53 protein-coding genes and 1 pseudogene (1 of these 54 cut by a window edge) are annotated in these 56,670 nt (G+C 71.5%); 19 read left to right on the plus strand and 35 right to left on the minus strand.

Features of this window, described 5'->3' with window-relative positions; genetic code table 11:
* Positions 1–465, minus strand: a pseudogene (locus tag ABD352_RS07175) (AraC family transcriptional regulator); the annotation flags it as partial.
* A gap of 133 nt (positions 466–598) precedes the next feature.
* Here ABD352_RS07175 and ABD352_RS07180 point away from each other — a divergent pair.
* The 5 genes from ABD352_RS07180 to ABD352_RS07200 are packed head-to-tail and all read left to right on the plus strand — an operon-like array spanning position 599 to position 4,003.
* Positions 599–1,006 (plus strand): SRPBCC family protein, encoded by a 408-nt coding sequence (locus tag ABD352_RS07180; RefSeq protein WP_344611423.1) that lies wholly within the window; start codon positions 599–601, stop codon positions 1,004–1,006.
* Positions 1,007–1,038: 32 nt separating this feature from the next.
* Positions 1,039–1,425, plus strand: a complete 387-nt coding sequence (locus tag ABD352_RS07185; RefSeq protein ID WP_344611424.1) for a nuclear transport factor 2 family protein — start codon at positions 1,039–1,041, stop codon at positions 1,423–1,425.
* A 30-nt stretch (positions 1,426–1,455) separates the two neighbouring features.
* Positions 1,456–2,109, plus strand: a complete 654-nt coding sequence (locus tag ABD352_RS07190) for a class I SAM-dependent methyltransferase (RefSeq protein WP_344611425.1) — start codon at positions 1,456–1,458, stop codon at positions 2,107–2,109.
* A complete protein-coding gene (locus ABD352_RS07195) occupies positions 2,106–3,095 on the plus strand; it encodes a proline racemase family protein (RefSeq protein WP_344611426.1) in 990 nt (329 codons plus the stop codon). The genes ABD352_RS07190 and ABD352_RS07195 overlap by 4 nt, the downstream gene beginning before the upstream one ends.
* Complete coding sequence (locus ABD352_RS07200) at positions 3,092–4,003, plus strand: ornithine cyclodeaminase family protein (protein ID WP_344611427.1); 912 nt, start codon at positions 3,092–3,094, stop codon at positions 4,001–4,003. The genes ABD352_RS07195 and ABD352_RS07200 overlap by 4 nt, the downstream gene beginning before the upstream one ends.
* Before the next feature lie 10 nt (positions 4,004–4,013).
* Here ABD352_RS07200 and uxaC read toward each other — a convergent pair whose 3' ends face one another.
* Entirely contained in the window at positions 4,014–5,423 is a 1,410-nt protein-coding gene (gene uxaC, locus ABD352_RS07205; protein WP_344611428.1) for a glucuronate isomerase, read from the minus strand.
* 93 nt (positions 5,424–5,516) lie between these two features.
* On the opposite strand from uxaC, the gene ABD352_RS07210 reads away from it, so the two are divergent.
* Genes ABD352_RS07210 through ABD352_RS07220 form a run of 3 tightly spaced genes read left to right on the plus strand, consistent with a single transcriptional unit; the run spans position 5,517 to position 7,758 of the window.
* Entirely contained in the window at positions 5,517–6,515 is a 999-nt protein-coding gene (locus tag ABD352_RS07210) for a LacI family DNA-binding transcriptional regulator (protein ID WP_344611429.1), read from the plus strand.
* A 44-nt stretch (positions 6,516–6,559) separates the two neighbouring features.
* Positions 6,560–6,919, plus strand: a complete 360-nt coding sequence (locus tag ABD352_RS07215) for a PadR family transcriptional regulator (RefSeq protein ID WP_344611430.1) — start codon at positions 6,560–6,562, stop codon at positions 6,917–6,919.
* Entirely contained in the window at positions 6,916–7,758 is an 843-nt protein-coding gene (locus ABD352_RS07220) for a hypothetical protein (protein ID WP_344611431.1), read from the plus strand. Before ABD352_RS07215 ends, ABD352_RS07220 begins: the two co-directional genes overlap by 4 nt.
* 7 nt (positions 7,759–7,765) lie before the next feature.
* Here the strand turns inward: ABD352_RS07220 and manD are convergent, their stop codons facing one another.
* Positions 7,766–9,004: a D-mannonate dehydratase ManD gene (gene manD, locus ABD352_RS07225; protein WP_344611432.1), complete on the minus strand. Its 1,239-nt coding sequence runs from the start codon at positions 9,002–9,004 to the stop codon at positions 7,766–7,768.
* A gap of 121 nt (positions 9,005–9,125) precedes the next feature.
* Here manD and ABD352_RS07230 point away from each other — a divergent pair, with 121 nt between their 5' ends.
* A complete protein-coding gene (locus ABD352_RS07230) occupies positions 9,126–11,738 on the plus strand; it encodes an MGH1-like glycoside hydrolase domain-containing protein (protein WP_344611433.1) in 2,613 nt (870 codons plus the stop codon).
* A gap of 107 nt (positions 11,739–11,845) precedes the next feature.
* On the plus strand, positions 11,846–13,747 hold the full coding sequence (locus ABD352_RS07235) for an amylo-alpha-1,6-glucosidase (protein WP_344611434.1): 1,902 nt from the start codon (positions 11,846–11,848) through the stop codon (positions 13,745–13,747).
* Between the two features lie 105 nt (positions 13,748–13,852).
* Here the strand turns inward: ABD352_RS07235 and ABD352_RS07240 are convergent, their stop codons facing one another.
* From ABD352_RS07240 to ABD352_RS07315, 16 genes are all read right to left on the minus strand, one after another.
* Positions 13,853–14,350 carry a cation:proton antiporter regulatory subunit gene (locus ABD352_RS07240; protein WP_344611435.1) on the minus strand — a complete coding sequence of 166 codons (498 nt, stop codon included), beginning with the start codon at positions 14,348–14,350 and terminating at the stop codon, positions 13,853–13,855.
* Positions 14,351–14,370: 20 nt separating this feature from the next.
* Complete coding sequence (locus tag ABD352_RS07245; RefSeq protein ID WP_344611436.1) at positions 14,371–15,657, minus strand: ArsB/NhaD family transporter; 1,287 nt, start codon at positions 15,655–15,657, stop codon at positions 14,371–14,373.
* A 120-nt stretch (positions 15,658–15,777) separates the two neighbouring features.
* Positions 15,778–16,098 (minus strand): hypothetical protein, encoded by a 321-nt coding sequence (locus ABD352_RS07250; RefSeq protein ID WP_344611437.1) that lies wholly within the window; start codon positions 16,096–16,098, stop codon positions 15,778–15,780.
* Between the two features lie 131 nt (positions 16,099–16,229).
* Complete coding sequence (gene npdG, locus ABD352_RS07255) at positions 16,230–16,910, minus strand: NADPH-dependent F420 reductase (protein WP_344611438.1); 681 nt, start codon at positions 16,908–16,910, stop codon at positions 16,230–16,232.
* A 35-nt stretch (positions 16,911–16,945) separates the two neighbouring features.
* Positions 16,946–18,664: a flavin-containing monooxygenase gene (locus ABD352_RS07260; RefSeq protein ID WP_344611439.1), complete on the minus strand. Its 1,719-nt coding sequence runs from the start codon at positions 18,662–18,664 to the stop codon at positions 16,946–16,948.
* A 78-nt stretch (positions 18,665–18,742) separates the two neighbouring features.
* Positions 18,743–19,630 carry an LLM class F420-dependent oxidoreductase gene (locus tag ABD352_RS07265; RefSeq protein ID WP_344611440.1) on the minus strand — a complete coding sequence of 296 codons (888 nt, stop codon included), beginning with the start codon at positions 19,628–19,630 and terminating at the stop codon, positions 18,743–18,745.
* On the minus strand, positions 19,627–21,204 hold the full coding sequence (locus ABD352_RS07270; RefSeq protein ID WP_344611441.1) for a class I adenylate-forming enzyme family protein: 1,578 nt from the start codon (positions 21,202–21,204) through the stop codon (positions 19,627–19,629). Before ABD352_RS07270 ends, ABD352_RS07265 begins: the two co-directional genes overlap by 4 nt.
* Positions 21,201–22,178 (minus strand): amidohydrolase family protein, encoded by a 978-nt coding sequence (locus ABD352_RS07275; protein WP_344611442.1) that lies wholly within the window; start codon positions 22,176–22,178, stop codon positions 21,201–21,203. The genes ABD352_RS07270 and ABD352_RS07275 overlap by 4 nt, the downstream gene beginning before the upstream one ends.
* Complete coding sequence (locus ABD352_RS07280) at positions 22,171–23,358, minus strand: thiolase family protein (protein WP_344611443.1); 1,188 nt, start codon at positions 23,356–23,358, stop codon at positions 22,171–22,173. The genes ABD352_RS07275 and ABD352_RS07280 overlap by 8 nt, the downstream gene beginning before the upstream one ends.
* A gap of 14 nt (positions 23,359–23,372) precedes the next feature.
* A complete protein-coding gene (locus ABD352_RS07285; protein ID WP_344611444.1) occupies positions 23,373–24,095 on the minus strand; it encodes an SDR family NAD(P)-dependent oxidoreductase in 723 nt (240 codons plus the stop codon).
* An 82-nt stretch (positions 24,096–24,177) separates the two neighbouring features.
* Positions 24,178–25,347 (minus strand): acyl-CoA dehydrogenase family protein, encoded by a 1,170-nt coding sequence (locus tag ABD352_RS07290; RefSeq protein ID WP_344611445.1) that lies wholly within the window; start codon positions 25,345–25,347, stop codon positions 24,178–24,180.
* A 119-nt stretch (positions 25,348–25,466) separates the two neighbouring features.
* Positions 25,467–26,354 (minus strand): SDR family NAD(P)-dependent oxidoreductase, encoded by an 888-nt coding sequence (locus tag ABD352_RS07295; protein ID WP_344611446.1) that lies wholly within the window; start codon positions 26,352–26,354, stop codon positions 25,467–25,469.
* A gap of 48 nt (positions 26,355–26,402) precedes the next feature.
* Positions 26,403–27,107: an ABC transporter ATP-binding protein gene (locus tag ABD352_RS07300; RefSeq protein ID WP_344611447.1), complete on the minus strand. Its 705-nt coding sequence runs from the start codon at positions 27,105–27,107 to the stop codon at positions 26,403–26,405.
* On the minus strand, positions 27,052–27,924 hold the full coding sequence (locus tag ABD352_RS07305) for an ABC transporter ATP-binding protein (protein ID WP_344611448.1): 873 nt from the start codon (positions 27,922–27,924) through the stop codon (positions 27,052–27,054). Before ABD352_RS07305 ends, ABD352_RS07300 begins: the two co-directional genes overlap by 56 nt.
* On the minus strand, positions 27,921–28,823 hold the full coding sequence (locus tag ABD352_RS07310) for a branched-chain amino acid ABC transporter permease (RefSeq protein WP_344611449.1): 903 nt from the start codon (positions 28,821–28,823) through the stop codon (positions 27,921–27,923). The genes ABD352_RS07305 and ABD352_RS07310 overlap by 4 nt, the downstream gene beginning before the upstream one ends.
* A 23-nt stretch (positions 28,824–28,846) precedes the next feature.
* Positions 28,847–29,734: a branched-chain amino acid ABC transporter permease gene (locus ABD352_RS07315; RefSeq protein ID WP_344611450.1), complete on the minus strand. Its 888-nt coding sequence runs from the start codon at positions 29,732–29,734 to the stop codon at positions 28,847–28,849.
* Between the two features lie 202 nt (positions 29,735–29,936).
* Here ABD352_RS07315 and ABD352_RS07320 point away from each other — a divergent pair, with 202 nt between their 5' ends.
* Genes ABD352_RS07320 through ABD352_RS07335 form a run of 4 tightly spaced genes read left to right on the plus strand, consistent with a single transcriptional unit; the run spans position 29,937 to position 33,113 of the window.
* Positions 29,937–31,211, plus strand: coding sequence for an acetyl-CoA hydrolase/transferase family protein (locus ABD352_RS07320; RefSeq protein ID WP_344611451.1), 1,275 nt, complete (start codon positions 29,937–29,939; stop codon positions 31,209–31,211).
* Positions 31,208–31,750: a MaoC family dehydratase gene (locus tag ABD352_RS07325; protein ID WP_344611452.1), complete on the plus strand. Its 543-nt coding sequence runs from the start codon at positions 31,208–31,210 to the stop codon at positions 31,748–31,750. Before ABD352_RS07320 ends, ABD352_RS07325 begins: the two co-directional genes overlap by 4 nt.
* Positions 31,747–32,232, plus strand: coding sequence for a nuclear transport factor 2 family protein (locus ABD352_RS07330; protein ID WP_344611453.1), 486 nt, complete (start codon positions 31,747–31,749; stop codon positions 32,230–32,232). Before ABD352_RS07325 ends, ABD352_RS07330 begins: the two co-directional genes overlap by 4 nt.
* On the plus strand, positions 32,229–33,113 hold the full coding sequence (locus tag ABD352_RS07335; RefSeq protein ID WP_344611454.1) for a TIGR03620 family F420-dependent LLM class oxidoreductase: 885 nt from the start codon (positions 32,229–32,231) through the stop codon (positions 33,111–33,113). Before ABD352_RS07330 ends, ABD352_RS07335 begins: the two co-directional genes overlap by 4 nt.
* A gap of 78 nt (positions 33,114–33,191) precedes the next feature.
* Here ABD352_RS07335 and ABD352_RS07340 read toward each other — a convergent pair whose 3' ends face one another.
* The 14 genes from ABD352_RS07340 to ABD352_RS07405 form a co-directional block, all read right to left on the minus strand.
* Positions 33,192–34,346, minus strand: a complete 1,155-nt coding sequence (locus ABD352_RS07340) for a thiolase C-terminal domain-containing protein (RefSeq protein WP_344611455.1) — start codon at positions 34,344–34,346, stop codon at positions 33,192–33,194.
* Positions 34,346–34,744: a Zn-ribbon domain-containing OB-fold protein gene (locus tag ABD352_RS07345; RefSeq protein ID WP_344611456.1), complete on the minus strand. Its 399-nt coding sequence runs from the start codon at positions 34,742–34,744 to the stop codon at positions 34,346–34,348. The genes ABD352_RS07340 and ABD352_RS07345 overlap by 1 nt, the downstream gene beginning before the upstream one ends.
* Positions 34,745–34,770: 26 nt before the next feature.
* Positions 34,771–36,318 (minus strand): AMP-binding protein, encoded by a 1,548-nt coding sequence (locus ABD352_RS07350; RefSeq protein ID WP_344611457.1) that lies wholly within the window; start codon positions 36,316–36,318, stop codon positions 34,771–34,773.
* Positions 36,311–37,348 carry an acyl-CoA dehydrogenase family protein gene (locus tag ABD352_RS07355; RefSeq protein WP_344611458.1) on the minus strand — a complete coding sequence of 346 codons (1,038 nt, stop codon included), beginning with the start codon at positions 37,346–37,348 and terminating at the stop codon, positions 36,311–36,313. Before ABD352_RS07355 ends, ABD352_RS07350 begins: the two co-directional genes overlap by 8 nt.
* On the minus strand, positions 37,345–38,562 hold the full coding sequence (locus ABD352_RS07360) for an acyl-CoA dehydrogenase family protein (protein WP_344611459.1): 1,218 nt from the start codon (positions 38,560–38,562) through the stop codon (positions 37,345–37,347). Before ABD352_RS07360 ends, ABD352_RS07355 begins: the two co-directional genes overlap by 4 nt.
* Positions 38,559–39,518 carry an LLM class flavin-dependent oxidoreductase gene (locus tag ABD352_RS07365; RefSeq protein WP_344611460.1) on the minus strand — a complete coding sequence of 320 codons (960 nt, stop codon included), beginning with the start codon at positions 39,516–39,518 and terminating at the stop codon, positions 38,559–38,561. Before ABD352_RS07365 ends, ABD352_RS07360 begins: the two co-directional genes overlap by 4 nt.
* Positions 39,515–40,303, minus strand: a complete 789-nt coding sequence (locus tag ABD352_RS07370) for an LLM class flavin-dependent oxidoreductase (protein ID WP_344611461.1) — start codon at positions 40,301–40,303, stop codon at positions 39,515–39,517. Before ABD352_RS07370 ends, ABD352_RS07365 begins: the two co-directional genes overlap by 4 nt.
* Positions 40,304–40,426: 123 nt before the next feature.
* Positions 40,427–41,578 (minus strand): ABC transporter substrate-binding protein, encoded by a 1,152-nt coding sequence (locus ABD352_RS07375; protein WP_344611462.1) that lies wholly within the window; start codon positions 41,576–41,578, stop codon positions 40,427–40,429.
* Between the two features lie 395 nt (positions 41,579–41,973).
* Positions 41,974–42,849 carry a MaoC/PaaZ C-terminal domain-containing protein gene (locus tag ABD352_RS07380; protein WP_344611463.1) on the minus strand — a complete coding sequence of 292 codons (876 nt, stop codon included), beginning with the start codon at positions 42,847–42,849 and terminating at the stop codon, positions 41,974–41,976.
* Between the two features lie 113 nt (positions 42,850–42,962).
* Entirely contained in the window at positions 42,963–43,874 is a 912-nt protein-coding gene (locus ABD352_RS07385) for a hydroxymethylglutaryl-CoA lyase (protein ID WP_344611464.1), read from the minus strand.
* Complete coding sequence (locus ABD352_RS07390; protein WP_344611465.1) at positions 43,871–44,812, minus strand: acyl-CoA dehydrogenase family protein; 942 nt, start codon at positions 44,810–44,812, stop codon at positions 43,871–43,873. The genes ABD352_RS07385 and ABD352_RS07390 overlap by 4 nt, the downstream gene beginning before the upstream one ends.
* Positions 44,813–45,026: 214 nt before the next feature.
* The gene (locus ABD352_RS07395) at positions 45,027–45,632 is read right to left on the minus strand and encodes a TetR/AcrR family transcriptional regulator (RefSeq protein ID WP_344611466.1); all 606 of its coding nucleotides are present in this window, start codon (positions 45,630–45,632) and stop codon (positions 45,027–45,029) included.
* Positions 45,633–45,732: 100 nt separating this feature from the next.
* Positions 45,733–46,926 (minus strand): acetyl-CoA acetyltransferase, encoded by a 1,194-nt coding sequence (locus tag ABD352_RS07400; protein WP_344611467.1) that lies wholly within the window; start codon positions 46,924–46,926, stop codon positions 45,733–45,735.
* On the minus strand, positions 46,926–48,314 hold the full coding sequence (locus ABD352_RS07405) for a hypothetical protein (RefSeq protein ID WP_344611468.1): 1,389 nt from the start codon (positions 48,312–48,314) through the stop codon (positions 46,926–46,928). Before ABD352_RS07405 ends, ABD352_RS07400 begins: the two co-directional genes overlap by 1 nt.
* A 165-nt stretch (positions 48,315–48,479) precedes the next feature.
* Here ABD352_RS07405 and ABD352_RS07410 point away from each other — a divergent pair, with 165 nt between their 5' ends.
* The 3 genes from ABD352_RS07410 to ABD352_RS07420 are packed head-to-tail and all read left to right on the plus strand — an operon-like array spanning position 48,480 to position 51,187.
* Entirely contained in the window at positions 48,480–49,685 is a 1,206-nt protein-coding gene (locus tag ABD352_RS07410) for an acyl-CoA dehydrogenase family protein (protein WP_344611469.1), read from the plus strand.
* Entirely contained in the window at positions 49,682–50,701 is a 1,020-nt protein-coding gene (locus ABD352_RS07415; protein WP_344611470.1) for a TIGR03617 family F420-dependent LLM class oxidoreductase, read from the plus strand. Before ABD352_RS07410 ends, ABD352_RS07415 begins: the two co-directional genes overlap by 4 nt.
* Positions 50,702–50,719: 18 nt before the next feature.
* Positions 50,720–51,187 (plus strand): nuclear transport factor 2 family protein, encoded by a 468-nt coding sequence (locus ABD352_RS07420; RefSeq protein ID WP_344611471.1) that lies wholly within the window; start codon positions 50,720–50,722, stop codon positions 51,185–51,187.
* Positions 51,188–51,245: 58 nt separating this feature from the next.
* Here the strand turns inward: ABD352_RS07420 and ABD352_RS07425 are convergent, their stop codons facing one another.
* A complete protein-coding gene (locus tag ABD352_RS07425) occupies positions 51,246–52,001 on the minus strand; it encodes an SDR family NAD(P)-dependent oxidoreductase (RefSeq protein ID WP_344611472.1) in 756 nt (251 codons plus the stop codon).
* A gap of 148 nt (positions 52,002–52,149) precedes the next feature.
* Between ABD352_RS07425 and ABD352_RS07430 the strand changes: the two genes are divergently transcribed.
* Complete coding sequence (locus ABD352_RS07430) at positions 52,150–52,731, plus strand: PaaI family thioesterase (RefSeq protein WP_344611473.1); 582 nt, start codon at positions 52,150–52,152, stop codon at positions 52,729–52,731.
* A gap of 242 nt (positions 52,732–52,973) precedes the next feature.
* Here the strand turns inward: ABD352_RS07430 and ABD352_RS07435 are convergent, their stop codons facing one another.
* Positions 52,974–53,984, minus strand: a complete 1,011-nt coding sequence (locus tag ABD352_RS07435; protein ID WP_344611474.1) for a LacI family DNA-binding transcriptional regulator — start codon at positions 53,982–53,984, stop codon at positions 52,974–52,976.
* Between the two features lie 249 nt (positions 53,985–54,233).
* Between ABD352_RS07435 and ABD352_RS07440 the strand changes: the two genes are divergently transcribed.
* Positions 54,234–56,670 carry the start of a GH92 family glycosyl hydrolase gene (locus ABD352_RS07440; RefSeq protein WP_344611475.1) on the plus strand. The gene runs 3,170 nt beyond the window's last position, so only the first 2,437 of its 5,607 coding nucleotides appear in the window; the start codon lies at positions 54,234–54,236; its stop codon lies beyond the right edge, outside the window.

The following is a 56,670-nucleotide window of genomic DNA, read 5'->3' on the forward strand; positions in this document are numbered from 1 at the left end:
GCCCGCGGCCGCCAGGCCCTCCGCGCCGCCGACCCGGTCGACGAGCTCGGCGAGCCCCTCGGGCAGGGCGTAGCCGACGTCCCCGCCGCGGGCGGCCGCGACCAGCCGCCGGTGGGCCAGGTCGAGGCGCCCGTCGACGTACACGGTGGACCGCGCCGCGGTCACGGGCCGGGCCCGCAGCCGCGCCAGCCACTCGGGCCGCACGTGGACCCAGGTGCAGTCGTCGCCGCCGGCAGGGTGCGCGAACTGCTCCTCCATGCCGGCGGTGGTCACGTAGGCGACGGTCGGGTCGATGTCCGCGGCGGCCCCGCCGGCCCGCCGCTGGAACCGCCCGCGCCGGGTGAGCACGATGTGCAGCCCGTCCGGGCGCACCTCCGGCGCCGACCACCCGGCATGGTCGCCCCGGCACCGCACGACGGCGACCGTGACGCCCTCGGCCTGCACGATCGGCGCGACGCTGAGCACGGCCCCAGCCTAGGCGGTCTCTGCCGACGCGGCGGCGGCGCGGGAGAGGTGCTCATCCCAGCCGCGATCCGCCCGGGCGGACCCGCAAGAATGTCCAAGCCGCGGGCCCGCGACGGGCGGCAGGCTGGGGCGCATGGCCAGCATCCACGAAGAAGTGACCATCGACGCCGACCCCGCCGCCGTGTGGGAGGCGCTGCGCGACTGGGGCGCCCTGCACGAGCGCCTCGCCCCCGGGTTCGTCGTGCACACGGAGCTCGACGGGACGGACCGCATCGTCACGTTCGGAACGGGTTCGGTACTGCGCGAGCGCCACATCACCACCGACGAGGCCACCCGGCGACTGGTGTGGTCGGTCGTCGACGACCCGTACACCCACCACAACGGCTCCGCCCAGGCGCTGCCCGCCGACGGCGGCCGGACCCGCTTCGTCTGGATCGCCGACCTGCTGCCGGACGCGGCGGCCCCGCGCACCGCCGAGCTGATGCGCCAGGGCCTCGCCGTCATCAGGCAGACCCTGGAGGCCCGATCGGTGCGGCCCTGATTGAGCGCCGCGTCCCGGGGAAGAGCGATGCCGTGAACTCCGATGCACGGATCAGCGCGGCGATCGAGGAGCACTGGCGGGCGTCGGAGGCCGGCGAGGTCGAGGCGGAGCACGCCATCTACGCCGAGGACGCGGTCCTGGACTACCCCCAGTCGGGCGAGCGGTTCCGCGGCCGCGCGACGATCGCCGCGCAGCGGGGCGGCCACCCGGCCCACCGCCACTTCACGGTGCTGCGGATCACCGGCCACGGCCACCTGTGGGTGAGCGAGTGCATCATCACGTACGACGGCGCGCCCACCTACTCGGTGAGCATCATGGAGTTCGCGGGCGAGCGGGTGGCGCACGAGACCCAGTACTTCGCGGACCCGTTCGGCCCGCCGGCATCGCGGGCCGCGCTAGCAGAGCGGATGCCCGATTGAACCCCCGCGGGCCTGTGGCAGCATGGCCGGATGGGGCGACTCGACAGCCAGCGGGAGTACTGGGACACGGCCGGCACGACGAAGACGTTCGGGTACCCCCTCGAGATCGGATGGCTGGACCAGGTGCCGCGTGACGCGCCGGTCCTCGACTACGGCTGCGGGTACGGCCGGCTGACCGCCGAGCTGACCGGCCAAGGGCTCACGGCGGTCGAGGGCGTCGACGTCTCCCCCGCCCTGGTCGGCCGCGCCCGCGACGAGCACCCCGGGCTGCGGTTCGCGGTCCTCGACGACCCGCCGCACCTCGCGCACCCTGACGGCTCGTTCGCCGCGGCGCTGCTGTTCGCCGTGCTCACCTGCGTCCCGGGCGACGACGCCCAGCGCGGCCTGGTGGCCGAGCTGCGCCGGGTGCTGCGACCCGGCGGGCTGCTCTACGTCAGCGACCTGCCGCTGCAGGACGACGAGCGCAACCGGGAGCGCTACGACCGATTCGCCGGCCGGCACGGCACGTACGGCGTGTTCGAGACCGACGACGGCGCCGTGCTGCGCCACCACACGGCCGAATGGCTGCGGGCGCTGTTCGAGGGGTTCGACACGGTCCGGGAGCGGGAGCTCGACGCGCGGACCATGAACGGGCGCCCGGTACGGGCGGTCCAGCTGCTGCTGCGCAAGCGGGTGGCCGCATGATTCGCACGGTCGACTACCACACGGGCGGGGAGCCGTTCCGCATCGTCGCCGAGCCGCCGGTCGACATCCGCGGGCAGACCGTGGCCGAGCGGCGCATGTTCGCGATCGAGGACGCGGCGGTGGACGGGCTGCGGCGGCTGCTGTGCTTCGAGCCGCGCGGGCACGCCGACATGTACGGCGGGTTCCTCGTCCCGCCCGATGACGACGGCGCCCGGTTCGGGGTGCTGTTCTGGCACAAGGACGGGTTCTCCACCGCGTGCGGGCACGGCACCATCGCGCTCGGGGCGTGGGCGGTGCGCAGCGGGCTGGTCGCGGCGCCGGCGGACGGGACCGTGGACGTGCCGATCGACGTGCCGTCGGGCCGGGTGACCGCTCGGGTGCGCACCGAGGGCGGCCGGGTGCGGGCGGTCGACTTCGTGAGCGTGCCGTCGTACCTCATCGCGACCGACGTCGAGGTGCCGACCTCCCGGGGCGTGGTGCGGGCCGCGGTCAGCTACGGCGGGGCCATCTACGCCCAGGTCGACGCGGCCTCGGTCGGGCTGGCCGTGACGCCCGGGCACCACCAGGACCTCATCGCGCTGGGCCGGGAGGTGAAGTGGGCGCTGGACGCCGAGCCGGTCGCCCGTCACCCGAGCGACGAACGGCTCAGCGGCGTCTACGGCACCATCCTCCACGAGACGCTGGGCCCGCTGCACCAGCGCAACGTGACCATCTTCGCCGACGGGGAGCTGGACCGCTCGCCGTGCGGCTCGGGCACGGCCGCCCGGGTGGCGACCCTGACCGCGACCGGCGAGCTGCCGCCGGGCGCCACGCTGGTCCACGACTCGATCGTCGGCTCCCGGTTCACGGCCGTGGCCACCACGCCCCCGGACGCCCCGCCCGGCACCGTGGTCCCGGTCATCACCGGCAACGCGTTCCCCACCGGCGAACACGTCTTCGTCATGGATGACGACGACCCGATGATCCCAGGATTCGTACTGCGATGATCCACTACTACGACGCGGACGACATCGCCCGTCTCCTCCCGCCGGCGGAGGCGGTCGCGGCGATCGAGGCGGCCCTGCGCGGCGGCCTGGACCCGGCGGCCGGCGTGGCCCGCTCCTCGGTCCCGCTGCCCGCGGGCGAGCTGCTGCTCATGCCGGCCGCGTCGGGCACCCACGCCGGGGTCAAGCTGGCCACGGTCGCGCCCGGCAACGCCGCGCTCGGCCTGCCGCGGATCAACGCGGTCTACGTGCTGTTCGACGGCGCCACGCTGCGGCCGGCGGCGCTGCTGGACGGCGCCGCCCTGACCACGCTGCGCACCCCGGCGGTGTCGGTCGCGGCCGTCCGTGGGCACCTCCCGCCGGGACCGCTGCGCCTGGTGGTCTTCGGCGCCGGCCCGCAGGGCATCGGCCACGTCGCCACCCTCGCCGCGGTCGCCGGACTGTCCACGGCGGACGTCGTGGTCCGCGATCCGGCCGCCGCGCGCGTCGCGGGCGTCCGAGTGCTGCGGGCCGGCACCCCCGAGGTGGCCGAGGCCCTCGCCGCCGCGGACGTGGTGGTGTGCGCGACTACGGCGCGGACCCCGCTGTTCGACTCGGCGGTGCTGCGCGACCAGGCGGTCGTCATCGCGGTAGGCTCGCACGAGCCGGACGCCCGCGAGCTGGACGCGGCCCTGTTCCGCCGCTCCACCGTCGTCGTCGAGGACGTGGCCACGGCCCTGCGCGAGTGCGGCGACGTGGTCCTGGCGATCGCCGAGGGCGCGCTGACCGCGGACCGGCTGATCCCGATGCGCGACGCGGCCCACGCCGGCGGGAAGCCCCTGGTCTTCAAGGGCTCCGGCATGGCGTGGCAGGACCTCGTCGTGGCCGAGGCCGTGGTCGGGCGCGGGTGGCCGGGCGCGCCTCGGTCGTGAGGCGGCGTGCTCACAGCTTGAACACTTTCGCCGGCTGATCCGAGACGAGGCCCTCGATGGTGTCCAGGGCCTCGTCCTCGTCGAGGCGGTGCTCGGCGACGAGCCCGGCCAGGAACCCGGCGTCGAGGCGGCGGGCCATGTCGTGGCGGGCCGGGATGGAGCAGAACGCCCGGGTGTCGTCGATGAACCCGGACAGGCGGCCGAAGCCGGCAATCTCGGTGACCGCGGCCTGGAACGCGCGGATGGCGGCCGGGTTGTCCAGGAACCACCACGGCGCCCCGGCGTACACCGACGGGTAGAACCCGGCGAGCGGGGCGATCTCGCGCGCGTACACCGCCGGGTCGACGGTGAACAGGACCAGGTGCAGGCCCGGGTGCGTGCCGTAGCGCTCCAGCAGCGGCCGCAGCGCGCGGGTGAACTCGGCGGCGACGGGGATGTCGTGGCCGGTGTCGGGGCCGAAGGCGCGATGGGTGGCGGGGTGGTGGTTGCGGTACACCCCGGGGTGGACGGTCATCACGAGGCCGTCGTCGCACGACATCCGGGCCATCTCCAGCACCATGTGGCGGCGCAGCGCGGTCGCCTCGGCGGCCGTCGCCTCCCCGGCCAGCGCGGCGGCGTAGACGCGGGCGGCCTCGGCGGGCGTCATGGGCTCGGCGGCGGCGTCGGCGTGCCCGTGGTCGGCGGAGACGGCGCCGTGCGCGGCGAAGTACCGCCGCCGCTCCTCCAGCGCGGCCACGTACCCGGCGTAGTGGCCCGTATCGGTGCCGGCGGCCGCGCCGAGGCGCCGGACCGCGTCGGGCCAGCCGGGCCGGGCCGGCTCCAGGTAGCGGTCCGGCCGGAACGTCGGCACGATCCGGGCGTCCACCCGCGGGTCGGCGGCCAGCGCGGCGTGCGCGGCCAGATCGTCGGCCGGGTCGTCGGTGGTGGCGAGGAACCGGATGCCGAAGCGGCGCAGCAGGGCCCGCGGCCGGTAGGCGTCCTCGGCCAGCCGCTGGGCGATGTGGTCGTAGAGGGCGTCGGGGTCGCCGGTGCCGGGCCGCTCGGTGACGCCGAAGCTGTCGTGCAGCTCGGACGCCAGCCAATACTGCACGGGTGTACCGCGGAAGGCCGGCCAGTGCGCGCAGAACGTCCGCCACACCTCCCGCGCCCGGCGCTCCGGCAGCGGACCCTCCCCCACGCCGAGCCGATCCAGCGGTACCCCGTGGGCGTGCAGGATCCGCGTGACGTAGTGGTCGGGCTGGATGAACAGCGCGGCCGGATCGGTGAACGGGGCGTCGTCGCGCAGCATCGCCGGGTCGACGTGGCCGTGCGGGGAGATGATGGGCCGGTCCCGCACCGCCTCGTACAGGCGGCGCGCGATCGGCCGGACCGCCGCATCGGGCGGCAACAGCCGGTCGGGGTCCAGTCGCAGAGTCGCCACCCGTGCAGCCTCGACCGGCCGGAGGCCTGGCGCAATCGGTTGCCAGGTGTTGCTATGGTCTGGCAACCGGTTGCCGGACCATAGGGAGCGCGCGTGGCCGATGCGGACGGCGGGCGCACGTCGCCGACCACCATCTACGACATCGCCCGCGAGCTCGGGGTGAGCCCGTCGACGGTGTCCCGGGCGCTGCACAAGCCGGGCCGTACCAACGCGAAGACCGAGGCCCGCATCCGGGCCACCGCCGAGGCGCTCGGCTACCGCATCAACCCGCTCGCCCGGGCGCTGCCGACCGGCCGGACCGGCACGCTGGGCCTGATCCTGTCCGACATCACCAACCCGGTGTGGTTCGACCTCATCCGCGGCGCCGAGCGGGTCACCGCCGAGCACGGGCGCACCCTGGTCCTGGCCGAGTCGCAGGAGTCGCCGGAGCTGGAGCGGCACACCGCCGAGCGCCTGGTCCCGTCGGTCGACGGGTTCGTGCTCGTCGCCTCCCGCCTGCCCGACGCCGAGATCCGCGCCCTGGCCGGGCGCAAGCCCCTGGTCGTGGTCAACCGGCGGGTGAGCGGCGTCGACTGCCTGGTGCCGGACGTGGCGCCGGGGCTGCGGGCCGCGCTGGACCATCTGGCCGCGGCGGGGCACCGCTCGCTGGCGTTCCTGTCGGGACCGGCCACGTCGTGGATGAGCCGGACCCGCTGGGACATCGCCCTCGACGAGGCGCCGGCCCGCGGCCTGTCCATTGTGGAGATCGGGCCGGGCGCCCCGACGACCGCGGGCGGGGCGGCCGCGCTGCGCCGGGTCCTGGCCAGCGGGGCCAGCGCCGTGCTGGCCTACAACGACCTGATGGCGATCGGGCTACTGCGGGCCTGCCGGGACGCCGGCGTGGCGGTGCCCGGCCGGCTGAGCATCATCGGCTTCGACGACATCTTCGGCTCCGACTTCACCTCGCCGCCGATCGCCACCATCCGCTCCCCGGTCGGGGCGCTGGGCGGCGACGCGGTCCGGCGCCTCATCGGCGCGCAGGACGCCCCGCCGCCGCTTGCCACCGAGTTCGTGCCCCGCGGCTCCACCGCCCCGCCGGGGTACGGGCCCTGAATCGTCGCCTTGCTATATGCCAGGTTGTTTCATAGTCTTCCGACATGACTATTAGAGGCGCGGCGCTCAGTGCGCCGAGCTACTTCGTGCTGGCCTCGCTCCTCGACGGTCCGCTGCACGGCTACGTCATCATCAAGCGGGTCGAGGCGCTCTCCGACGAGGCGGTGCGGCTCGCGGCCGGCTCGCTCTACGCGGTGCTCGACCGGCTGGCCGAGGCCGGGCTGGTCGAGGTGGTCAGCGAGGAGATCGTCAACGGCCGGGCGCGCCGCTACTTCGCGCTGACCCCGGAGGGCGCGGACACCGTGCAGGCGGAGGCCGCCCGGCTCGCGGCCGCCGCGAAGATCGTGACCAACCAGGCGCTGCGCCGGCGCGTGCTCGACACGACCGTGGTGCGGCCCGTATGAGCGACCCCCTCACCCGGCGGTACCGGCTCCTGCTGCTGGCCTACCCGTCCGAGTACCGCGAACGGCGCGGCGACGAACTGCTCGGCACCGTGCTCGACGACGCGTCGCCGGAGCAGCGCTGGCCGAGCGGGCGCGAGGCAGCGAGCATCGTGGCGCAGGGGTTGCGCGCGCGGCTCGGCGCCGCCCGGTGCCGCACGCCCGGCGCGGTGTGGTCCGAGGGCCTGCAGATGGGCGCGCTACTGCTGCTCGGGCTCGCGGTCGCCGGGCCCGTCGGCGATCTCTTCCGGGGCGCGGGGTGGTCGGTCCGGACGGGCATCGCGGTGCTCCTCGCGCTGGCCGGAATCGTCGCGACGCTGCGGGCCCGGTGGATCGTCGCGCTGGCACTGACGGCCGCGTGCCTGACCGTGTTCACGCTGGATCGATGGCTGCCGTGGTCGCTCGGCACGGCCGTGGTAGCCCTTGCCGTGCTGGCCGTCCGGTTCCGCTCGGCGCGCCGGGCGCGCTCGGCGGAGTGGCTGCTGGTGGCACCGGTGACGGTGGCGGTGCAGCACATGCCGGATCTGGTGGCCCTGCCGGTGGGCGTGGCGGTCATCGCGGGCTTCGTGTTCGTGTGCCTGGTCGGGGTGGCGCTCGACCCGCGGATTCCGATCGCGGGCGCCTGGCTGCTGGTGGCCATCGCGTTGGACAACACCGCCGGCTTCCGGCTGTACGACGACACCCCGGGCTCGGACACGCGGTTCGTCGTGCATCCGGCCCCGGTGTCCTACGTCCTCCTCTCCATGGTCGCCGTGCTGTTCCTCGCCGGCTATGTCAGGAGCCGTCAGCTGACGCGGCTGTAGCGGCCGCTCACCAGTCGTGGACGGTGCCGTCGGCGAGCCGGTTGAACGGCAGGTACGCCTGCGCGTACGGGTACTTGCCGGCCTCGTCGAGGTCCAGGTCCACCCCGATGCCGGGCTGCTCGCCGGGGTGCAGCAGCCCGTTGTCCCAGGTGAACGTCTGACGGAACACGGCGTTGGTCTTCGCGCCGTGCGGCATGTACTCCTGGATGCCGAAGTTGTGGATGGCCAGCCCCAGGTGCAGGGCGGCGGCCATGCCGACCGGCGAGATGTCGGTCGGGCCGTGCATCCCGGACTTGATCTGGTACTGCGCGGCGAAGTCGAGGACCCGCCGCAGATGCGTGATCCCGCCGGTGTGCGTGACCGCGGACCGCACGTAGTCGATGAGCTGCTCGCGGATGATCTGCTGGTAGTCCCACACCGTGTTGAACACCTCCCCGATCGCGAGCGGGGTGACGGTGTGCCGGCGGACCAGCCGCAGCGCCTCCTGGTTCTCCGCGGGGGTGCAGTCCTCGAGCCAGAACAGGTCGTACGGTTCCAGGGACCGGCCGAGCCGGGCCGCCTGGATCGGGGTGAGCCGGTGGTGGGCGTCGTGCAGCAGCGGCAGCTCCGGCCCGAACTCGTTGCGGACCGCCTCGAACACGGTCGGCAGGTGCCGCAGGTAGGCGCGGGAGTCCCAGTCCTCCTCGGCCGGCAGGGCGCCACGCTGGGCGGGCTCGTGGTCGTAGCGGACCCCGGCGTTGGCCTCGAACCGGGCATTGGAGGCGATGCCGTAGATGTTGACGAGCCCCGGCACCCCGGACTGGATGCGGATGGCCCGGAACCCCTGCTCCTGGTGCTCCCGGACGCTGTCGAACAGCTCCGGCAGCTCCTTGCCGGAGGCGTGGCCGTAGGCGAGCAGCCCGCTGCGGCAGGCCCCGCCGAGCAGCTGGTACAGCGGCATCCCGGCCGCCTTCGCCTTGATGTCCCACAGGGCCACGTCGACGGCGGCGATCGCGGCCATGGTGACCGGGCCCCGCCGCCAGTAGGCGCTGCGGTACAGGAACTGCCAGGTGTCCTCGATCCGCGCGGCGTCGCGGCCGAGCAACAGCGGGACCACGTGGTCGCGCAGGTAGCTCACCACCGACAGCTCCCGCCCGTTGAGGGTGGCGTCGCCGAGCCCGGTGAGCCCGTCGTCGGTCGTGAGCTTGAGCGTGACGAAGTTGCGGTCCGGACTGGTGACGACGACTTCGGCCCGGTCGATAATCATGCCGCCATCTGACCGCCTCCGCCCCGGCGTGTCAACCGGTTGCCAACACCGCGGCAGCCGCCCGGCCATTCACGCGGGTGAGGTGACGCCGCGGCACACCCGCCCCGCGAATCATGGGCGCATGAAGAATCCCGAGCGGGAACGGGTCGCGTCGTTCGGGCGCCCCGAGGACGGCCTCTGCGCGTCGAGCCCCTGGTACCTGTGGGGCCCTTACCTCTCCGAGCGGGCCTGGGGCACCGTCCGCGAGGACTACAGCGAGGGCGGCACCGCCTGGGAGGCATTCCCCCACGACCACGCGCGGTCCCGCGCGTACCGCTGGAACGAGGACGGCCTCGGCGGCATCAGCGACGCCGAGCAGCGGGCCTGCTTCGCCCTGACCATGTGGAACGGCGAGGACCCGATCCTCAAGGAGCGCATCTTCGGCCTCACCGGCAACGAGGGCAACCACGGCGAGGACGCCAAGGAGTACTGGTGGTACCTCGACGCCCTGCCCAGCCACGCCTGGATGCGCTGGCGCTACCACTACCCGCAGCGCGAGTTCCCGTACGCCGACCTCGTCGCCGGCAACGCCCGCCGCTCCCGGGACGAGCCCGAGTACGAGCTGCTCGACACCGGCGCCTTCGACGACGACCGGTACTGGATCGTCGAGGCCGACTACGCCAAGGCGGACCCGACCGACGTCATGGTCCGCATCCGGGTCACCAACGCCGGGCCGGAGGCGTCGACCATGCACCTCCTGCCGACGATCTGGTTCCGCAACACGTGGGCCTGGGGCGGCGACGGCGCCCGGCCCCGCCTCGCCACGACCGGGCCGGACACGATCGGCGTCGAGCACGAGAGCCTCGGCCCGCTGGTCCTGCAGGCCGCGCCGGGGCCCGACGGGACGATGCCGCCGCAGCTGTACTGCGACAACGACACCAACGCCGGCCGGCTCTACGGCTCCCAGTCCGCCGTCGCCTACCCCAAGGACGGCATCAACGACCACGTCGTGCACGGCGCCGCGACCGTCAACCCGGCCATGGAGGGCACCAAGGCCGCGTTCTGGTACCGGCTCACCGTCCAGCCCGGCGAGACGGTGCACGTGTCGCTGCGCCTCGCGCCCGAGGCCGACCCGAAGGCGTTCGGCCCCGGCTTCGACCGGACGCTCCGCCAGCGGGAGGCCGAGGCCGACACCTTCTACGCCGACCTCGCCCCCGAGGGCACCAGCGACGAGGACGCCCGCATCATGCGGCAGGGCTTCGCCGGCATGATCTGGGGCAAGCAGTTCTACCACTACGACGTCGACCGCTGGCTGGCCGGCGACCCGGGCCAGCCGCCCCCTCCGCCCGGCCGCCGCGCCGGGCGCAACGCCGGCTGGCGCCACCTCGACGCCTGCGACATCATGTCGATGCCCGACCCGTGGGAGTACCCCTGGTTCGCCGCCTGGGACTCCGCCTTCCACGCCGTCGCGCTGGCCCACCTCGACCCGGCGTTCGCGAAGTACCAGCTGATCCTGCTCTGCCGCGAATGGTTCCAGCACCCCAACGGGGCCATCCCGGCGTACGAGTGGGCCTTCGACGACCTCAACCCGCCCGTGCAGGCGTGGGCCGCGCTGCAGGTCTACGACATCGACGGGCGGCGCGACCTCGCCTTCCTCACCCGCGTCTTCTCCAAGCTGGTGCTGAACTTCACGTGGTGGGTCAACCGCGAGGACGCCGAGGGCAACAACCTGTTCGAGGGCGGCTTCCTCGGCCTGGACAACATCGGCCCGATCGACCGCTCCCACCTGCCGCCCGGCTACCTCCTGGAGCAGTCCGACGCCACGGCGTGGATGGCGTTCTACTGCCTCAACCTGCTGGAGATGGCCCGGGAGCTGGCCGCGCACAACCCAGCCCTGGACGACCTCGTGGTGAAGTTCCTCGAGCACTTCGCGCTCATCACCGAGGCGATGCAGAGCAACGACCTGTGGGACGAGACCGACGGCTTCTTCTACGACATGCTGCGCGGCCCCGACGGGTCCAGCACGCCGCTGCGGGTGCGCTCGATGGTCGGCGTCATCCCGCTCTTCGCGACCAAGACCATGCGCGAGGAGGACTTCCAGCGGGTACGCCGGTTCAGCAAGAGCTTCGCCGACATCCCCGAGGAGCAGGTGATCCCGGCCGGCGGCGAGCGGTTCGTCGCCGTCGGGGTGGCCGGGCGGGGCCGGGTGCGGCGCGTCCTGCCGCACCTGTTCGACGAGGAGAGCTTCCTGTCGCCGTACGGCCTGCGGGCCCTGTCCCGCTGGCACGCCGGCAACCCGTTCAGCGTGCAGCTGCCCGGCTGGACCGCCTCCGTCTCCTACGAGCCGGCCGAGTCGAGCACCGGGATGTTCGGCGGCAACTCGAACTGGCGCGGTCCACTGTGGATGCCGCTGAACTACCTCGTGCTGCGCACCCTGGAGGACTACGACGCCAACCTCGGGGAGTCGGTGAAGATCGAGTACCCGACCGGTTCGGGCGAGCACCGCAGCGCCGGGGAGATCGCGGAGGACCTGCGGCAGCGGCTGTTGTCGCTGTACCGGCGCGGGGAGGACGGGCGGCGCCCGGCCTACGGCTGGGTGGACCGGCTGCAGCACGACCCGCACTGGCGGGACAACCTGCTGTTCTTCGAGTACTTCCACGGCGACAACGGGGCCGGGCTCGGTGCGATGCACCAGACCGGCTGGACCGGCCTGCTCGCCGAGCTGGTGGCCCGGCCCACGAAGCACCGAGCCTGACCCGCATTCGCTCACCTTCCACCCGCGCCCGCCTTCGACCAGCGCCCGCCTTTGACCAGCGCCCGCCCTCGACCAGCGCTCGCCCTCGACCCAGCAGGAGCAGTGAGATGATCGCATTCGGCCGTCAGGTGTGCGGCGACCTCGACCAGGCCGCGGCCCGCGAATGGCTCGTCACCGACGGGCTCGGCGGGTACGCGATGGGCACGGTCGCCGGCCTGCGCACCCGCCGGTACCACGGCCTGCTCGTCGTGGCGTCCCCCGGCGGCAGCTCCCGCATGCTCGGCCTGGCCGCCGTCGACCCCGTCGTCCGCATCGGCGACCGGGTCGTGCGCCTGGCCACCGACGAGTGGGCCGGCGGCGGCGTCGACCCGGCCGGGCACGTGCACCTGGCCGAGTTCGCACTCGTCGACGGCGTGCCCCGCTGGCGCTGGGACCTCGGCGACGTCGTCCTGCAGCGGGAGGTCGCCATGGCCCACGGCCGGCCCGCCGTCGGGATCGTCTTCCGCCTGCTGCGCGCCCCCGGCCCGGTGACGCTCGACCTCACCCCGCTGTGCACCTGGCGCGACGCCCACGGCGAGCGGACCGCGTCCGGCACGCCCGGCGTGGTCCCGGTCGCCGACGGGTTCGAGTTCGAGGGCGCCTACCGGGTCGCCGGCCCGGGCTGGGTGCCCGGCGGCGCCTGGTACCGCGGCGCCTACGCCCGCGAAGAGGCCGCCCGGGGCCTCAACCCGGTCGAGGACCTCTTCGCCGCCGGGTGCTTCACGGTGGAGCTTGCTCCCGGCGGTACCGCGGAAATCACCGCCGCCGCAGCCCCGTTCGACGGCGTGCTGCCCGCCGCCACCGACCTCGTCGCCGAGGCGCGCGTGCGGGCCGCGGAGCTCGCCGCCCAGGCCGGCGCGACCGACGACATCGGCCGGGAGCTGGCGATCGCGGCCGACCGGTTCGTCGTCGACACGCCGACCGGGCCGTCGGCCGTGGCCGGCTACCCGTGGTTCGGCGAATGGTCCCGCGACCTCATGACGTCGTTCGAGGGGCTGCTGCTGTCGACGCACCGCTTCGCCGAGGCCCGCGAGGTGCTGCGGCGGGCCGGCGCGACCATCTCCGAGGGCATGCTGGCCAACACCGCCGACACCGGCACCCTGGAGTACAACACCGCCGACGCCGCGCTGTGGTTCCTGCACGCCATCGGGCGGTACGTGCACGCCACCACCGACCTGGACCTCGTCGCCGAGCTGGGCGAGGGCATGCAGGAGATCCTGTACCGCCACCGCGACGGCGCCCGCTACGGCATCGCCGCCGACCCCGCCGACGGCCTGCTCACCCAGGGCAAGCCCGGCTTCGCGCTCACCTGGATGGACGCGCGCATCGGCGGCCAGCCGGTCACCGAACGGCAGGGCAAGGCCGTCGAGATCAACGCCCTGTGGATCGAGGGCCTGTCCGTGACCGCCGAGCTGTGCAACCGCATCGGCAAGCGCAACGACTGGGCCGCCGCCGCGGAGCGGGCCACCGCCTCGTTCCGGCGCCGGTTCGCCCGCCCCGACGGGCGTGGCCTCTACGACGTGGTGGACGGCCCGGGCGGCGATGATCCCGCCGTACGGCCGAACCAGCTCCTGGCCGCGTCACTGCCGCACGGACCGCTGCGCGACCCCGGGATCGTCGAGACCTGCCGCGCGGCGCTGCTCACGTCGGTCGGCCTGCGCTCCCTCGCCCCCGGCGATCCCGGCTACATCGGCCGGCACCGCGGCGGCCCGGCCGAACGGGACCACGCCTACCACCAGGGCACCGTCTGGCCGTGGCTGATCGGCCCGTTCACCGACGCGGCCGTCAACGTCGGCGCCGACACCGCCGGCCTGCTCGACGGCCTCGAGCTGCACCTCGCGGAGTGGGGCCTCGGCTCGGTGTCGGAGACCGCCGACGGCGACGCCCCGCACGCCGGCACCGGCTGCCCGTTCCAGGCCTGGTCCGTCGCCGAACTGCTCCGGGCGCGGCAGGTCCTCGGCTCCCGCTGACCCTCGTCGCGGCCTCCCGACATCCGTTCACCGACCCGGCGCTCACCCTGGTGCCGTCGCCGTGCCTCGAGCGGGCCGGCGGCCCGCTCGAGGCACGCCCGATGGTCACATGTCGTCTCGCGACGGCTGACCGTCTGCCGGACGCTCCCACAGGAGCGCGTCGAGCGCGTCGAGCACCGCGTCATGGTGGCCGACGAGGACTACGACGTCGCCGACCCGGCACCGTGGCGACGCCTCGGCCGGCACGACGCGGTCGTCGCGGACGACCGCGGCGAGCACCCCCTCGCCGGTGGCGACGGGCCGGTGCAGCCAGGGCGAGCCGTCGCCGACGAGCAGTTGCACGACGGCGAGGCCCGCGGCGACGTGCTCGAGGCGGGCGCAGTGCACGGGAGGGCCGGCGGCCTGGAGTACCTCGGTGAGCGTGCTCGCCTCCTCCGGGGTGAGCACGGCCCCGATGCGGCCGGCGTCCGGGTCGGCCGCATCGTAGACGACCAGCTCACGGCGGCCGTCGCGGTGCCCGATGACACCGATGCGGCGGCCGTCGTGCAGCTGCAGCATGTGCAGCGTGCCGATGCCGGGCAGCGCGGTGCGGGTGGTGGACATGGCGCCTCCTTCGACGGCCGTCATGAAAAGTACCGCAGCCAGACGTAGCCCCACGCGATGACGGTGGTCATCAGCGTGGTGACGATGCCGTACCGGGTGAACTGCCAGAAGCTGATGGGCTCACCGGCACGGGCCGCGATGCCGAGCACCACGACGTTCGCGCTGGCCGCTACCGCCGTACCGTTGCCGCCGAAATCGGCGCCGAGCGCGAAGGCCCACCACAGTGAGCGGCCCGTCTCCGGGTCCGGGGTGGTCGCCACGATGTCCTCGACGATCGGAGCCATCGTGGCGACGTACGGGATGTTGTCGAAGAACGCGCCGAGCACGGCCGAGCCGAACAGCAGCCCGGTCGCGGCGGCGAAGTAGTTGTCACCGACCTGACCGGTGGCCCACGTGCCGAGGCGGTGGATGACGCCGGTCTCCACCAGGCCGCCGACCATGACGAACAGGCCCATGAAGAACACCAGCGTCGACCACTCGACCTCCTCGAGGTACTTCGCCGTCTCCACCCGGGACACGAGAACCATGAGGCCGGCGCCGAGCAGCGCGACGATGGCCGGATCGACGTGGATGACCGCGTGGAGGGCGAAGCCGGCGACGACGAGGCCGAGCACCGCCAGGCAGCGCACGAGCAGCCGCCGGTCGGTGATGGCGGCCCGCTCGTCGAGGGCCATGATCTCGGCGACGCGCTCCGGGTGGTACTCGAACCGCCGGCGGAACATCACCCACGACAGCAGGACGAAGAGCACGAAGAGCACCGCGACGATCGGCGCCATGTGGACGACGAAGTCGTTGAACGTCAGCCCGGCCCGGCTGCCGATGATGATGTTCGGCGGATCGCCGATGAGCGTCGCCGCCCCACCGATGTTGGACGCCAGCGCCTCGGCGATCAGGTACGGCGGTGCCGGAATGCCGAGCCGGCGGCACACCAGCACGGTGACCGGGGCGACGAGCATGATGGTGGTGACGTTGTCCAGGAACGGGGATGCGACCGCGGTGATGGCCATGAGCATCACCAGCAGCCGGTACGGCCGGCCCCGGGACCGTTTCGCGGCCCAGATCGCGAGAAACTCGAACAAGCCGGTCTGCTTGACGACCCCAACGATGATCATCATGCCGAGCAGCAGGAAGATCACGTTCCAGTCGATGCCGGCGTGCTCGGAGAAGAACACGTCCTGGCCGGGCACGAGGCCGAGCAGCGCCATAAGGCCGGCCGCGGTGAGCGCGACGGCGACGCGATGGACCTTTTCGGTGGCGATGAGGACGAACGCGATCGTGAAGATCACGATCGCCGCGATGGCGCTCACGGCGACCCTGGCGGCGCGTGCTGAGCGGCGGCGGACGCCTGGGGCAGGTTTCTGGGCAGCGTGCAGCGTGACATGACGGAAGTACCTCCTGAGAAGCGAAGAGCGGTGACCTTCTACTGCTCAGGAGACTGGTGGCCCGCGGCAGCCGGCCGGTTCGCCGAACCACGCCGTGCGCGGGGTGTCGCCGGCCCGGCCGGCGGCGCCGACGGGGCCGGACGGGCCGGTGCCCGGCGCGGCCTCGGCGCCCGTGGCGCAGGGCGCGGTCGCGTCGCGGTGCGCGACGTGGTCGGCGCCGTGGACCGTGGTAACGTGCGCGACCCGGGTGACCTGGAACGCGTCCCCCGGCGTCTGGTGCTCCGCCTGGGACAGGCCGAGCAGCAGCGCGCAGACGACGAGCGCGAGCACGGCGGCGACGGCGCGCAACGCGGTCTGCGGGCGCATCGCCACCACCTCCCGCCGCTCGATGAGCCGTAAAGGCTACCAGGTCACCCGCGGTCGCCGCACAGCGAGTCCACAATGGACGGACGGTCGGGCGAGCGGGTTCCACAGGATCACGGCGGACGCGAGCCTGGTCATATGTCGGTGATGCGGATCCCTGCGTGCGCCTTGTACCGGCGGTTCACACTGATGAGATTGGCGGTGAGTGCCTCGATCTGGTGCGCGTTTCGCAGGCGGCCCCCGTACACACCTCGCACCCCGGGGATACAGCCGGCGAGATCGCGCACCAGGTCGCCCGCCTCCCGCACATCTGCCACCACCAGAACGTCGGTGTCGACCGAGGCGGTCTCGGGGTCGTCCAGCTTGACCGCGCTGACGTTGTGGAACGCGCCGACCACGACGCTCTCCGGCAGCAGGGCCTGCGCCTGCTGGGCCGCCGATCCCTCCTCGATCGCAAGCGCGTAGGCACCCTGCTTGTCGAAGCCGAGCGGGTTGACGCAGTCGACCACGACCTTGCCGGCCAGGCTGGTCGCCAGCCCTTGCAGCAGGTCCGCGTGCCCCTCCCATGGCACGGCGACGACCACGATGTCCCCGGCAGCGGCCGCGGCGGCGTTGTCGGTGCCGGACACGGAGCCGCCGGTCGCCATGGCCAGCTCGGTGGCGGTGCCGGCGGCCCGCTGCGGGTCGCGGCTCCCGATGACGACCGCCAGCCCGGCGGCCGCGAATCGCCGGGCCAGGCCACGGCCTTGCGGGCCGGTACCACCCAGGACGGCGATGGTCTTGCCGACAAGCGACTCGGGCGGGAGATCTGTCATGCTGCCCTGCTCCTGTGGGTCAGTCTGTCGTCGGTTCACTGAACGGCACGAGCCGGTTCGTCGTCTGCTCGGACCGTGCCCACCTGTATCGGTTCGGCGATCTCGGGGTCGACCGCCAGCCGGAAGCTCGGGTATCCGCCTTCCACCTCTTCCTGCAGGCGGCGGCGGTAGCGAGGCGCCCCGCCGAGATAGACCATCACGCGTGGGCGCTCGTCGCGGTCCAGGTTGATGTTGTGACCGTTGAACCACGACTGGGTCTGCGACAGCAGGAGTTTGGAGTTCACCTCACGCACGTGCTCGAGCCAGCCCAGCTCAGCGTCGCGGCGTCCTTCGAAGCGTCCGATCCGGTGCTCCCGGATGTGACGTGCGGTTTCGGTCATCCAGTTCACCACGTCCTCGATGCCGCGGGGGAAGTTGGCCGTGGCCGAACCCGACTGGGGCCCGACGAGGACGAACATGTTCGGGAAACCGGAGACCTGGACACCGATGCAGGTCTCCGGCCCGTCCTTCCAGCGTTCCTTCAGCCGGACGCCGTCGGTGCCGGTGATGTCGATCCGGTCGAACGGCCCCGTCACCGCGTCGAAGCCGGTCGCGTAGACGATCACGTCCAACTCGAGGTCGCGGATTTCGCCAGCACCCATGTCCAGCCGGATCCCGGCCTCGGTCACCCCCTGGATCGGATGGGCCATCAGGTCGACGAGCTCGACATTCGGCCGGTTGAAGACCTCGTAGAACCCCGACTCACCCGCGACCCGCTTGGTCCCGAAGCCGTGGTCCTTGGGAGTGAGCAAGTCGGCCACCTTCGGGTCCGCGACTCGCTGACGGATCTTGCCGGCGACGAACTCCGACAGCTCGCGGTTCGGGCCGGGCTCCATGATGCAGTCGCGATAGTTGCCCATGTAGAGCCCCGCGCCCTGTCCGTTGTAGAGCTCCTCCCAGTGACGCAGGCGCTCCTCCCTGCTCACGTCCGTCGACAGCGTCCGGTCAGGACGGTGGATGAAGCCGGCGGGGGTCTCCCTGCACCAGGCGAAGATCTCGTCGTACTTGGCTCTCAGGTCCGCCATTTCCTCAGGGCTGATCGGCGCATTGCCGAGGGGAGCGCACCAGTTGGCGTCCCGCTGCAGCACGTAGAGTTTCTCAACCTTGTCGGCGACGTCGGTGATGACCTGGACGCCGCTGGCACCGGTCCCGATGACGGCGACTCGCTTGCCGGTGACGTCGTAGTCCTCCGGCCAGTCGAACGTGTGGGTCTCCAGCCCCCGGAACGAGCCGCGGCCCGCCATTCGCGGATACGTCGGGACGGAGAGCAGCCCCGTCGCGTAAAGCACGAACCTCGCGCGGATCCGCATCCCGTCCTCGAACGTGACCGCCCACCGCCAGTCGGCCTCGGACCACTCGGCGCGCACCACCTTCGCGTTGAAGGTGATGTGCCGTCGCAGGTCGAACTTGTCGGCGACGTACTCCAGGTACGACAGCGTCTCGGGTTGGGCCGCGAACCGCTCTTTCCAGTCCCACTCGCGCAGCAGCTCCTCGGAGAAGGAGTACTGGTACGTGTAGGACTCCGAGTCGAAGCGGCACCCGGGATAGCGGTTCTTGTACCAGGTGCCCCCGAGGCCGGCGTTGGCGTCGACGACACGGACGTCGGCGCCGATCTCCAGCAGCTGGTGGAGCTGATACAGCCCACACACCCCCGCGCCGATGATCAGGTAGTCGACATCGGAGGCGTCGCCCACCCTGTCCACCTTCGTTGTCATTCCCAACTCCAATAAATCAAGCGCTTGCTATACTTTTTGTAGTGTACTGCACCGCGCCAGGTGGCGAGAAGGTCGGCGTCAGAGTCCGACGATCTCGGCGTAGCGCCGCATGTCCCGCTCGTAGTGCTCGTCGCCGATGCGGGGGGATACCACAACCTCGTCGATGCCTAGGCGGAAGGCCTCGTCGATGTACACGCGGTCGTCCTCCCAGTCCTTCTCCGTGGCACCCTTGCTGCGGCGGCCCACCTTGAGGGAGAGCTCGGAGATGTCGCGCCCGGCCGTTTCCATCGCTTCGCCGAGTCGCTCGACGAAGATCCGGATGTCCTCGTGGGTCCGGCTGTACCCCGCCCACCCGTCGCCGTACTTGACGATGCGCCGCAGCGTGGAGTCCGAGTTGCCACCGACGATGATCGGCAGCCGCTCCTGCGCCGGCTTCGGGAAGCAGTAGAGCGGCTCGAACTCGACGAACTCGCCGCGGTACTCGCTGATCTCCCCCGGCGACCACAGCTCGCGCATCGCCGCGAGGTAGTCGTTCATCCTGGCACCACGACGCTCGAAGGGGACGTCGAGCGCCGCGTACTCCTCCTCGGACCACCCGACACCCACGCCGAACTCGAATCGCCCGCCGCTGAGCTGGTCCACGCTCGCGACCTGCCGCGCCGTGACGATCGGGTTGCGCTGGGGAACCACGAAGACGTACGTCCCGATGCGGAGCCTGCTGGTGCTCGCCGCGATCGACGCGGCCAGCACCAGCGGGTCGTGCACGCCCAGCGTGCGGTGCACTTCCGTGGCGCCGCCCTGCTCATAGGGGTACTGCGACCGGTACGTCGGGAAGAAGACGACGTGCTCCGGCAGCCAGACCGAGTTGTACCCCAGCTCCTCGATGAGCCGAGCAGCGTCGTTCGACCAACTTCCCGAACGCGGGCCGATTCCGGGGAACAACTCGCTGATGCCCAGCTTCCTCATGCCGGCGCTCCTTCCGTTCCGGGCTTCGCCTCGGGGGTGTACTGCTCCTTCAGGACGTGCTTCATGACCTTCATGCTCGCGTTGCGCGGGAGTGCGTCGGCGAAGAAGATGTGGACCGGCTTCTTGTAGCCCGCCAGCTGTGCGCGCGCGAACTGCCGGACGTCCTCCTCGGTCACCGCCGAGCCGGGCACCCGGACGATCGCGGCGGAGACGGCCTCGCCCCACTTCTCGTCGGCGAGCCCGAAGACGGCCGCGTCGGCGATGTCGTCCCGCATCATCAGCAGCACCCGCTCGACCTCAGCGGGGTAGACGTTTGCGCCGCCGCTGATGATCAGGTCCTGGGCCCGGCCGGTCAGGTAGAAGTAGCCGGCCTCGTCGCGGTACCCGAGGTCGCCGGTGAAGTACTCGCCGTCGCGGAGGGCGGCCGCGGTCTTCTCCGGCTGGTTGTGATAGCCGGAGAACATCGTGTCGGCCTCGATGACCAACTCGCCGACCTCACCGTCCGCGACGGTGCGTCCTTCCGGGTCGGCCACCCGGACCGACGCCGTCGGCAGCGGCCGCCCGACGGAAGCGAAGATCTCGCGTGCCGTCGAGTGCCCCGTCCAGTCGCTGCGGTTGGTGATCGTGATGGGACCGACCACCTCGGTCATGCCCCAGGTCTCGACCAGCCGGTCCTCGATCACGTCAACCAGGCGACGGGCGAGCTCGGGGGGCAGCGGGCCGCCGGAATGCAGCACCGTCTGCAGGGTCGACAGCGCCTCCGGGTGGGCGTCGAGCGCGGCGAGGAGACCCGGGATCAGGGGGGTGAGCCCCAGCGTGAAGGTCGCCTTGTGCTCGACCATGTGGCGGCCCCACTCCTGCGGGTCGACGCCGGGGATGAAGGCGACGGTGCCGCCGGTGTAGAAGTGCGGGAAGATCACGCCCCACAGACCGGAGACGAACGACCACCCGCCCGGGAAGGCGGCGTGCCCCTGCAGGGGGAGCCGGTAGGCGGCCGGAACGAGCTTGATGCAGTTGACCACCGCACGGTGGCTGACCAGGACTCCCTTGGGAAAGCCGGTCGTGCCGCTGGTGTAGCCCACCAACGCGATGTCGTCGAGCGTGCGGTCGATCGGCAGCGGGGCGGTGCTGGCCGCGGCGAGCGCGTCCGCGAACGCGGTCGCCCCGGCCGGCGGCTGGTCGTCGATGGCGAGCCAGGCGGCCATCCCCTCGGTCCTGCTCAGCTCTGCCGCGACCGAGCTCACCCCGTCGGTGTGCACGAGGGCCGCCGCCCCGGAGTCCTCGAGGATGTAGTCGACCTCGGTGGCCGTCAGCCGGTCGTTGACGTGGACCGCGGTGTAGCCCCCCAGGGCGAGACCGACGTAGACCTCCATGGACTCGACGCGGTTTCCCAGCATCGCGGCGACCGAGGCGCCGGGTTGGAGGCCACGGTCCCGAAGGGCGTGGGCGAGCCGCCAGCCGTTCTCGATCACCTCGGCGAAGGTGCGCTGCTCCCCCATCGAGGTGACCGCGACGTTGTCGGCGAACCGCCTGCCCGCCCTGCGGAAGACCTCGCCAAGCGTGTCTTCGGTCATGCGTACTCCTTCAGGTCGTAAAGACGAACGGCGTTGCTTCCCAGGAAGAGTTCGAGCTCCTCGGTGCTGAGGACGGCCTGGTCCCCGGCGTACGGCGCGGCCAGGTCACGCACCATGCCGATCCACTGCTCGAGGCGCGCTCCGTCCGGGTCCTCGCGCGGGCCACGGATGATGTCCGAGCCGAAGATGAGCCGGTGGGCACCCAGCTGCGAGCGCATCCGGCGTACCCGGCGACGGAACTCCACATAGTCCTCCGCCGCGCAGCGCTGCCACAGCGACAGCTCGAGGTAGGCGTGCTGCCAGCCCGTCGCGCAGTCCAGCGCCTCGGCCCACCACGCCTCCAGCCCGGCGTGGGCGAAGACCAGGCGCAGCCGGGGGTAGCCGGCGAGCAGCGCCGCGATCCGCGAGGGGCGGCAGCGCGCGACCTGCAACGGGTCACCGCCGAGCGGGCTGGAGTGCATCACCACCGGGACCCGGCGCTCCTGCAGCTCGGTGAACAGCCACGCGTGCGCGGGGTCCAGGAGGTCCCATCCCGCCGCCGGGTAGAGCTTGAAGCCTTTGCAGTGCTCGTGCGCAAGCGCCGCCGAGAACAGCTCCCGGGCATCCGGGTGACGGGGGTCCAGGCCGGCGCAGAAGTACAGCCGGCCCTCATGAGCCTGGGACAGCTGCTCGTAACGCGCGTTGAGCGCCGCGATCGGCAGGTGCGTCCCGGCGGGCGCACCGACGATCGTCCAGTCGACAACCGGCACCAGTCCGGCCGCCACCCCGGCCCGTTCGAAGGCGGCCATCGTGAGCGTGGCGTCCGGGTCGCTCTGCCCGACGGCGACGCGACCGAGGATGTCCTCGGGGTCGCGCTCGGGAAGAGAACGTCCCGCGCCCTGGCGGGCCCAGGCCCGGCGCAGCCCCTCCGGCAGCCAGGACGCGTCCCAGACGTGCATGTGCGCGTCGATGACGGGGGCCACCACGTCAGTCACGTCCCAGCACGTGCACGGTGGAGGCGGCGGTCAGCCAGTCGACGACGCCGCCGCCGATCTGGACGACCGCGCGCCGGGCCGCCCCGGGCAGCTGCAGCGGCCCCGCCTCCCCGCGCAGTTGCCCCACCACGTCGTGGACCTGCGCCAGGCCGCTGGCACCGAGCGCATGCCCTCGTCCCACCAGCCCGCCGGAGCGGTTGACCGGCATCCGTCCCCCGGCCTCGGTCACGCCTTCGTCGATCCAGCGCTGCTCCTCACCGTGCGCGCACAGTCCCACGTCGGTCCAGGCCATCAGCTCGTAGGCGACCGAGGCGTCGTGCACCTCGGCGAAGTCCATGTCCTCAGGCCCGAGGCCGGCCTGTTCGAAGGCCGCCCGCGACGACGACGCGACGGCGTTGGGCGCATCGGGCCGGTCCTTGGGCGGCCGGGTGCGCAGCTGGGAGGCGAGGATCCGGACCGACCGGTCCGAGGCCACCACCTCCGGCCGGCTCGTCACCACGACCGCGGCGGCACCGTCGCTCACCGGCGAGCTCATCAGCACCGTGAGCGGCGCGACCACGGTCCGGGCCGCGAGGACCTCCTGCGGGGTCGCACCGAACCGGCGGTGGGCATATGGGTTGAGCCGGGCGCTCTCCAGGGAGCGGGACGCGACCCGGGCGAGGCCCTCCAGGGTCACGCCGCGCTCCTCGAAGAGCGCCGCGGCGAGCGCGGCCTGCCGGTCGACGAAGGGGCTGCGGTCGGTCCCGGCACCCTCGCCGGTCCTGAACGCCTCCTCCACGTCGGCGCCGGCGGCATACGCGCTGAACATGCGCTGGCGGTCCTCGTGGTTGGCCTTCTCCACGCCCAGCGCGAGCACCGTGTCGTACATCCCCGAGGCGACCGCCATCCACGCCAGGTGGAGGGCGTTGCCGCCCGATGCGCAGGCGTTCTCGACGTTGTGGATCGGAATGCCCGCGAGACCGAGCGGATAGCCGACCACCTCACCCCGGATGCACTCCTGCCCGGTGATAAGACCGGCCAGCGCGTTGGAGAAGAACATCGCCTGGACCTCGTCGACGCCGATCCCCGCGTCGGCGAGCGCGGCGTCGACCGCGACGCGGGCCAGGTCCTTCATCGAGCGGTCGAGGAACTTGCCGAAGGGGCTCATCCCGACGCCGCTGACCACCACGGATCCGTTCATCATTCCTCCTCCACCTAGGCCGGCGGCGTGGGCGGGACCGGCCAGGCCGCGCTCACCCCGCCGTCGACCAACAAGCTCTGGCCGGTCACGTAACCGGCGTCCTCGCTGGCGAGGAACGCGACCGCTCCCGCCACCTCCTCGGGCCGCCCTTCCCGCCGCATCGGCACGACGCTCCCTCGCGCCGTCCCGGCATCGCCGAACTCCCGCCGGACCAGGGCGGAGTCGATATTCCCGAGCACCACCGCGTTCGCGCGGATGCCGCGGTCTGCGTACCGGACCGCCACGTGTCGCATCACCCCGAGCTGGGCGGCTTTCGTGGCCTCGTACGACAGCGACCGGCGACTGCTGAGCACACCGGCCGTGGAGCCGACGAAGACGAACACGCCCCGCCGCCGGTCCAGCATGCCGCCGAGCGCCGCCTGGGCGGTGAGCCAGTGCGAACGGACGTTCACGTCGGTGGCGAGGTCCCAGTCCTCCAGGCTCTGCACCTTGACCGGCTCGCGTCCCGATATGCCGACGTTGCACACGACGACGTCAAGGCGGCCGTCGCCGAACTCGACCGCTCGCGCCACGGCTGCCGCGCAGTCGGCCGGGTCCGCGGCATCGACCCGGACCGCCAAGCCCGGGGTCGCCAGGTGCTGCACGGTCAGGCGCGCCCGGTCGAGGTCCTTGTCCCCGACCACGACGCGCGCCCCCTCGGCCGCGAGCCGGAGCGCGATCGCCCGGCCGTTGCCCATGGGCAGTTCCTCACCGGGACGCGCCGGGCCGTCGCTCCCGCCACCCAGCACGTAGGCTACCTGACCTTCATAGCGGCGCATCTCAGTAGCTCCGGGGTAGGCCCAGCACCTGCTGGGCGATGAAGTTCAGCGACATCTCCTGGCTCACCGGCGCCAGACGCATGATCCGCGCCTCTCGCCAGTAGCGCTCCACGTGGTACTCCTGCGCATACCCCAGGCCCCCGTGGGTCTGGATCGCCCGGTCCGCCGCCTGGTAGCCGGCGTCGGCGGCGAGGTACTTCGCGATGTTGGCCTCTGCCCCGCAGGGGAGTCCGGCGTCGTACTTGGCCGCGGCGACCAGCGTCATCTCCCACGCCGCCTCCAGCCGCGCATAGGCGTCCGCCAGCGGGTGGCTCAGCGCCTGATTGCTGCCGATCGGCCGGTCGAAGACCCGCCGGACCTTGGCGTACTCGGTGGCGCGACGCACGGCGGCCTGGCCGATCCCGACGGCTTCCGCGGCGATGAGCACGCGCTCGGGGTTCAGGCCGGCAAGGATGTGCTTGAACCCCTTGCCTTCCTCGCCGACCAGTCGCCAGCCCTCGACCGGCAGGTCGTCGTAGAAGGTCTCGCAGCTGGCCACGGCGTTGCGCCCGGCCTTCGGGATGGGACGAATCTTCACGTGGTCCGGGTCGAGGTCGATGAGGAACAGGCTCAGGCCCTCGAAACGCCGCTGCGGATCCTCGGGTGCAGGGGAGGTCCGCGCCAGCATCAGCGCCACCGAGGACTCCAGCGCCTTACTGGTCCAGATCTTCTGGCCACTGATGCGCCAGTTCTCCCCGTCGCGCACCGCCCGGGTCTTGATCTGCGAGGTGTCGGTCCCGGCGTCGGGCTCGGTGACGGCGAAGGCGACGTGGAGTTCGCCGGCAGCGGCCTTCGGCAGGAAGGTCTCCTTGAGCCGCTCGTTGCCGTACTTGATCACCGGCTGAAGACCGAACACGTTCATGTGCAGCGCGGTGCAGCCGTTCATCGCGGCACCCGAGGCGGCCACCTCGCGCAGCAGGATCGCCGCCTCGGTCACACCCCGGCCACCGCCGCCGTACTGCTCGGGCACCGCGATGCCCACCCAGCCGTCCTTCGCCATGGCCGAGAAGAAGCTCCAGGGGAACCGATGCTCACGGTCGCAGGCCAGCCAGTAGTCGTCGTCGAACTCCGCCAGCCGCTCCCTGATCGCACGTGCGATCAGCTCGTGGTCAGGGTCTCGTAGCTCGGGCACAGCTCCTCCTCAACACACCCGCGGCCCACTCGCGGGACACGCTCGCTCGCTCTGTTGCATCCTGACTGTTAAGCAATCGCTTGCTTTTCCTGAGGCCTGCTGCCACGCCCTCGACGGCCTCAGCGACCCAACAGGTCGGTGAGGATCCCCAGCTCCTGCCTGAAGTCGGTGATCACCGTCGCCGTGGACCCGTCGTTGATCTGCGTCCAGGCGTCGCGCACCTGCTCCGCGGTGAGGTCGCGCGCAAACAGTCCCGGAGTCTGGGCCACCACGACGCGGGCGACGCGCCCGCCGCCGACGTTGTAGACCTCACCGGTCGACTCGCACTCCTGCGCGCTCAGCCACAGCACCAGCGGCGCGACCAGCGACGGGTCGAGGCTGTCGGCCAGGTCCCCGAGCAGGTTCTCGGTCATCCGGGTGCGGGCACCGGGCTCGATCGCGTTCACCCGGATGCCGCTGCGGGCACCTTCGATCGCGAGGGTCTTGGTGACGCCGATGATCCCGGCCTTCGCGCCGGCGTAGTTGGCCTGACCGAAATTGCCGAACAGGCCCGCGGCAGACGTGGTGTTGATGATCCGCCCGTACCCCTGCTCGGCCATCACCGGCCAGGCGGCCTTGGACATCCAGAAGGTCCCGCCTACGTGCACCCGCATGACGGCCTCGAACTCCTCCGCCGACATCTTGGCGAAGGACCGGTCGCGGAGGATTCCCGCGTTGTTGACCAGGATGTCGAGCCGGCCGTACGTCGAGGTGGCGAGCTCGACAATCCGAGCGGCGCCCTCGGCGACGCTGACGTCGGTGTCGTCGGCAACCGCCGCGCCACCGGCCTCCCGGATCTGATCGACGACCTGCTGGGCGGGCGAGGCCTCGGCGGCGTTTGCGCCACCGACATCGTTGACCACCACCTGGGCGCCGCGCGCGGCGAGCAGCAGCGCGTGTTCTCGCCCGAGGCCACGCCCGGCACCGGTCACGATCGCGACCCGCCCGTCGAGCCTGATCTCGCTCATGGAACTCCTGTCAGTCGGGGCCGGCGACACCGGCCGGTTCATGGAGCGTCAGCCGAACAGGGCTGACATGACCTCGGTACGGTCACGCACCTCGTCGGGGGCGCCCGAGGCGACGATCTGACCTCGCTGCATCACGTAAACGTGGTCACTCACCGCAAGCGCGAGCTCGGCGTTCTGCTCGACGAGCAGGATGGTCGCGCCCGATTCGTGCAGCCGCGCGATGGTCTCGAACATCACGTCGACGATCGACGGCGCGAGGCCCATGGACGGCTCGTCGAGGAGCAGGACGTCCGGCCCGGTCATCAGCGCCCGGCCGAACGCGAGCATCTGCTGCTCCCCGCCGCTCATCAGTGCGGCGAGTTGCCGGCGCCGCTCGGCCAGGCGCGGGAACAGCTCGAACACCTCGTCGCGCCGCTCGCGGAGCTTCGCCTTGTCGCTGCGCCCGCTGTACGCGGCGAGGTCGAGATTCTCCTCGACGGTGAGCGGCGGAGCGATCCGCCTCCCCTCGGCGACCAGCGCCACGCCGGCTCGGACCACCTTGTGGCAGCTCCACCCGGTGATGTCGCGGCCGCCGATGGTAACCCTGCCCCCGGACGGGCGGTGCAGACCGGCGATGCTGTGCAACGTCGTGGTCTTCCCTGCGCCGTTGGAGCCGATCAGCGCGACCAGCGATCCCTGATCGACGGCGAGGTCGACCTCACGCACCGCCTGGACCGCGCCGTGCGCGGCGGAGAGTCGCGATACGTGCAGCATCGGAGCGCTTTCCAAAGTAGGCCTCCTTCACCTCGTCCTGGTCCAGGCACCATCTGGGCACACCCTGCGAGAGCATCGCGCCGGAGTTCATCACCGAGACGGACTCGCAGAATTCCTCCACGAGCCGCATGTTGTGCTCGATGAGGATGAGCGTCAGCCCGCCGTCGCGCAGCTCCACCAGGAGCTCGCCGATCTCGTGCGACTCGGCGTCGTTCATGCCCGCGGTCGGCTCGTCGAGCAGCAGGACACGAGGATCGGCGGCCAGGGCCCGCGCGATCTCGACCCGCCGCTGGTCACCGTAGGACAGCGTCTCGGCCAAGGCGTCGTGGTCGCCGCGGACCCCCACCCGGTCGAGCAGGTCGCGTGCGCGCGCCCGGACCTCGCGCCGCTCCCGGCGCTCGCCGGGGCTGAGGAAGATGGCCCCCGCCAGGGTCGACGACCTGCGCAGGTAGGCACCCGCGACAACGGTCTCGAGGACCGTCATCCCAGCGAACAGCCGGATGTTCTGGTAGGTCCGGGCCACCCCGCGCCGGGCGATCTGGTACGGCGGGAGGCGGGTCACCTCGTCGCCGAACACGGAGATGGTGCCGTCGTCGGCGCTGATGAACCCGGTGACCATGTTCAGCACCGTGGTCTTGCCGGCACCGTTGGGGCCGAGGATGCCGTGGATCCGCCGGGACGGCACCTGGATCGTGATGTCGGAGACCGCCTTCAACCCGCCGAACGCCTTCGTCAGACCGACGATGTCGACAGCCGGCACCTCTGCGGCGGGCGGCGTCTCGCGAGCGACCGCGGGGGATGAGGAACTCGAGCTCATGACGCCACCTCCGGTCGGACCGTGTCGCCGGCACCGTTGGCACCGGCCGGCGCACCCGCCCTCGACCGCGCGCGCAACAACCGCAAGCGACGCAGGTCCACGAGGCCGCGAGGCATGTAGATGATGATCACGACGAGCATCACGCCGGTGACCACGCGGTCGTACTCGCCCAAGGCATCCCTGAGCAGTTCGGGCAGGATCGTGAACACGACGGCGCCGACGATCGGCCCGAGCCAGTGGAACGCTCCTCCGAGGACCACCGCGGCGAGCGTGACGAAGCCCAGGCCGGTGTAGAAGGTGTCGGGCCCGATGTACTGCAGGAAACTCGCCTGCATCACGCCCGCGGCCCCTCCGAAGGCGCCGGAGATGATGAAGCCGACCAATTGGATCCGGCGCGGCGCGACGCCCAGGGTCTGCGCGACCGCCGCGTCCTCACGGACCGCGTCCGCGGCGAGACCGAAGCGCGACTTGGCCAGGCGGGCCAGCACGAAGCCCGCGACGACCAGACAGCCGATCAGCCATGCCCAGGTGCCCAGCTCCCCCGGGATGAGGGTGCCGGTCGCCCCGCCGGTGAAGTCGGAGAGATTGACGATCAGGACCCGCCCGATGAGGACCATCGCGATGGTGGCCATCGCGAGGTAGTGGCTGTGGAGGCGGATGACCAACGCGGCGGTGGCGGCTCCCAGGGCCGCACCGACCACGACACCCAGCACCAGGCTGAGGAAGGGCGGCAGGCCGAGCGCTCCGGCGAGGTGGCCGAAGGTGAAGGCACTCACGGACCCGAAGAAGATCGGCGCGAGGCTGAGGACGCCGGTCCAGAGACTGGCGTAGATGCTGAGTGCGAACAGCGCGTTCACGCCCGCGAACTGGAGCGTGGTGATCCAGGCAGTAGTGCTCATGGAGGACCCTTTGCTAGATGCGGTCAGGCGCGGAGGAGTTGGCGCTCGCCGAAGATTCCCTGGGGCCGCACGACGAGCACGAGCAGCAGCACTCCGAAGGTGATCGCGTCCCGGAAGCCGGACGAGATGTACTGCGAGCCGAGGACCTCCAGGACGCCGATCGCGACACCGACCGCCGCGGCGCCGCGGATGTCGCCGTAACCGCCGACGACGACGGCCGCGAAGCCCTTGAGCAGCAACGCCTCTCCGACACCGAAGGAGACGTTGTTGTCGGACAGGGCGGCCAGCACGCCGGCCAGGCCCGCGACCGCGGCCGCCATGAACGCAACGGCGATCAGCGTGCGACGAGCGTTGACGCCCACGATCGTGGCGGAACGGGGGTCCACCGAGACCGCCCGCACCGCCGCGCCGAAGCGCGAGCGGTTGAGCAGGAGGTGCACGACGGTGACCGTGAGGATCAGGGCCGCGATGCTCAGCAGGTGCGCGGGCAGCACGACCAGCCCCGCGACGCGGATCGGCGTGGCCGGCACCGCGCTGACCGGGTAGCTCTTCGTGGTCGAGCCCGCGAAGCCCTCGGCCACCGTCAGGAGCACGATCCAGATGCCGATGCTGGCGATGATCGGGGCGAACATGCCGGCGTTGCGCGTGCGCAGCGGCGCGAAGGCCAACGTGTCGGCGAGGACCCCGAGCACGCCCGCGAAGAGGATCCCCGCCGCGGCGGCCACCCAGAAGTTGACGCCCTTCTCGGCGACCAGCCAGAACGACGACAACGCCCCCCAGGTGGCAAAGGTCCCGTGGGCCACGTTGAGGATGCCCATCCGCGCCAGGATCAGGGCGAATCCGATCGCGAACAGCGCGTACACGGAACCGAGCGCGATCCCGTTGACGAGCTGCTGTGCCAGGAGTTGCACGGCGGGCACTCTCCTCTGAACGAAGGGGTGTTCGCGGCGCTCGAATCAAGCGTTCGCTTTACAACATCGTAAGCCGCGTCACAGCTGCTCTGTCAACTCTCAATCAAGCACTTGCTTCACTTCTTCGCGTGCACTAGCGTCTCGGTAACCTCCCGCGCACGGTCCGACGACCCTGCGCGTCCCGCCGAGCCCCTGGGGTGTCATGAAGCTCCCGACGACAGTGGCGCCGGAGGAGGCCATCCGGGCGATCCCGTCCGGGAGTACGATCGTCGCCGCTCCCGGCTGCGGCACGCCCGAGACCCTGCTCTCGGCCCTCGGCCGGCTCGCCGACCTCCTCGACTCCCCCCGGCTGTACTCAGGCCTCCAGCTCGGGTCCTACCCCTTCCTCGACGCGTCGGCGGCGGGCCACCTGCCCTACCGAACCTGGCACCCGTACGGTCCCGCCCGAGCCGCGCTGCGCCCCGGATACGTGGACTACGTGCCGGCCAGGGCGTCGGCGGTGCCCGACCTCCTGGACGCCTGGAACAGCTCGGTCGCCCTGATCCGCGTCTCGCCGCCGGACCGCAACGGCTGGTGCAGCCTCGGCCCTTCGTCAAGCTACGTCCACCACGCCGTCGAGCGGGCCACCCTGGTCCTCGCCGAGGTCAGCCACGACGTCCCGCGCACGCACGGCGATACCGCGGTGCATGTCAGCCGCATCGACCGGCTGGTGGAGGCCGAGCACCCGATGTGCGTGTTTCCGGCCGCGGCCCGCGACGAGGTCAGCGACCGTATCGCCGCGCGCGTGCTCGAACTGCTCCCCCAGGAGCCGACCCTGCAGCTGGGGATCGGGGCGGTTCCCGAGGCGCTCACCGCATTCCTGCTCGACTGCGGCATCCGCGGGGTGCGGTTCGTAGGGATGGCCAACGACGCGATGGTGCCGTTGTTCTCGGCCGGCGTCGTGCCGTGGAGCACGGACCCGCGGCCCGCGGTGCTCGCCGCCGAGCTCATGGGCACCGCCTCGCTCATGAGCTTCGCCGACCTCAACCCGGCGATCGTGCTGCGTGACAGCCGGGTCTCCCACGCCCCACGCGCGCTGGCCCACATCCCGCGCCTCGTCGCGGTCAACTCGGCGATCGAGGTCGACCTCGCCGGTCAGGTGAGTGCCGAGATGGTCGGGGACCGCCAGGTGTCCGGCATCGGTGGGAGCGCAGACTTCGTGGAAGCGGGCTTCGGGTCCGACGGCGGCCTGTCCGTCATCGCGCTGCCCTCCACCACTCCCGACGGCCGGCGCAGCCGGATCGTGAACCGGCTGGGCTCCGGCCTGGTCTCCCTGCCACGCCACACGCCGGACGCCGTCGTCACCGAGCACGGCGTCGCCTGGCTCCGCGGAGGCACGGTCGCGGAGCGGGCGGCGGCGCTCGCCGCGGTGGCCCACCCAGACCATCGGTCGCGGCTCGTCGCCGCGACCACCGACACCCCCGAGGAGACCCCGTGACCATCCACACCCGCCGCGGCCGTTACTACGAGGAAATGATCCCCGGGGACATCTACCGGCACGAGCCCGGCCGGACGATCACCGAGGCCGACAACGTGCTCTTCTGCAGCATCACCCTCAACACCCAGACGCTGCACCTCGACGCGGTGAAGTCCGCCGAGACGGAGTTCGGGCAGCGCCTGGTCAACAGCCTCCTCACCCTGAGCATCGTCTGCAGCGTCGGCGTGCCGGACCTGACCCAGAAGACCACCATCGCCAACCTGGGGTTCCAGGAGATCTCCTTCCCCGCACCGGTCTTCATCGGCGACACGCTGTACTGCGAGACCGAGATCGGGCCCAAGCGCCCCTCGGCGAGCCGCCCCGGCCAGGGCATCGTGACCCTCGAGCACCGCGGCCTGAACCAGGACGGCGTCCTGGTGTGCAAGGCCGTCCGCAGCGCGCTGGTTCGCTTCGTGCCCGATGCGGAGAAACCCGATGCGGAGCAGCCCGATGCGGAGCAGCCCGATGCGGAGCAGCCCGATGCGGAGCAGCCGGCATGAGCGCGGCGCCGACCTACGAGCAGCTCGCCGAACGGGTGCGCCAGCTCGAGGACGTTCGCGCGATCGAGGCCCTCGCGGCCCGCTACCACCGCCTCTGCGACGGCGGATGGGACGGTCCGAGCCACGAGGACCTCGACGGCCTGGTCGCACTCTGGGACCTTGACGGCGTCTACAGCATCAACCCGCGGCGCCCACCGTGCCGGGGGCACGCGGAGATCCGCGAGCAGTTCAGGCGCCTCCGGACCTCCATGCCGTGGATCTTCCACACCTTCACCAACAGCGATGTCGCCGTGCACGACGACGAAGCATCCGGGGAGTTCAAGGGCATCGCGTACTACCGCCGCGAGGGCGGTGCGCACATCGTCGTCGGCACCTACTCCGGCCGATTCCGGCGTACCCCGGAGGGCTGGCGGTTCGTGTCCTGGATCGCCGACCTCGCACACGGCTCCGTGCTGGACGCCGAGGACGGGGCGTCACGATGAGCCTGCCCGCGAGCCCTTGGGGAGCCTGGGCGACCGGGCTGCGGGTCCGCCCGAGCGGCGAGGCATGCAGCGCCGCCCGGGCGCTGGAGGAGATGGGCGTCTCCGCGGTGTGGATGACCGGGGGCACCGGCGACCCCTTCCGCCGGATCGCCGCGCTCCTGGAAGCGACCAGCACCGTCACCGTGGCAACCGGGATCCTCAGCATCTGGGAGCTGACCCCGGCGGAACTGGCCGCCCGGCTGGCCGCATTGCCGGCGCAGGGCCGGTCCCGGTTCCTGCTGGGTCTCGGGGTCAGCCACCAGCAGCTGGTCGATCACCGGACCCCGGGACGGTACGAACGGCCGTTGACCCGGATGCGGGAATTCCTCGACGAGCTCGACCGGACCCAGGCCCCGGGATCCCGCCGCCAGGAACGGGTGCTCGCCGCGCTCGGGCCGAAGATGCTCGATCTGGCGGCGACGCGTGCGACAGGGGCCCATCCGTACCTCACCACGCCGGCACACACGCGCGCCGCGCGCAGCCGCCACGGCGACGCTTTCCTCGCGCCCACGCAGATGGCGCTCCTGCTCCCCGACCCGGGCCGGGCCCGGCAGGCGGCGCGCCGCTACCTGGCGCCATACCTCGCCCAACCGAACTATCGCAACAGCTGGCTACGCCAGGGCTTCACGCCCGCCGACCTGGACAACGGCGGCTCGGACCGCCTCGTCGACGCCCTGGTCGCCTGGGGAGATCCCGCCCAGGTCGTGCGACGTGCCGGCGCGCATCTCGAGGCCGGCGCCGATCACGTCTGCGTCCAGCTGCTCGATCCGGAGGGAAGCTGGTCGGACCACGCGATTCCGCTCGATGCGTGGCGTGAGCTGGCGGGCGCGCTCACGACCTGACGCCACGGCGTCGCCGTTCGAGGAGCGCGCCGCCGTTTCGGCAGATCCCGAATACCCGGCGCGCTCCTCGGACGGCGATCAGAGGGTCGACTCGCTTCCCAGGACGAGGGTCCCCGACGTCATGAACATGCCACCGACCCCGGTGACCACGCTGACGTCGACGCCGTCGACCTGCGCCGCTGCCGTGCCACGCACCTGCCGGACCGACTCCTGGATGGCGAACATCCCGTACATTCCGGTGTGCGTGTACGCCAGCCCGCCACCGTTGGTGTTCAGCGGCAGCCGGCCACCAGGAGCGGTGTTGCCCTCCGCGACGAACGCGGGGGCCTCGCCGCGACCCACGAATCCCAGGTCCTCGAGGCCGTAGAGCGGGACGTGCGCGAAGGCGTCGTAGATCATCAGATGGTCGACGTCGGCGTGGCCGATCCCGGCCTGACGCATGGCCGCACGGCCACCGCGCTCGATGGCGCGCGACGAGGTCAGGCTCTGCAGCCCCGAAACCACCGAGGACTCACTCGACTCCCCGGCGCCCAGGACGTAGACCGCCGGCGCCTGGGGGCTCAGGTCCTTCGCCCGCTCTGCCGAGGCCAGCACCAGCGCCCCGCCGCCGTCCGTGACCAGGCAGCAGTGCAGCAGATGGACCGGGTCGGCGATCACCGGCGAGGCCAGCACATCCTCGACGGTGATGAGATCACGCAGCTTCGCCCTCGGGTTGCGCGCCGCCCACCTGCGCTGCACGACCGGGACCATCGCGAACTGTTCCTCGGTCATGCCGTACTTGTCCATGTAGCGGCGGACCCCGATGGGGAACAGCGACGGTGCGCCCACGGGCCCGTAGGGGACCTCGAGCTGACCCATCATCGACTGCGCGGCCGGCGCCCAGGGCTGCATCCCGATGCGGGAGCGACCGGACTCTCCGTGGGTCACGAGCACGACCTCGCACAGGCCGGCGGAGATCGCCGCCATCGCGTGGCGCACATGGAGCATGTATGAGCAACCGCCGACGTTCGTGGCGTCGAGATAGTCCGGGACGATGCCGAGATAGTCTGCGACGTCGTTGGGCAGCTCACCGGCCGACGCCACCCCGTCCACGTCCGAGGGCTTGAGCCCCGCGTCGGCCAACGCGTTGAGGGCGGCGTCCACGTGCAGCTGCAGCGCCGACTTGTCCGGGATCTTGCCGAGGTCGGTGCTCTCGGCGGCCCCGACGATCGCGATCGCGCCACGCAGGCTCATCACTGCACCTCCGCCGGCACGAACTGGACGACCTTACGCTCGCCGCGCTGCTCGAAGGTCACCGCGACGGGAAGGTCGACACCCACGCGGGCGGGGTCGTCGACGACCACGTTCGCCATCATCCGCGGGCCCTCCTCGAGCCGAACCAGGGCCAGCACGTACGGCGCTTCCCCAGCGAAGGCGGCGGGCCCCCGATGGTTGACGACGAACGAGTCGACGATGCCCCGCCCGCTCGCGGGGGTGAGCTCAACCGAGCGTGATCCGCACGCGGGACAGCACATCCGCGGGTAGAGGAAGGTGTCCCCGCAGTCGAGGCAGCGCGGCACTGTCAACCGACCCTGGTCGATGAGGTCGAACCACGCCTGGGTGTCCGGTGTCGGGTTGGCGATGGGTTTCACACGGTTCCTCTCGATGGGTGACGTGATCAGCGTCGGGTGAGTGGGGGGAGCAGATGCTTGCGCAGCTTCCCGTTCGCCGACCGCGGCAGCTCGGCCACGACCGTGACCAGGCGGGGCACCTTGTAGCGGGCCACACGATCGGCGAGATAGTCCCGCAGGACCTCCGTCGGGCCGCGTTCGTCGCAGGCCAGGCCCGAGTCGGCTCGGGCCTGGACGACCGCCACGACGCGCTCCCCCCACTCCGCGTCGGGCACGCCGATCACGCCGACATCCTCGACGTCGGGATGGGTCAGAATCGCGGCCTCGACCTCGGCCGGATACACGTTGACCCCACCCGAGACGATCATCTCGGCCGACCGGCCGAGGAGGTACAGGTAGCCGTCCTCGTCGAGCCAGCCGAGGTCCCCGACGGTGACGAAGTCGCCGAGCCGGCTGGCGCCGGTCTTCTCCGCGTCCCCGCGGTACTCGAAGGCGTTGGCCCCCATCCGCAGGTAGATCGTCCCGGACTCACCGGCCGGAGCGTCCTCGCCGTCCGTGTTGAGCACCCTGACCTCCGCCCCCGGCTGCGGGCGGCCGACGCTGCCGGGCCGCTCGAGCCACTCGCGTGCGGAGATGGCGGTGCCGGCGGCCTCCGTGGCGCCGTAGTACTCCCACACCACATTCCCGAACCAGTCGATGACTCCCCGCTTGACGTCCTCGCTGCACGGACCCGCACCGTGGATGAGGTTGCGCATGCTGCTGACGTCGTACCGCTCGCGGACCTCCTCGGAAAGCCGCAGTAGCCGGTGCAGCTGCGTCGGCACCATGTGCGTGGTGGTGACCCGCTCGGCCTCGATCAGCCGCAGAACCGTCTCGGCGTCGAAGCGCTCCATCAGCACGACCGTGTGGCCGAAGTGCAGCGACGTGACCGCCAGACCGCTCACGGCGGTGTGGCTCAGCGGCGAGGTCACCAGATGGACACCCTCGCCGAGCGGCTCGACCGCGAACATCCCCAGCTGCCACCGGGCACCGGCGGCGAAGACGGCGTCGGGGTCGCCCTCCGGCAGCTTGCGCAGGACGCCCTTGGGGCGGCCGGTGGTCCCGGAGGTGTACCCGAGGTAGGACCCGGGACTGCGGTCCCCGAGCGGGCCGTCCGGGTAGGCGGCACTCTCGGCGAGGAGGTCGCGCAGGCCGGAGGCCTTCCCCAGCGCGAACCGACGCTCCGCCGGCAGCCCTGCCTCGTCGGCCGCGGCGGTGAGCATCCCCGCGGACCTGACCGACGCGAGGGCGACGACCGGGGCCGCGTCGCCGAGGATGTAGGCGACCTCGCTCGTCGTGAGGCCGGTGTTGACGGGGACGTAGTAGGCGCCGATCTGCTGGCAGGCGAGCACCACGGCCAGTGCGGCGCCCTCGTTCGCCACCACACCGACGACGCGGTCGCCACGCTGCAGTCCCTGCGCGCGCAGGAGCCGGGCGATCGCGTTCGCCCGGCCGAGAAGCACCCCGCGACTCACCCTGCGGCCGTCGGCCTCGACCACCGCGCATCCCTCGGGGTGCGCTGCGGCGATCGTCCAGAAGCCGAGCTGCTCACTCATCGCTCAGTCCACTCCCTCCCGGAACCCGGGCCAGCAGGTCTGTCGCGAGGGCCCGGCGGTGCGCCACGGTCGTCCCGTACGCCGACGCGAGGCTCATCACCCGCTTGAGCCAGAAGTGCAGGTGGTATTCCCAGGTGAACCCGATCCCACCGTGCAGCTGGAGGGCCTCGACGTTGGCGCGGTCGGCGGCCTGCCCAGCGTATGCCTTGGCCGCGGCCGCGCGGTGCTCCGCGTCGGGGTCGTCGATCGCGTCCAACGCGCTCAACGCGGCGGCTTCGGCCATGTCGACGCCGACGGCGACGTCAGCGATCTTGTGCTTCACCGCCTGAAACGAGCCGACCGGCCGGCCGAACTGGTGGCGCATGCCGACGTACTCCACCGTCAGGTCCAGCAGCCGCCGCGCCGCTCCCGCCAGCTGGCAGGCCGCTCCGGCGACGGCCAGCGTGCGCACGCGCGCCGCGAGCTCGGGCGAGACCCCCAGGACCGTGCCCCTGCCACGTGGCCCCACCCGTGCCACGGGACGCAGCGGGTCGACCGCCTCAAGGGACTCGACCTCGACCTCATCTGCCCGGTACAGCGTGATGGTGCCGTCCTGCGCGACGTCGAGGACCACGTCCGCCTCCGCGGCGAAGGCCACGTGCGGGTCCAGGTCGCTGATGCGCACGGCGACCAGCAGCGAGCCCTCGGCGAGCGAGGCGAGCCGCTGTGCCACCTCCGGGTCGTCGGCGAAGGCGGACAGGATGGTCGCCGCGAGCACCGAGGTCTCGAGGTAGGGCTCGGGCAGCGCGTGATACCCGGTCGCGCGCAAGACGCCCGGCAGGTGCCGCGGAGTCAGTCCCGCTCCACCCCACTCGTCAGCGACCAGCGCCGAGACGAGTCCCGTCTCGGCCAGGCGGGCCCAGAGCGACGCACTGTGTGCGGCTCCGGCATCGAGGCGCTCGCGCAGGTGGTCGAGGCCGCAGTGGCGTTGCAGAAGCTCGGTGGTGACCTCGTCGAGCTGACGGCGGTCCAGGTCCAATGTCTCGGTCACGACGGTCGGGGCTCCATGGGCAGTCCGAGCACACGCTCGCTGATGATGTTGCGCTGAATCTCCGAGGTACCGCCGAAGATCATGGCGGCCCGGGCGTACCAGTAGCGGTGGTGCCACTGTTGCCACGCGTGGGCGGTCACCGGGTCGGCGCCGGCGGTAGCCGACGGTTCTGCGACGATCGCGCCGTCCTCGGCCATCAGGCGCAGGCCGGTCGCGAAGATGTCGTGTTGCATCTCCGTCCAGTACAGCTTGTTGATGCTGGCCGTCCGGTCGAGGTCACCCCCGCTCTCCGCGAGCGCGGCGAGCCGGTAGACGTTGGCACGGTAGACCTCGGTCTCGACCAGGACCCGGCCGAGCTCGTCGAGCGCCAGGGAGTCCTGCGCCAGGCCTCGGTGCCGGATCAGGCCGGCCAGGGCCGTGACGTCGTTGGAGAACTTCGCGTGGTCGCCGAAGACCGCGCCACGCTCGAATCCGAGGGTGGACATGGCGACCTTCCAGCCCTGGTCGATCTCGCCCACGACGTTCTCGACCGGCACCCGGACGTCGGTGAAGAACACCTCGGCGAAGCCCTTCGTCCCGTCCACCATGGTCAGCGGACGGACCTGCACGCCGGGCGTGCGCAGGTCGATGCACAGGAAGGTGATGCCGGCGTGCTTGCGCCGCTTGGCCGCTTCCGGGTCGGTCCGCACGAGCGCGAAGATCCAGTCGGCGAACCCGCCCATCGACGTCCAGATCTTCTGGCCGTTGACCACGAAGTGGTCGCCGTCGCGGACCGCTCGGGTCCGCAGCGAGGCCAGGTCCGAGCCGGCGCCCGGCTCGGAGAAGCCCTGGCACCAGATGGTCTTGCACGAGAGCAGGTCGGGGATCCAGCGCCGCCGCTGCTCCTCGGTCCCGTACTGCATCACGACCGGTCCCAGCAGGTAGAGGCCGCCCATGTTGACCCGCTCCGGGGCCCGCGCGCGGTAGTACTCCTCCGCGAACGCGATCGTGTGCCGCAACCCGGCGCCGCGCCCGCCGTACTCGACGGGCCAGTCGACGGCGGCGTAACCGCCCTCGAACAGGGTGTGCTCCCACCGCCGGTGCTGGTCGAAGCCCTCGCGGGTCGTCCAGGGCGGCAGCGGCTCCGTCGGGACGTTCTCGGCGAGCCACTGCCGGACCTCGGCCCGGAACCCCTCGGCCGAACCGGCCTGGTCGATCGTCGTCTCCGCACTCATCGCGGCCCCTCCCCGTCAAGGCCGAGCACTCCGGCCACGTCTGACATCACCTCGACGTAGTTGTCCACCGTCATGCGGAGCGAGAGGTTGATCCCGTCGACACCGAGCTCGGCATAGCGCCGGACGATTTCCGGCAGGTCGGACAGCTCACCGACACCGCGGAAACCCGCGATCACGTGCACGTCGTCGCGGCTGCGCCCGGACGCTTCGAGGTGCCCTTCCAGCGCCCGCAGGCCGTCGGCCAGCTCGGCGGGCGTCAGGTTCCAGGGGTACCAGCCGTCCGCCGCCGTCCCCGCCCGGCGGATCGCCGCGGGCGAGTGCCCACCGATGAGGACCCTGGGCGCCTGGACACCGACGGGCAGTGGGGGCGCATCCTGGTGACCCCCGCCCCACGCATCGGTCAAGGCGTGCACCAGATCTTCGCAGCGTTTTCCCCGCGTCTTGAAGTCGGACTCGCAGGCTGCGTACTCCTCGGCGGACCAACCCAACCCGACGCCGAGGTCGAACCGGCCTCCGGTCAGCTCGGCGACGGTGAGCACCTCGCGGGCGAGGATGCGCGGGTTGCGCAGCGGGAGCAGCAGCACCGAGCTGCCGAATCGTAGCCTCGTCGTGGCTGCGCACACCTCGACCGCGGCCTGGAAGAGATCCAGCAGGCCCTGCTCGGGCGCCGACTCCACCTGGGCCCTGCCCTCGACGACCTTGTTGTGCTGCTCCTTGACGTCCGGATTGGCCGCCAGGGGCGCTTGCGGGTACGGGTAGACGGAGTCGTACCGCTCGAAGAAGAGGATGTGCTCCGGTAGCCAGATGCCGTCGAACCCGGCGTTCTCCGCGGCGCGGGAGAACTCCGCCATGAAGGCGAGACCACGCTCCGGGCCGCCGTCGAAGAGGTCGACCAACCCGATCTCGACCCGCCCCCGCGCGCCCATGACGCCGTTGCGGGTGCTGTTGTCACTCATGCGGCCACCTCTCGCAACTCCGCGGGCTCGGGAATCCGGTCGAACACGGCCACCAGCTCGTCGATGCCGGCGTCCGCCGCCACCCCGCGGCTCGCCGGCATCAGGTGGGCGTCGACGAACCAGGTGCGGCGAATCGGTCCCGCGTCAGCCCCCAAGGCATCCAGCAGGGCGGCCAACGCCGCGTCGAGCGCTGCCGGGTCCACCCTCCAGGCCGCCCACCCGTCGATCCGGCCTCGGGCCTCGAGGACCCTGCGCAAGACCGGTGTACCCGCGTCGCGCAGATGCACCTTGAGACAGCGCTCGCCCACCGGCTTCGGGTTGGCGATGGCGCCCGAGAAGCTGACGGTCGGTGAGCTGACCGCTCCTCGGCGCTGGGTCCACAGCGCCTCCATCGCGGCCAGCCGATCCAGCGAACGTCCGACCGGGTCGGAGACGGCGGCCCCTGGCTCGAGGAGGTCTGCGGGAGGACCGCCGAGGTCGATGCCGAGCTCCAACCGCCCGCCGGCGAACCAGTCGAGACTTGCCAGTTGCTTGGCGCGCACCGCCGCGGCCCGCACGGACAGCACCTCCCCGGCCAGGCCGAGCCGGATCCGCCGAGTAGCACGAGCGACGCAGTACAAGCCCAGTGTCGCGTCGTGCGAGGAGGTCTGCGCGACCTCACGGTCGCCCAGGCCCCACCAGGAAGCGAAGCCCTCATCCTCGGCGGCGACGGCCGCCGTTCGGATCGCCGCTTGCAACGAGCCGGCCTGTTTCGACTCGAAAGCGCAGGCTATGCCGATGTCCATCCCGTCTCCTTCGTCGACCGACCGCGGGGTAGACATCCGCGATCAGGGTGCGCGGCAGCCGCCGCAACGTCCTGGGGTGGGGCCGGCCGCAGGTGGCCGGACCCACCGTCGCGTGAGCTGTCGTCAGCCCTTCCAGGAGGCGAGGGTCCCCTCCTTGGTCCACTGCAGGTAGGTCGCCTTCGACGTCATCCGCGCCTGGCCGCCGTCATAGCTCACCGGTCCGTACACGGTGTCGAGCTTCGTGATCTCGCTGAGCGCCTTGGACACCGCCTTCGGGTCGCCGCTACCGGCCTTCTTGAGGGCCTCCGCGACGAGCCACATCGCGGTGTAGCCCTGGGCGCCGTACATGTCCGGGGCCGACCCCTTCTCCTTCTTGTAGAGCTCGACGAACCGGCGCGCGACGTCGTTGTCGGTCTGGTCGGCGTGGAACGGCGCGAAGAAGATCGTGTTGCGCAGTCCGCCACCCGAGGTCTCGAACAGCTTGGTGCTGTCGACGCCGTAGTTGGCCAGGATCGGCTTCTCGTAACCGCGCTCCCGCAGCGCCCGCGCCACGAGCGCCGACGGTGTGCCGAGCATGGAGCTGACCACCGCGTCCGGGTTCAACGACTGGACCTCGGTGGCAGCCTGCGTGAAGTTGGTGTCGGCGGACTGGGTGTTGATCCGCTTCACCACGTTGACGCCGTTGCGCTTGAGCGCCGCATCCCAGACGTCGGCGTCCTTGACCATGCCGTCGTTGTCAGCGGTGACCAGCAGGACCGCGGTCTTGACGCCGGCGGCCGGGACGACATCGTCGATGAACTTGTCGTACAGCCCGCCGGGCTCGGAGGGGATGATGACCGGCCGGAAGATGTACGGCGGCTCGGCGAGACCCGGCAGGATTGCCGAGGTCACGATGCCGGGCACCTTGGACTGCTTGATCACTGGAGCGAGCGCGCCGGCCTCCGAGGAGAGCCCGCAGCACAGCACGGCGCTCGCACCGTCGGCGACGTACTGCTTGTACTGCGCGATCGCCTGCGCCGGGTCGCTCTTGATGTCCCCGGACTTGAGCTCGACCTTGACGCCCTGGCCCAGGAACCCGGTGTCGTTGATCTCCTTGACCGCGAGCTTCGCGCCGTCAAGGATCGGCACTCCGGCGAAGGCGGCCGGACCCGAGGTCAGCGCGGGGAAACCGATCAGGTAGGTCGAGCCTTGGCCGGAGCTCTTCGCGTCACTGCAGGCTGCTGCCGTCAGTGCGGTCAGCATCGCGACGCCGGCGACGAGGATGCGATGGCGCATCCCTCCTCGACGAATGGTGAACATAGCTTTCCCTTCTTCCCACGCTGGATGAGGTGGCATGCCGCCGACGTTCCCGTGGGCCGGCCTGCGGGCCCGGCCCTCGGCTCCGTGTGCTGTTCGCGGATCGCACGCTTGGGCCTGGCTGGCCCGGGGCCCAGGACGCGTCCGGGGCTCACTCGGCGATCTCGGCCTGACCGGGGTGCAGGTCAGGCCGCCGGAGACGCTCTGCAGGGGGACCGTCTCAAATGTGAAGCAAGCGATTGATTAAACGAGTATGACGCGGGTCACCTGACTCGTCAACGGCGGTGCGGGCCCTTCTCGAAGATCCGCGCCGACTTCCGCAGAGCCGCTCAACGGGGTCGTCGAGCGGCCCATCGATGGCGGTCGCCGACCTGCTACCGGCTCCCGCCGTCAGCGCCGGGCCTGAGGCCGACGACGCCGCGGTCGAGCACGGGCTCACCCGCGGAGTTCGTGGTCCGGAAGAACACTTCCGAGTCGCCCTCCGCTCGCCAGGCGCGAATCACGAGGTCGTCGCCGGGAAGGACCGGGCGGGTGAACCTGCCGCGCATGGACGCCAGCCGGCCCGCATCGCCGCCGGCGAGCTCGTTGACGAGGATCCGTGCGGTGTAGCCGTAGGTACAGAGTCCGTGCAGGATCGGGCGGGGAAACCCGCCGCGTGCCGCGAACGCCGGGTCGGAGTGCAGCGGGTTGCGGTCACCGGTCAAGCGGTACAGCAGCGCCTGCTCGGGTCGGGTCGACACGGTCACCTCCACGTCGGGCGCCCGGTCGGGCAGCTCCCACGACGGGCTGCTGCCGCGCTCTCCGCCGAAGCCACCGGCACCGCCGAGGAACGCGCCGGTACGGCACCGCGCCAGGAGCCGGTCGCTGCCGGCCTCGACCAGCGTGGTCTCGGTCCACACGATCGCGTCCCGGCCCTTGTCCCAGATGTCGGTGACCGTGGTCGTCACCCGCGCCTGCCCCGCTGCGGGGAGCGGGCCGGTCAGGACCATCTCCTGCTCCGCGTGGACCGCGCGGGTCGGGTCGTACTCCCCGACGTCCGGCAGGCCCTTGCCGAACCCGAGCACCACGGCGAAGCTCGGGACGACCTGTTGCGTCACCCCCTCGGAGTTCTCCGTGGTGAACGCGAGCTCGGCGAGCGGGTCCTGCTGGCCGGCACCGACGGCGAGGGCATAGAGCAGCGAGTCGCGCTCGGTCCACCCGACGGTCCAGGGTCCGACGGTCGTCCCGACTCGCGAGGGATCCACAGGCATGACTGACCTCCTTGAACATGCGGCCGGGCCGCGCGTGGTAACAACTCCTCGACCAGCGCCGGGACGGCGCCGCAGCTCAGCACGCCAGCACCGGCGCGGGCCGGCGCCGCGGCTCAGCGCGCGAGGCGGGTGCGCGGACCGGCCTTCAGCAGCCCCGACGGCAGCTCGTGGCCGACGATGCGCTGGGCGAATTCGGCGACCTCGAGCAGGCGGTCGAGGTCGATGCCGGTCTCGACGCCGTACTCCTGCAGGAGGTAGACGGCCTCCTCGGTGGCGATGTTGCCGCTGGCCCCCGGCGCGTACGGGCACCCGCCCAGCCCACCGACGCTGGCGTCGAACCGGTCGACGCCAAGCGCCAAACCGGCGGCGAGGTTGGCCATACCCGTGCCGCGTGTGTCGTGGAAGTGCAGGGCGAGCGCGACGTCCGGGCAGGCATCCCGGAACCGGCCGACCAGGCGAGTCACCCGGGGCGGCGAGCCCATCCCCGTGGTGTCGCCGAAGCAGATGCTGTCGGCGCCGAACGCCACGGCGCGCTCGGCCAGGCCGACCACCTGTTCCTCGGGAACCTCGCCCTCGTACGGACACCCGAACGCGGTAGCCACGATCACCTGGCACCGCACGTCATGCGCATGTGCCGTCGCGATCACCTCGGCGATCGCCTCCATCGACTCCTCGGGGGCGCGGTTGATGTTGCGCAGGTTGTGGGTGCGTGAGGCGGAGACGACGACCTCGATGTCGGCGAACCCCGCATCGAGAGCGCGCCGGGCGCCGACGAGGTTCGGCACGAGGGCCGAGTAGGAGATGGACGGGTCCCTGGTGACCCCCGCCCAGACGTCGGCCGCGTCGGCCATCTGCGGGATCGCGCGCGGGTGGGTGTAGGAGACCGCCTCGATCTCGCCGACACCGGTCTGCGCCAACGCTTCGATCAGCGCGATCTTCTGGGCCGTGGGGACAGGCGGCTCGTTCTGCAGCCCGTCACGCGGACCCACCTCACGTAGCACCACGCGCGCGGGGACGTCACTCATGCGAGCCCCCTCGCCGCAGCGACGCTACGCCGGTGCGAGGCCGGCGTCCCGTAAAGGGCACGACAGGCCATCACCCGTCGGAAGTGGTGTGTCAGCTCGTGCTCCCAGGTGAACCCGATGCCGCCGTGCACCTGGATCGCTTCGCGAAGGACATGGGTCGAGCCGTCGCCCACCACGGACTTCGCCGCTGCCGCGGCGTCCTGCCAGCCCGGGAGCCGGGCGTCGGCCATCCGCAGCGCCTCCCCCAGCGCGCTGCGCGAGAGTTCCAGCTCGGCGTACATCTCGACGAGCTTGTGCTTGATGACCTGGAAACTGCCGATCGAACGGCCGAACTGCTCGCGCGTGCCGGCGTACTCGAGGGCCAGTTCGAAGGCGCGCTCCGCGGCACCGACCGCGTCGGCGGCGACCAGCACTGCGCCCAGGCTCCAGGCCTCCGCGACGGCGGAGTCGACCTGCGGACCGCACGCGAGCACCCGCGCCGGGACGTCGGCCAGGTCGAGTATCGCCAGGCCCCGGCCGGGATCCACGGCGTCCTGCGGCCGCACCTCCACACCTGCGGCCGCGCGCTCCACCAAGACCAGCGCCGTCTCCTCACCCGCGCGGACAGGGAAGAGGAAATCGGCCGCATGCGTCCCGCTGTCAACGAAGGTGCGCCGCCCTCGGACCTTCCCGTCGTCGTACCGCACCGTGGTCTGCAGTCGCTCCCCGCGCCGGTCCTCCGTGAGTGCGGGCACGACGACGCGGCCCTGCGCGATCGCGGCACGCAGGCCGCCGGCGTCATCGGGGTCGACGGCGGCCAGGAGGTGCACGGCCACACCGGCGGTGGCCGCCAACGGGCCGGACCAACCCTGGCGACCGGCTTCGCGCAGTGCGCTGCCGAGCTCCATCAGGCCGGCGCCCTGCCCGCCCAGGTGTTCCGGCACCAGCAGGCCGACCACGCCGACCTCCTCGACCAGGCCGGACCACAGGCCGGGCAGATCCGCACCCTGGGTTCGGTTACGCTCCGCCGGCGCCCGCTGCTGCAGGTACCGGGCGATCACCGGACCGAACTCAGCGCTCAACACGAACCGATCAGCCACGCCGCCTCCTTGAATAGAGCAAGTGCTTGCTTAATTAAGGACACAGTGCGCGATCGGGCCAAAGGCCCTCCCCTCAGCGGCTGCTGCGGATCCCGTCGAGCAGGATCGAACTCTGCACCTCGATGATTTCGTCCACGCTGACCTTGCCACGCGGGTCGAACCAGCGGATCACCGCCTGAATGGCACCCATGAGCGTCCGATAGACCATGCGGACGTCCAGATCGGACCGGAACAGACCGGCGGCCACCCCGCGCTCGATGGTCGCGAGCCAGATCTTCTCGACCTCGCGCTGGCGCCGACCGATGCTCTCGATCGGACGGACGTTGTGCCAGTCGTTCTGCAGGATCGTGACCTCCGCCCGGTACTGCACCAGGCCGCGCAGCGCCAGCGAGATCAGCTCGTGCAGCGCCTCGACCGGGTCCTCCAGCTCGTCGGCGGCGCGCTGGTAGCCCCTCACCGTGATGTCGAGATAGACCCCGAGGACCTCCTCGACCATCGCTTCCTTGGAGTCGAAGTAGTAGTAGAGGCTGCCGGAGAGCGTGTCGGCCTCGTCCGCGATGTCGCGGACGGTGGCGTTGGCGAATCCCTTCTCCGCGAACACTTTCGCCGCCGCGCGGACGATCAGCTCCTTGCGGGCCAGGCCCGTCGGCGAACCGGTCGACCGCCGCCTCGTACTCACTTGCTTCCCACCTTCTGACATGGTCCGAAATGATTCCATATCTCGGATGCTTGCTGGAGCGACTGCGAGCCCGCGCGTCCACTGCCTCACCCACATCGACTCACGTCGCCGGCCGGCGCGACGAGACGATCGTGACAGCAGACACCAGGTCACCAGGACTGCCGCCCTGGTTCTGCACCAGCCCGAAGCCCGGAGTGGGCACCTGGCGGTCACCGGCCTCGCCGCGGAACTGCAGCCACATCTCGAACAGCATCCTCAGGCCACTCGCCCCGATCGGGTGACCGAAGCTCTTGAGCCCTCCGTCAACGTTGACCGGCAGCGCCCCGTCACGGTCGTACCGCCCCGCGAGCACGTCGCGCCAGGCCTCGCCGGGAGCGGAGAAGCCAAGCTCCTCCATCAGGACCATCTCGGTCGGCGTGAAGCAGTCGTGCACCTCCGCCAAGGAGATCTCGGTGGCCGGGTCGGTGATCCCCGCCTGCGCGTACGCCGCCCGGGCCGAGGCTCGCGACTCCGCCAGGTCGCAGTAGTCGTAGTCGCTGTCGTTGCGGCCGGTGCCGGCGCCGGCGTCCAGCGCCAGGGCGTGCACGTACAGCGGACGGTCCGTGTACCGCAATGCGTCCTCCGCACGCACGATCACCGCGGCCGCGCCGCCGTCGGCGACCCCCGAGCAGTCGAAAACGCTGAGGTTGCCCGCCAGGGCGGGGGCCGCGGCGATCGTCTCCTTGGAAACGGCCTTGCGGAACTGCGCGCGCGGGTTGATCGCGCCGTTGGCGTGGTTCTTCCAGGCGATGTGGGTCATCGCCTCCTTGATCTGCTGCGGGCTCACACCGTACCGGCGCGCGTACGCCGGCACGATCATCGAGTACATGGCCGGCGCGCTCAGCACCGGCGGCGTGCCGTCGTTGGGTACGCTCGGCATCTCCAGGCCGGAGTAGCCGGCGTCCTTGAGCTTCTCCCCACCCACGGCCATGACCACGTCGTAGGCTCCCGAAGAGACGGCGTAGCAGGCGTTGCGGAAGGCTTCCGAGCCGGTGGCGCACATGTTTTCCACCCGGGTTACCGCCTTGTGCGCCAGGCCGAGCGGTCGCGTCAGGGTCAGGCCGGAGACCCCGGAGATCATGGACCCGAGCCAGAACGCGTCGACCTGCTCCAGCTCCAGGCCCGGCACGCTGTCGACGGCGCCGTGGGTCGCCTCGACCAACAGGTCGTCCACCGAGCGGTCCCAGTGCTCGCCGAACGCCGTACAGGCCATGCCGACGATGGCGACCGGGTTCTTCAGCGGGTGCACACCCATCAGCGGTCCTCCTCCCGGTGCGGTCGCACCTTCCAGATGTAGTTACGTACGCCGTTGGCCGCGACGCTGGCCACCCGGAACGTGGGCACGACCCGGTCGCCGATGCTCGGCTCGTGTCCGACGGCATCGGCCATCTCGAACTCGAAGCGGCCGCCGCCGTCGAAATCCACCGCCACGACCTTGGCCGGCAGCTGCACCGAATCCGAGAGCCAGTCGTCGGTGAAGGTGGCCACTCGCGCCGGGACGTCGACCATCGGCTCGGCATCGAACGCGTCCCGGGCGGTGCACCGCAGACAGACCCGACGCGGCGGGAGGTTGCGGTACCCGCACTCACGGCACCTGCCGGCGACGAAGCCGAACTTCCACCCCGTTGTACGCCGGGACGCCGGCGGCACGGGCGGCTTGACCTCGGGACGGCGGGCGGGCTCCCGCGGCAGCAGGCCCCGCCAGGTCAGGAAGTCGGCGTAGGACACCTCAGCGGTCGACCCGGCGAGCGCCTCCAGCCCGCTGGTGCCGACCGGCTGGTGCCGTTCGGTCATGCGGAACAGGAAGGCATCGGCGCCGTCGGTGACGCTGACGGCCAGCACGAGGTCGCCGGGATTCGCCTGCTCGAAGGCCGCGACGAGCCCGAGGCCGAGGTCCGCGGCGCCCGCGTACCCCAGCTCATCCGCCGCACCTCGACCCGTCACCTCGGCCGGGAAGGCACGGACCACCATCCCGCGGGCGCGGGCGTGCGGCGTGCTGACGACGACGTGGGCGAGCTCCTGGCGCTTGACCTCGCAGCGGCCGAGGACGTCGTCGACCGCGCGCTGCGCGAGTGGCACGTACTCCTCGACGCCGAACCGCTCCTCCCAGCTCCGGGTGCGCACCGCACCGGGCTCACGCCACCGGTCCAGGAACTCGCGCGTCACCGACGCCGTGCCGACCAGCTCGGCGACCGGTTCGGCGCCGACGACGAACGCGGCCGCCGCGTCGGCACCCTCGGCCTCGTCGGCCGAGCCCGGCAGGGAGTACCGCAAGTCCGCGGCGACCACCAGCGCACTGCCCTCGGCCAGCCCGGCGCGCAGGGCACCGGCTCCGCCGCGCAGCGCAGCCCCGACGTCGTACGCCGCGCACTGGTCGTCCAGTCCGGCCGCGGCGGCGACCGTGACGGCATTGGACTTCTCCAGGTACACCGGTCGCGAGGTGGCGAACCACAGGGACCCCGAGACCTGACGCTGCCCGAGGGCGCGACGCGCGGCCGCAACGGCAAGCGTGGTGCTGTCCTCGTCGTACGAGGCGACCGGACGGGCACCGCGGCCCCGGCCGACCCCCAACGTGCTGGCGATCGCGGCGCGGCCCAAGCGGCCGATCGGGATGTAGACGCCGTAGGACTCGATACCGACCACGCGACCCCTCCGTTCTCCCGCGGCAGCCGCGGCAATATTTCAATCAAGCACTTGCTTTGCTACTCTAGGGTCCCCCAGGCGGCGCTGCAACTGTCCGCGAACGGCTGACAGGACGCGCAGAGACGAGACCGCCGCAGTCCGGGAGTTGTGCGCGTGAGGAGGGTCATGGCCGAGCAGGGAGCCACTCCCAGCATCGAGAAGTTCCGCGCCGAGATCATCGAGGTGCTGAGTGCCTTCGCGCGCCGCAAAACCGGCGAAGGCGCCCATTGGGGAGTCGGCGAGGACCGGGTCTCGGTCGTCGCCGAGCGCTCCGAGGGCGAAGCGGAGGAGCTGGCGGCACTGCGCCGCTACCGGGCTCACCTCGTCGAGCACGGCCTGGGCTGGGTCGACGGTCCAACCGAGTTCGGTGGGCGTGGACTCCCGGCCGAGTACGCCGCCGCGCTGCGCGAGATCGAGTCGGAGTTCGATCTCCCCGACGACGCCTATCTGCGGTTCAGCGTCTCCACGCTCACACCCACGCTGCTCCTGCACGGGACTCCCGAGCACCGTCAGACATGGCTCGCCCGGCTGCGCTCGGCCGAGACGGTCGCCTGCCAGCTCTACTCCGAGCCCGGTGCCGGCTCCGACCTGGCCGGCCTGTCCACCCGGGCGGTGCGCGACGGCAACGGCTGGCGCATCACGGGACAGAAGGTCTGGAGCTCCGGCGCGCACTACAGCGACGTCGGGCTGTGCATCGCCCGCTCTTCGCCCGACAAGCCCAAGCACGCGGGCCTCACCACCTTCCTGATCGATCTCGACAGTCCCGGCATCGAGATCCGGCCCATCCGCCAGCTCACGGGTGGCGCCTCGTTCGACGAGGTGTTCCTGAACGACGTCTTCGTCCCCGACGAGCGGCGCATCGGCGGTGTCGACGAGGGCTGGCCGGTCGTGGTGACCTCGCTGCTCAACGAGAGGTCGGCCATCGGCACCGAGGTCGGCGTCGACGAGGCCCTCGTGGAGCGGCTGATCGACCTCGCCCGCCACGTCGGCGACCCGGCCGACGAGCGGACCCGCGACGCGGTCGCGCAGGTCCTCGTGCGCGCCTGGGCGGCGCGACTGACGACGGCGAGGTTCCTCCAGGGAGGCGGCCCCCCGGGGCCGGAACTGGCGTTGAGCAAGCTGCTCGCCACCGACCTGCTGCGCACGATGAGCGACGTGGCCGCGGATCTGCTCGGCGCCGCGCACGTCGCCGACCCCGGCGAGTGGGGTACCTACGCATGGTCGGAGCTGACCCTGGGCCTTCCGGGCCTGCGGGTCGGCGGCGGCACCGACGAGATCCTCAAGAACACCATCGGCGAACGGGTCCTCCACCTACCGAAGGACGCAAGATGAAGATCGACATGGGAATGATCGGGGCCTCGGCCGCCGCCTGCGGACCGGTGGCCGCCGAAGCGGAAGCCCAGGGCTTCGACGGCGTGTGGGCCAGCGAGAGCGTGACCGACGCCTTCCTGCAGTCCCAGGCGGCCCTGCTGTCCACCCGCGAGGTGACCGTGGGCACCGCGATCGCCGTCGCCTTCGCCCGCAACCCCATGTCCACGGCGTACCTCGCATGGGACTTGGCCGCCATGTCCGAGGGCCGGTTCATCCTCGGGCTCGGCAGCCAGGTCCAGGCACACATCGAGCGGCGATTCTCGATGCAATGGAGCGCCCCGGCGGCCCGCATGCGCGACTTCCTGCAGGCGCTCGACGCGATCTTCGCCGCCTGGCGGGACGGCTCCCGGCTCGACTATCAGGGACCGCACTACCGGCACACGCTGATGACGCCGGTCTTCACGCCGCACCACCACGAGTACCGCATCCCGAAGATGATCGCCGCGGTCGGGGCGAAGATGACCGAGCTCGGCGGTGAGCTGTGCGACGGCCTGCTACTGCACGGCATGACGACCACCGCCTACCTCGACGGGGTGACCCTGCCCGCCCTGGGCAAGGGCCTGGCGGCCTCCGGTCGGTCCCGCGCGGACGTGGACCTCTACGCGCCGCTGTTCATGGTCATGGGGGACACCGAGGAGGAGATCGCCGAGGGTACGCGCAAGACCCGCGAGCAGATCGCGTTCTACGCGTCCACCCCCGCCTACCGGGCCGTGCTCGACAGCGTCGGGTACGGCGATCTCCAGGGCGAGCTGCAGACGATGTCGCGCGCGGGCCGTTGGGTCGAGATGGGCGGCCTCATCGACGACAGGCTGCTCGAGCACATCGCCCTCGTCGGCACTCCGGAGGACATGCCCCGCCTGTGCCGCGAGCGGTACGCCGGACGCCTCGACCGCGTCTCGTCGTACTACGGCTGGCCGAGCGGCGACCCCGATCGCCTTCGGAGCATCCTCGCCGACTTTGCCTCACCCCAGCCCTGACGACCCCATGGAGGAGCCATGACCGACGCCGTACTCGCAGAGCTGCGCGACCGCGCGCGGATCGCGGACACCCTGCACGCCTACAGCCGCGGGGTGGACCGCGTCGACATCGACCTGCTGCTGGACCTATTCACCGAGGATGCCGCGTTCGACTACGGGCACGGCAACATCACCCGTGGCCGCGCCGCCCTCGCGGACCTGTTCCGGGCGGCTACCGGCCGCTACACCGCGACCAACCACCACTGCTCCACGATCGGCTACCTCGAGCTCGGCCAGGGTCGCGCACAGACCATCACCTACGTCTACGCGTTCCACCAGAACACGGGCACCGATCTACAGTTCCACGTATGGGGCAACTATGAGGACTCCCTCGTGGACGAGGGAGACCGCTGGCGCATCCGTGAGCGGCGCGTCCGGGTCGCCGGCGTGAAGACGATCGCCGCCGAGGAGGTCCCGGAGCGGTTCGAGCGGTACGCCCGCGGCTGAGGCACCTCGCTGCCGCGCGACGACCGCCGGCGGCGCACCGGCCGCCGGCCGCCGCGCATCAGGCGTGGCGCTGGAGCCCGCCGTCGACCGCGATGGTCTGGCCGGTGATGTACGAGGCCTCTGCCGAACAGAGGAAGGCGACCAGCGCCGCCGCCTCCGCCGGCTCGCCGAACCGACGTGCCGGGACGTTGACGGCGGCGTACTGCGTGCGGGAGTCCGGGGTCGGGAAGTGACGGCGCAGCTGCTCGCTGTCGATGCGGCCCGGCGCCACGCAGTTGACGGTCACTCCGGCCGCTGCCACCTCGCGCGAGAACGCCTTGGACCACAGCCGGCAGGCGGCGATCGCGGCCTGCGCGGCGGAGACGACCGTGGGTTCGAGCAGACCGATCAGGTTCACCACGCGCCCGCGGCCGCCGGCCTCGAGAGCAGGCCGCAGCTCCTGGGCGAGACGGCGCTTGACGTGGAAGTTCAGCTCGAAGGACCGGCGCCAGCCCTCCTCGTCGAGCGCGGCACCGGGCGGGTCGGCCTGACCGGCGTTGTTCACCAGGATCCCGATACTGCCCAGCTCGGACTGTGCGGCGTCCGCGATGTGGCGCGCGGCGCCGGGTGAGGCAAGGTCGCTCGACAGCACGGCCGGGCGAGCCCCGCCCGCGGCCACGATGCGCTCGGCGGTCTCCTCGAGCGGGCCCGTGCGCCGCGCTACCAGCAGCAGCCGGGCGCCCCGGCGGGCGAGGTCCTCGGCGATGGCCCGTCCGATCCCCGCACCTGCGCCCGTGACCACCGCGCCAACGGACTCCAGACCTGGATCAATCATCGATGCCTCGTCTCCCGGCCGGCGCGGGGCGGCCCGGATGACCGCCCGCAGCGCTGGTCCGACTCGCGATAACTGGACGCTAGGGCGCCGGCGGCGACAAGTCAAGCAAACGCTTGATAGACTTTCGGCATGACTTCTGGGAGACATCGTGACCGTGAACGTTGAGGCCTCGCTGACGCAACACGACGCCGTCGTCACAGGGCTCCGGGACTTCCTGGACGCGCTCGCCAGCGCGGCACCCGACGAGCGGTCCAGCCAGCGCCTGCTGCACGACCTCGCCCAATGGACCGAGGACCTGCGGCAGGACGCGGTGGAGGAGAGCCATCGCCACTACGGCCGGTCCCCCACGCTCGCAACGGCGGGTCAGGCGACCACGCCGTGGTACGTGGTCGACGAGGCGGCGCCACCGGAGCGGCTCGCCGGCCGGGCATCCTTCAGCAACTTCTTCCTCGGCGGCCGCGGCGCCGCCCACGGGGGCACGATCCCGCTGCTCTTCGACGAGCTGTTCGGCTGGCTGGCCAACTCGGAGGGCATGCCGCCGTCGCGCACGGCGTACCTCACGACGAATTACCGCTCGGTCGTCCGCGTCGGCCGGCCGATGACCTTCACCGCATGGACCGACCGGGTTGAGGGCCGCAAGCGTTTCCTGCGCGCCGAGCTCCGCGACGGGGACACAGTGTGCGCAGAGAGCGAGGCGCTCTTCGTCACGCTGCGGGCCGGGCAGCCCTGAGATCGGCGAGCTTCGGCGCCGGCGACGGCCGACGCCGATCGGGCCGCCGGGAAGATGGGCAGGCGGCGGGACCTGACCGGCCCACGTGATGACGTGCTACGCCCGGGGATCGCCGAAGCCCTCCCACCGCGCCGGCCGCGACCCGGCCACCACCACGAGCGGGCGGCGCCTTCGCCGACCACGCGCCGCCGTCGACGGTGCCGGAGGCGAAGCACCGGCCGGCGGGCGCCGGTCCCGCCGGTTCAGCGGTTCGGAAGACCGCGGGCCACCAGCTCGGTGGGGTGCACCACCGTGTGTGGCCAGGAGCGGTCGCCGTCGATCCGGCGGAACAGCAGCTCGGTGGCGGCGCGGGCCAGTTCGCCGGCGTCGTAGGCGATCACCGTCAGCGGGTAGGGCACCAGGCGGGCCAGGTCGAAGTCGTCGAAGGCGAGCAGCGCGGCGTCGCTGCCGCGCCGGTACAGCTCCTCGATCACGCCGAGGGTGATCCGGTTGTTGAGGCTGAAGAAGGCCGTCGGCGGGTCCGGCTGGTCGAGGAGCTCCGCGACGACGCGGCCGGCCGCCGCCGGGTCGCGCACGCCGTCGCGGACCAGCCGGTTGTCGTACGGTGCGCCGGCCTCCACCAGCGCGTCCTGCGCGCCGTCGAGCCGCTCGCGCATCGTGTAGACGCCGATCGAGTCGAGCAGCACGGCGACCCGGCGATGGCCCGCCTCGACGAGTCGGCGTACCCCGGCCCGCGCGCCACCGCGGTTGTCGAGCAGCACCGTGTCGGCCCGCAGCTTCCCGGCCGGCCGGTCGAGGAACACCACCGGCGTGCCGAGCTCGACCTCGGCGCGCAGGAACGAATGGTCGTGGCCGGCCGGCACCACGAGCAGCCCGTCGACCCGGCGGGCGCACATGTCCCGCAGCAGCTGCTGCTCGCGCGCCGGGTCCTCCTCGGAGCTGGCGATGATGAGCATCGTGTCGCGCTGCCGGGCCATCTCGGCGGCCGCTCCCGCGATCGTCGCGTAGAACGGGTTGGCGATCTCCTCGATGAGCAGCCCGATCGTGGCGGTCGCCTGCCCGGAGCGCAGGGAGCTGGCCAGATGGTTGCGGCGGAAGCCGAGCTCGGCCACGGCGGCGAGCACCCGCTCGGCCAGCTCGGGCTGGACGTGCGGGGCGTCGTTCACAACTCGTGACACGGTCTTCAGGCTCACTCCGGCCCGGGCGGCCACGTCCGCCATCGTGGGCCGCCTCGTGCGGACCAGGTCGCTCATCACACGACAGACGATAGCGGCGCAGGGCGATGTCTTGACAACGTTGCCAAGGCGATGCGGGCCTTTTGTTCGATTTGATCGCTTCCGCCTGGCCAGTTTGCCCCGATCCCGGGGCACTGAGCTGCGACTGCCATTCCCATTTCCGAATGATTACACGGATGTATCTTGACAACGTTGTCAGGCGGCGAAAAGCTGGCGATCTCCAATGGGCGCGCCCCGTGCGCCCGCGTTCACCCCCTGGAGTTCCGCATGAAGGTGCCCATCGGCGCCCCAGTAGGTCACCCCTTATCCCTCCGACGGCTAGCCGGAGCAACCGCACTCCTGCTGCCGGTCGGGCTGCTCGTCGCCGCAGCCACCGCGAGCGCCGCGCCGACGGGCGGCGACTTCAGCTCCTCATTCGAGACCAACGACCCGCGACCGCCGGCGAGCACCGTCGAGGTCGGCGCGAACGGCAAACCGGTTCAGGGCAACCTGAGCGGATCGAGCCCCACCGGGCTGCCCGGCAGCCTGCTCAACCAGGTCAGCGCGGTGACCGCGAGCGCGGAGAACCCGCCGAACGAAACCGCGGTCATGCTCAAGGACGGCAACCCGTCCACCAAGTGGCTGGCGTTCAACCCGACCGGCTGGGTCGCCTACCGGCTCGCCAACCCCGCGGCGGTCGTGAAGTACTCGCTGACCTCCGCGAACGACTCGGCGTCCCGCGACCCCAAGGACTTCACCGTCCAAGGGTCCAACGACGGCAGCCAGTGGACCGACCTCGACCGGCGGACGGGCCAGTCCTTCAGCGGGCGGTTCGCCACCAACACCTACAGCTTCACCAACACCACCGCGTACAGCTACTACCGGCTGAACATCACCGCGAACTCCGGTGACTCGCTGGTCCAGCTCGCCGACTGGGACATCAGCGACGGCTCGAACACCAAGCCGCCGGCCACCCCGATGGTCAGCGTCGTGGGCTCCGGCCCGGCCAGCGGCTACAACATGAAGGCGAGCGCCGGGTTCACCGGGGTCGCTTCGCTGCGGTACGCCGGCGGCGCCGAGGCCGACGGCCGCTCGTACGCGACCAACAAGCTCTTCGACGTGAACATCCCGGTCGGCCCGAAGAGCCGGCTGTCGTACAAGATCTTCCCCGAGTACACCGGCCAGGACGCCCAGTACCCGTCCACGTACGCCGCCGTCGACCTGCACTTCACCGACGGCAGCTACCTCAGCGGGCTCTCGGCGGTCGACCAGCACGGGTACGCGTACACCGCCGCCGGGCAGGGCGCCTCGAAGGTGCTCTACGCCGACCAGTGGAACGCGGTGCAGTCCGACATCGGCGCGGTCGCCAGCGGCAAGACGATCGACCGCATCCTGCTCGCCTACGACGACCCGCAGGCCACCGCCGCGACCCGGTTCCAGGGCTGGCTCGACGACGTGACCGTGACGGGCACGCCGGCCTCGATCGACGCCTCCAGCCTGACGAACTACGTCGACACCCGGCGGGGCACCAACGCCTCGGGTTCGTTCTCGCGCGGCAACAACCTGCCGCTCTCGGCGGTGCCGAACGGCTTCAACTTCTTCACGCCGGTCACCAACGCCACTTCGAACTCGTGGGAGTACGAGTACCAGAAGGGCAACAACTCGGCCAACCTGCCCACGCTGCAGGGCCTTGCGATCTCGCACGAGCCCAGCCCGTGGATGGGCGACCGTAACCAGATGTCGGTCATGCCGGTGGCGGCCGGCGGCTCCCTCACCGGGACGCCGAGCAGCCGGGCCCTCGCGTTCAGCCACAACGACGAGACCGCGCAGCCCGACTTCTACCGGGTCAAGACGACCACCGGCCTGATCGCGCAGATGTCGCCCACGGACCACGGCGGCATCATGCAGTTCACCTTCCCCACGGGGACCACCGGAAGCCTCGTCTTCTACAACGGCACGTTCACCATCGGCACGGACGGCACCTTCACCGGCTGGGTCGACAACGGCAGCGGCCTGTCCGTCGGTCGCAGCCGGATGTTCGTGTACGGCACGTTCGACCGGGCCCCGAAGACGACCTCGGCCACGTCCGCCACGTTCGACACCTCGGCCAACCAGCAGGTGACGCTGAAGCTCGCGACGTCGTTCATCTCCGTCGACCAGGCCCACAAGAACCTCGACCTGGAGGTCACCGGCCGTAGCTTCGACGAGATCCGCGCCGCCGCGAAGGCAGCGTGGAACGACCGGCTCGGCCGGATCGACGTCCGCGGCGCGACCGAGACGCAGCTGGTTTCGCTGTACTCGAACCTGTACCGCCTGAACCTGTACCCCAACTCGCAGTCGGAGAACACCGGCACCGCGGACGCGCCGCACTGGCAGTACGCGAGCCCGGTCTCGGCGGCGACCGGCACGTCGACCGCCACCACCACCGGCGCGAAGATCGTCGACGGGCAGATCTACGTCAACAACGGGTTCTGGGACACCTACCGGACCGTCTGGCCGGCCTACTCGCTGCTGTACCCGGACATCGCGGCGAAGATCGCCGACGGTTTCGTCCAGCAGTACCGCGACGGCGGGTGGATCGCCCGCTGGTCCTCGCCCGGCTACGCCGACCTGATGACCGGCACCAGCTCGGACGTCGCGCTCGCCGAGACGTACCTCAACGGCGTGTCGCTGCCCGACACGATGGCCGCCTACAACGCGGCGGTCAAGGACGCGACGGTCGCGT

This window comes from Dactylosporangium salmoneum, from assembly GCF_039532525.1.
Taxonomy (GTDB): Bacteria; Actinomycetota; Actinomycetes; order Mycobacteriales; family Micromonosporaceae; genus Dactylosporangium; species Dactylosporangium salmoneum.

Bases quoted from the DNA above. Each gene is read 5' to 3' on its own strand.
- ABD352_RS07180 (WP_344611423.1), top strand. From the start codon at position 599: ATGGCCAGCATCCACGAAGAAGTGACCATCGACGCCGACCCCGCCGCC.
- ABD352_RS07190 (WP_344611425.1), top strand. From the start codon at position 1,456: ATGGGGCGACTCGACAGCCAGCGGGAGTACTGGGACACGGCCGGCACG.
- ABD352_RS07195 (WP_344611426.1), top strand. From the start codon at position 2,106: ATGATTCGCACGGTCGACTACCACACGGGCGGGGAGCCGTTCCGCATC.
- ABD352_RS07200 (WP_344611427.1), top strand. From the start codon at position 3,092: ATGATCCACTACTACGACGCGGACGACATCGCCCGTCTCCTCCCGCCG.
- ABD352_RS07215 (WP_344611430.1), top strand. From the start codon at position 6,560: ATGACTATTAGAGGCGCGGCGCTCAGTGCGCCGAGCTACTTCGTGCTG.
- ABD352_RS07220 (WP_344611431.1), top strand. From the start codon at position 6,916: ATGAGCGACCCCCTCACCCGGCGGTACCGGCTCCTGCTGCTGGCCTAC.
- manD (WP_344611432.1), bottom strand. From the start codon at position 9,004: ATGATTATCGACCGGGCCGAAGTCGTCGTCACCAGTCCGGACCGCAAC.
- ABD352_RS07230 (WP_344611433.1), top strand. From the start codon at position 9,126: ATGAAGAATCCCGAGCGGGAACGGGTCGCGTCGTTCGGGCGCCCCGAG.
- ABD352_RS07235 (WP_344611434.1), top strand. From the start codon at position 11,846: ATGATCGCATTCGGCCGTCAGGTGTGCGGCGACCTCGACCAGGCCGCG.
- ABD352_RS07240 (WP_344611435.1), bottom strand. From the start codon at position 14,350: ATGTCCACCACCCGCACCGCGCTGCCCGGCATCGGCACGCTGCACATG.
- ABD352_RS07250 (WP_344611437.1), bottom strand. From the start codon at position 16,098: ATGCGCCCGCAGACCGCGTTGCGCGCCGTCGCCGCCGTGCTCGCGCTC.
- npdG (WP_344611438.1), bottom strand. From the start codon at position 16,910: ATGACAGATCTCCCGCCCGAGTCGCTTGTCGGCAAGACCATCGCCGTC.
- ABD352_RS07260 (WP_344611439.1), bottom strand. From the start codon at position 18,664: ATGACAACGAAGGTGGACAGGGTGGGCGACGCCTCCGATGTCGACTAC.
- ABD352_RS07265 (WP_344611440.1), bottom strand. From the start codon at position 19,630: ATGAGGAAGCTGGGCATCAGCGAGTTGTTCCCCGGAATCGGCCCGCGT.
- ABD352_RS07270 (WP_344611441.1), bottom strand. From the start codon at position 21,204: ATGACCGAAGACACGCTTGGCGAGGTCTTCCGCAGGGCGGGCAGGCGG.
- ABD352_RS07280 (WP_344611443.1), bottom strand. From the start codon at position 23,358: ATGAACGGATCCGTGGTGGTCAGCGGCGTCGGGATGAGCCCCTTCGGC.
- ABD352_RS07285 (WP_344611444.1), bottom strand. From the start codon at position 24,095: ATGGGCAACGGCCGGGCGATCGCGCTCCGGCTCGCGGCCGAGGGGGCG.
- ABD352_RS07295 (WP_344611446.1), bottom strand. From the start codon at position 26,354: ATGAGCGAGATCAGGCTCGACGGGCGGGTCGCGATCGTGACCGGTGCC.
- ABD352_RS07300 (WP_344611447.1), bottom strand. From the start codon at position 27,107: ATGCTGCACGTATCGCGACTCTCCGCCGCGCACGGCGCGGTCCAGGCG.
- ABD352_RS07305 (WP_344611448.1), bottom strand. From the start codon at position 27,924: ATGAGCTCGAGTTCCTCATCCCCCGCGGTCGCTCGCGAGACGCCGCCC.
- ABD352_RS07310 (WP_344611449.1), bottom strand. From the start codon at position 28,823: ATGAGCACTACTGCCTGGATCACCACGCTCCAGTTCGCGGGCGTGAAC.
- ABD352_RS07320 (WP_344611451.1), top strand. From the start codon at position 29,937: ATGAAGCTCCCGACGACAGTGGCGCCGGAGGAGGCCATCCGGGCGATC.
- ABD352_RS07330 (WP_344611453.1), top strand. From the start codon at position 31,747: ATGAGCGCGGCGCCGACCTACGAGCAGCTCGCCGAACGGGTGCGCCAG.
- ABD352_RS07335 (WP_344611454.1), top strand. From the start codon at position 32,229: ATGAGCCTGCCCGCGAGCCCTTGGGGAGCCTGGGCGACCGGGCTGCGG.
- ABD352_RS07340 (WP_344611455.1), bottom strand. From the start codon at position 34,346: ATGAGCCTGCGTGGCGCGATCGCGATCGTCGGGGCCGCCGAGAGCACC.
- ABD352_RS07350 (WP_344611457.1), bottom strand. From the start codon at position 36,318: ATGAGTGAGCAGCTCGGCTTCTGGACGATCGCCGCAGCGCACCCCGAG.
- ABD352_RS07360 (WP_344611459.1), bottom strand. From the start codon at position 38,562: ATGAGTGCGGAGACGACGATCGACCAGGCCGGTTCGGCCGAGGGGTTC.
- ABD352_RS07365 (WP_344611460.1), bottom strand. From the start codon at position 39,518: ATGAGTGACAACAGCACCCGCAACGGCGTCATGGGCGCGCGGGGGCGG.
- ABD352_RS07370 (WP_344611461.1), bottom strand. From the start codon at position 40,303: ATGGACATCGGCATAGCCTGCGCTTTCGAGTCGAAACAGGCCGGCTCG.
- ABD352_RS07375 (WP_344611462.1), bottom strand. From the start codon at position 41,578: ATGCGCCATCGCATCCTCGTCGCCGGCGTCGCGATGCTGACCGCACTG.
- ABD352_RS07380 (WP_344611463.1), bottom strand. From the start codon at position 42,849: ATGCCTGTGGATCCCTCGCGAGTCGGGACGACCGTCGGACCCTGGACC.
- ABD352_RS07385 (WP_344611464.1), bottom strand. From the start codon at position 43,874: ATGAGTGACGTCCCCGCGCGCGTGGTGCTACGTGAGGTGGGTCCGCGT.
- ABD352_RS07400 (WP_344611467.1), bottom strand. From the start codon at position 46,926: ATGGGTGTGCACCCGCTGAAGAACCCGGTCGCCATCGTCGGCATGGCC.
- ABD352_RS07410 (WP_344611469.1), top strand. From the start codon at position 48,480: ATGGCCGAGCAGGGAGCCACTCCCAGCATCGAGAAGTTCCGCGCCGAG.
- ABD352_RS07415 (WP_344611470.1), top strand. From the start codon at position 49,682: ATGAAGATCGACATGGGAATGATCGGGGCCTCGGCCGCCGCCTGCGGA.
- ABD352_RS07420 (WP_344611471.1), top strand. From the start codon at position 50,720: ATGACCGACGCCGTACTCGCAGAGCTGCGCGACCGCGCGCGGATCGCG.
- ABD352_RS07425 (WP_344611472.1), bottom strand. From the start codon at position 52,001: ATGATTGATCCAGGTCTGGAGTCCGTTGGCGCGGTGGTCACGGGCGCA.
- ABD352_RS07435 (WP_344611474.1), bottom strand. From the start codon at position 53,984: ATGAGCGACCTGGTCCGCACGAGGCGGCCCACGATGGCGGACGTGGCC.